General features: G+C 69.4%; 29 protein-coding genes and 2 pseudogenes (1 of these 31 running past the window's edge). 20 read left to right on the top strand and 11 right to left on the bottom strand.

Features of this window, described 5'->3' with window-relative positions:
- Positions 1-899, top strand: the 3' portion of a protein-coding gene (locus ACZ5IK_RS39865) for an ATP-binding cassette domain-containing protein (RefSeq protein WP_465492430.1). Its footprint begins 37 nt before the window's first position; the window shows 899 of its 936 coding nt (coding positions 38-936); the start codon falls outside the window, past its left edge; it ends in the stop codon at positions 897-899.
- Positions 900-934: 35 nt separating this feature from the next.
- Positions 935-1,684, top strand: coding sequence for an ABC transporter permease (locus tag ACZ5IK_RS39860; RefSeq protein WP_465492450.1), 750 nt, complete (start codon positions 935-937; stop codon positions 1,682-1,684).
- On the opposite strand, the gene ACZ5IK_RS39855 is transcribed toward ACZ5IK_RS39860, so the two are convergent.
- The 3 genes from ACZ5IK_RS39855 to ACZ5IK_RS39845 form a co-directional block, all read right to left on the bottom strand.
- The gene (locus ACZ5IK_RS39855; RefSeq protein ID WP_465492429.1) at positions 1,668-4,832 is read right to left on the bottom strand and encodes an AfsR/SARP family transcriptional regulator; all 3,165 of its coding nucleotides are present in this window, start codon (positions 4,830-4,832) and stop codon (positions 1,668-1,670) included. The two genes, ACZ5IK_RS39860 and ACZ5IK_RS39855, sit on opposite strands and share 17 nt — an antisense overlap.
- A 95-nt stretch (positions 4,833-4,927) precedes the next feature.
- On the bottom strand, positions 4,928-5,485 hold the full coding sequence (locus tag ACZ5IK_RS39850) for a YbhB/YbcL family Raf kinase inhibitor-like protein (protein WP_465492449.1): 558 nt from the start codon (positions 5,483-5,485) through the stop codon (positions 4,928-4,930).
- A 131-nt stretch (positions 5,486-5,616) separates the two neighbouring features.
- The gene (locus ACZ5IK_RS39845) at positions 5,617-6,372 is read right to left on the bottom strand and encodes an NBR1-Ig-like domain-containing protein (protein WP_465492428.1); all 756 of its coding nucleotides are present in this window, start codon (positions 6,370-6,372) and stop codon (positions 5,617-5,619) included.
- A gap of 254 nt (positions 6,373-6,626) precedes the next feature.
- Between ACZ5IK_RS39845 and ACZ5IK_RS39840 the strand changes: the two genes are divergently transcribed.
- Positions 6,627-7,445, top strand: a complete 819-nt coding sequence (locus tag ACZ5IK_RS39840) for a peptidoglycan-binding domain-containing protein (protein ID WP_465492427.1) — start codon at positions 6,627-6,629, stop codon at positions 7,443-7,445.
- Between the two features lie 52 nt (positions 7,446-7,497).
- On the opposite strand, the gene ACZ5IK_RS39835 is transcribed toward ACZ5IK_RS39840, so the two are convergent.
- The 3 genes from ACZ5IK_RS39835 to ACZ5IK_RS39825 all read right to left on the bottom strand — a co-directional run bounded on the left by ACZ5IK_RS39835 (position 7,498) and on the right by ACZ5IK_RS39825 (position 10,011).
- Positions 7,498-9,054: an outer membrane protein assembly factor BamB family protein gene (locus ACZ5IK_RS39835; protein WP_465492426.1), complete on the bottom strand. Its 1,557-nt coding sequence runs from the start codon at positions 9,052-9,054 to the stop codon at positions 7,498-7,500.
- Positions 9,055-9,133: 79 nt separating this feature from the next.
- Positions 9,134-9,283, bottom strand: coding sequence for a hypothetical protein (locus ACZ5IK_RS39830; RefSeq protein WP_465492425.1), 150 nt, complete (start codon positions 9,281-9,283; stop codon positions 9,134-9,136).
- 110 nt (positions 9,284-9,393) lie between these two features.
- Positions 9,394-10,011: a TetR/AcrR family transcriptional regulator gene (locus ACZ5IK_RS39825; RefSeq protein ID WP_465492424.1), complete on the bottom strand. Its 618-nt coding sequence runs from the start codon at positions 10,009-10,011 to the stop codon at positions 9,394-9,396.
- 67 nt (positions 10,012-10,078) lie between these two features.
- On the opposite strand from ACZ5IK_RS39825, the gene ACZ5IK_RS39820 reads away from it, so the two are divergent.
- The 4 genes and pseudogenes from ACZ5IK_RS39820 to ACZ5IK_RS39805 all read left to right on the top strand — a co-directional run bounded on the left by ACZ5IK_RS39820 (position 10,079) and on the right by ACZ5IK_RS39805 (position 12,613).
- The gene (locus ACZ5IK_RS39820; RefSeq protein ID WP_465492423.1) at positions 10,079-10,720 is read left to right on the top strand and encodes an MSMEG_1061 family FMN-dependent PPOX-type flavoprotein; all 642 of its coding nucleotides are present in this window, start codon (positions 10,079-10,081) and stop codon (positions 10,718-10,720) included.
- Between the two features lie 13 nt (positions 10,721-10,733).
- Positions 10,734-11,639, top strand: coding sequence for a PDR/VanB family oxidoreductase (locus ACZ5IK_RS39815; protein ID WP_465492422.1), 906 nt, complete (start codon positions 10,734-10,736; stop codon positions 11,637-11,639).
- 253 nt (positions 11,640-11,892) lie between these two features.
- Positions 11,893-12,214 (top strand): annotated as a pseudogene (locus ACZ5IK_RS39810) (alpha/beta hydrolase); the annotation flags it as partial.
- Positions 12,215-12,316: 102 nt separating this feature from the next.
- Complete coding sequence (locus ACZ5IK_RS39805; protein WP_465492421.1) at positions 12,317-12,613, top strand: DUF1540 domain-containing protein; 297 nt, start codon at positions 12,317-12,319, stop codon at positions 12,611-12,613.
- A gap of 75 nt (positions 12,614-12,688) precedes the next feature.
- Here ACZ5IK_RS39805 and ACZ5IK_RS39800 read toward each other — a convergent pair whose 3' ends face one another.
- The 4 genes from ACZ5IK_RS39800 to ACZ5IK_RS39785 all read right to left on the bottom strand — a co-directional run bounded on the left by ACZ5IK_RS39800 (position 12,689) and on the right by ACZ5IK_RS39785 (position 17,126).
- Positions 12,689-12,919: a hypothetical protein gene (locus ACZ5IK_RS39800; RefSeq protein WP_465492420.1), complete on the bottom strand. Its 231-nt coding sequence runs from the start codon at positions 12,917-12,919 to the stop codon at positions 12,689-12,691.
- A 98-nt stretch (positions 12,920-13,017) separates the two neighbouring features.
- Complete coding sequence (locus ACZ5IK_RS39795; protein WP_465492419.1) at positions 13,018-13,710, bottom strand: FG-GAP repeat domain-containing protein; 693 nt, start codon at positions 13,708-13,710, stop codon at positions 13,018-13,020.
- A gap of 169 nt (positions 13,711-13,879) precedes the next feature.
- The gene (locus ACZ5IK_RS39790) at positions 13,880-16,066 is read right to left on the bottom strand and encodes an RICIN domain-containing protein (protein ID WP_465492418.1); all 2,187 of its coding nucleotides are present in this window, start codon (positions 16,064-16,066) and stop codon (positions 13,880-13,882) included.
- A 157-nt stretch (positions 16,067-16,223) separates the two neighbouring features.
- Positions 16,224-17,126, bottom strand: coding sequence for a helix-turn-helix domain-containing protein (locus ACZ5IK_RS39785; RefSeq protein WP_465492417.1), 903 nt, complete (start codon positions 17,124-17,126; stop codon positions 16,224-16,226).
- A gap of 236 nt (positions 17,127-17,362) precedes the next feature.
- Between ACZ5IK_RS39785 and ACZ5IK_RS39780 the strand changes: the two genes are divergently transcribed.
- Positions 17,363-18,715 (top strand): hypothetical protein, encoded by a 1,353-nt coding sequence (locus ACZ5IK_RS39780; protein ID WP_465492416.1) that lies wholly within the window; start codon positions 17,363-17,365, stop codon positions 18,713-18,715.
- A gap of 136 nt (positions 18,716-18,851) precedes the next feature.
- Positions 18,852-19,331, top strand: a complete 480-nt coding sequence (locus ACZ5IK_RS39775) for a hypothetical protein (RefSeq protein ID WP_465492415.1) — start codon at positions 18,852-18,854, stop codon at positions 19,329-19,331.
- Here the strand turns inward: ACZ5IK_RS39775 and ACZ5IK_RS39770 are convergent.
- Entirely contained in the window at positions 19,252-19,911 is a 660-nt protein-coding gene (locus ACZ5IK_RS39770; RefSeq protein ID WP_465492414.1) for a TetR/AcrR family transcriptional regulator, read from the bottom strand. The two genes, ACZ5IK_RS39775 and ACZ5IK_RS39770, sit on opposite strands and share 80 nt — an antisense overlap.
- Positions 19,912-19,989: 78 nt before the next feature.
- Between ACZ5IK_RS39770 and ACZ5IK_RS39765 the strand changes: the two genes are divergently transcribed.
- The 11 genes and pseudogenes from ACZ5IK_RS39765 (at position 19,990) to ACZ5IK_RS39715 (ending at position 57,372) form a co-directional block, all read left to right on the top strand.
- The gene (locus ACZ5IK_RS39765; protein ID WP_465492413.1) at positions 19,990-20,700 is read left to right on the top strand and encodes an alpha/beta fold hydrolase; all 711 of its coding nucleotides are present in this window, start codon (positions 19,990-19,992) and stop codon (positions 20,698-20,700) included.
- 382 nt (positions 20,701-21,082) lie between these two features.
- On the top strand, positions 21,083-22,114 hold the full coding sequence (gene vanH / locus ACZ5IK_RS39760; RefSeq protein WP_410603621.1) for a VanH-AOV family D-lactate dehydrogenase: 1,032 nt from the start codon (positions 21,083-21,085) through the stop codon (positions 22,112-22,114).
- 1 nt (position 22,115) lies between these two features.
- Positions 22,116-23,159: a D-alanine--(R)-lactate ligase VanA-Ao2 gene (gene vanA-Ao2, locus ACZ5IK_RS39755; protein WP_465492412.1), complete on the top strand. Its 1,044-nt coding sequence runs from the start codon at positions 22,116-22,118 to the stop codon at positions 23,157-23,159.
- Positions 23,156-23,764, top strand: coding sequence for a D-Ala-D-Ala dipeptidase VanX (vanX, locus tag ACZ5IK_RS39750; protein ID WP_465492411.1), 609 nt, complete (start codon positions 23,156-23,158; stop codon positions 23,762-23,764). The genes vanA-Ao2 and vanX overlap by 4 nt, the downstream gene beginning before the upstream one ends.
- A 1,801-nt stretch (positions 23,765-25,565) precedes the next feature.
- A complete protein-coding gene (locus ACZ5IK_RS39745) occupies positions 25,566-26,363 on the top strand; it encodes a helix-turn-helix domain-containing protein (protein WP_465492410.1) in 798 nt (265 codons plus the stop codon).
- A 201-nt stretch (positions 26,364-26,564) separates the two neighbouring features.
- A complete protein-coding gene (locus tag ACZ5IK_RS39740) occupies positions 26,565-27,428 on the top strand; it encodes a prephenate dehydrogenase (RefSeq protein WP_465492409.1) in 864 nt (287 codons plus the stop codon).
- 145 nt (positions 27,429-27,573) lie between these two features.
- On the top strand, positions 27,574-29,520 hold the full coding sequence (locus ACZ5IK_RS39735) for an ABC transporter ATP-binding protein (RefSeq protein ID WP_465492408.1): 1,947 nt from the start codon (positions 27,574-27,576) through the stop codon (positions 29,518-29,520).
- Positions 29,517-38,926, top strand: a pseudogene (locus ACZ5IK_RS39730) (amino acid adenylation domain-containing protein). The gene ACZ5IK_RS39735 and the pseudogene ACZ5IK_RS39730 overlap by 4 nt, the downstream one beginning before the upstream one ends.
- Before the next feature lie 434 nt (positions 38,927-39,360).
- A complete protein-coding gene (locus ACZ5IK_RS39725) occupies positions 39,361-51,549 on the top strand; it encodes a non-ribosomal peptide synthetase (protein ID WP_465492407.1) in 12,189 nt (4,062 codons plus the stop codon).
- A gap of 20 nt (positions 51,550-51,569) precedes the next feature.
- Positions 51,570-57,149 (top strand): amino acid adenylation domain-containing protein, encoded by a 5,580-nt coding sequence (locus tag ACZ5IK_RS39720; protein WP_465492406.1) that lies wholly within the window; start codon positions 51,570-51,572, stop codon positions 57,147-57,149.
- A gap of 13 nt (positions 57,150-57,162) precedes the next feature.
- Positions 57,163-57,372, top strand: coding sequence for an MbtH family protein (locus ACZ5IK_RS39715; protein WP_101612835.1), 210 nt, complete (start codon positions 57,163-57,165; stop codon positions 57,370-57,372).
- Positions 57,373-57,671: the final 299 nt, after the last annotated feature.

Genomic DNA, 57,671 nt, shown 5'->3' with positions numbered 1-57,671 from the left:
AGACCTTCGGCGACAAAGTCGTGCTCGACGGCATCGACCTGGATGTCCCGGCGGGCACCATCTTCTCCCTGCTCGGCCCGAACGGGGCGGGCAAGACGACGACGGTGAACCTCCTGACCACCTTGATGAAGGCCGACGGCGGGACGGCGAAGGTCGCCGGGCACGACATCACGACCGGGGCCAAGGCGGTGCGCGCGGCGATCGGGGTCACCGGCCAGTTCGCGGCGGTGGACGAACTGCTGACCGGGCAGGAGAACCTGCAGTTGATGGTGGACCTGAACCGGCGGGCCTCCGGCGGCAAGCGGGTCGTGACCGAGCTGCTGGAGCGGTTCGACCTGGTGGAATCGGCGCGGAAGCCGGCGTCGACCTACTCCGGCGGGATGCGCCGGAAACTGGATCTGGCGATGACGCTCGTCGGCGATCCGCGCATCATCTTCCTCGACGAGCCGACCACGGGACTCGACCCGCGCAGCCGCCGCACGATGTGGTCGATCATCCGCGAGCTGGTGGACGGCGGCGTGACCATCTTCCTCACCACCCAGTACCTCGAGGAAGCCGATCAGCTCGCCGACCGGATCGCGGTCCTCGACGGAGGCCGCCTGGTCGCCAGCGGCACCCCCGCCGAACTCAAGCGCCAGATGCCCGGCACGCACGTCCGGCTCCTGTTCACCACGGTCGCCGAACTCGACGCGGCGGCGCGGATCTTCCCCGGCTCCACGCGGGACGACGAGGCGCTCGCCCTGCGGGTCCCCAGCGACGGCGGGACGAAATCCCTGCGCTCGCTGCTGGACACGCTCGACGAGCACGCGATCGCGGCCGAAGAGTTCTCCGTCCACACCCCTGATCTCGACGACGTTTTCCTCGCCCTGACGGGCCACAGCACGGAGGCAGCCAAGTGACCACCAGGACCGCGACCACCACGACCACTCACACCATGAGCGCCAAATCGCCTTCGCTGGTGATGTTGCGCCGCAACTTCAAGCATCTCACCCGTAATCCGACCTCGGTCTTCAACGCGATCCTGATGCCGGTCGTGATGATGCTGATGTTCGTGTACGTGTTCGGAGACGCGTTCAGCGTCGGCGTCGACTACATCGACTACGCGACGCCGGGCTTGATGCTGCTGGCCGTCTGCTACGGCCTCGGCGCCACGGCGACGGCGGTGAACTCCGACATGACGAAGGGCATCATCAACCGCTTCAAGGTCATGGACGTCTCTCGCGGCGCGGTGCTGATCGGACACGTCATCGCCAGTGTGCTGACCAACCTGGTCGCCATCGCGGCGCTCACCGGGGTGGCCTTCCTGCTGGGCTTCTCCCCGGCGGCGGGTTTCCTCGAGTGGCTCGGCGTGGTCGGGATCGTCGTACTGCTCGGTTTCGCGGCGGCCTGGCTCACGGTCGCGCTGGGCCTGGCGGCGAAATCCCCGGAAACCGCGGGGATGGCCTCCGTGCCGCTGGTCATGCTGCCGTTCTTCAGCAGCGCGATCGTGCCCGCCGAGAAGATGGGGCCGGGACTCCGGGAGTTCGCGGAGTACCAGCCCTTCACCCCGATCATCGAGACACTGCGCGGCCTGCTCAACGGGGCGCCGGCGGCGGGCGACGTGATCCCCGCCCTCGGATGGTGCGCCGGGATCGCGCTCGTCGGCTACCTGTGGGCGTCCTCGACGTTCAAGAAGCGAGCGTGACCTCGACCAAGTGCTTCCAGTCCGTCCGGGTGCCCTCCTGCGCCGCCTCCGCGAACTTCGCTTCGCCGAGGCGGCGCAGCACTGTCCCCTCGATCCTCGTCACGTCCGGGTGGGAGCGATCCGGCAGCCCGCGCAGCTCGTCGGCCGCCCCGAGCAGCCGCGCGGCCTGCTCGGGCTCGTCGCGGCGCAGCGCGAGGTCCGCGACGCCGACGAGCATGTGGGCGATCAGGGGCACGTGCCGCACCTCGGTCGCCGCCTGGCAGGCCGACTCCCGGTGCGCGCGGACCTCGTCGAGATCGTCGGAGAGGTACCCCAGCAGGTCGTGGGTGATGGCGCGGACGTGTCCGAGTTCCGCTTCCTCGCCCATCACGGTCGTCGCGAGGGTGAGCTGCTGCTTGGCTTCCTCGGTTTCCCCGCGCCAGTAGGCGAGTTCCGCCCGGGACAGGGCCAGCATGCCCAGCGCCCCCGGCCAGGTGACCCGTTCGGCGTACCGCTCCGCCTCGGCCGTGGCGGCCGCGGCGGCGTCCGCGTCGCCCAGCAGCCAGTACAGCTGCGCCTGGCGTGACCGCAACCGGATGAGGTCCTCGACGGAACCGACCTCGGCCACGACCGTGACCGCCTGTTCGTAGTACTCGCACGCGGTGGCGAAGTCGCCGCGCGTGGCGAGCCGGTCCGCCAGTTCGGTCAGGGCGAACGAGATCCCGAACCGTTCGCCGATGGCGCGGAACTCGGCGAGCGCTCGCTCGAGATACGTTTCCGCGTCCGGTCCGGGGTGGCCGAGCGTGATCCGCATCTTGCCGAGGTGCAGCCTGCCCAGCGCCCGGACCCAGGCGTTTTCGTCCTCCAGCACCGGTTCCCAGGCGGACAACGTCTCATCGCCGCGCAACATGCGTTCCAGCGGGACGATGAGACCCAGCAGTGGGTGATTCGCTTCGCTGGTCCGGCTGAGCCGGTACGACTCGTGGATCCATTTCGCCGCGGTGTGTTCGTCGGCGAAACCGGAACTCACGAACAGCGAGACGAGTCCGTACACCACGGCCCCGACCCCGTCGGGTACCTCGCCTGGCGTTTCGACGGCCGCGCTGACCAGCTCCATGCCCTCCGCCCGGTGCCCGCTGAGCCACCAGTACCAGCCGCAGGCCGCCGCGAGCCGCATCGCCGACGGCGCGTCACCCGCCGCGAGCGCGCCGCGCATCGCGGAACTGATGTTGTCGTGCTCGGCGTTGAGCTTGGCGAGCCATTCCAGCTGCTCGGTACGGCGGAGCATCGGCTCCGCGGCCTCGGCGAGCTCGGTGAAATAGGCGAGATGCGCTTCGCGTGCCAGCGCCGTTTCGCCCGCTTCGGCGAGCCGGTGTTCGGCGTATTCCTTGATCGTGCCGAGCATCCGGTAGCGCGGCGCTTCGTCGCCCGCGGCGACGAGCAGCGACTTTTCGGTCAGCGCGGTGAGCAATTCGAGCACCTCGTACTGCTCGACGGCCTCGCTCACGCAGACCCGCTCGGCCGCTTCCAGGCTCGCCCCGCCCGAGAACACCGAGAGCCGGGACAGGACCGTCCGTTCGGCTTCGGTCAGCAGCTCCCAGCTCCAGTCGACCATGGCGCGCAACGTCCGGTGCCGGGGCAACGCGGTCCGGCTGCCGCCGGTCAGCAGGCGAAAGCGGTCGTCGAGCCGGTTGGCGAGCTGCTCGATGGACATGGTGCGCAGCCTGGCCGCGGCCAGTTCGATCGCGAGCGGCATCCCGTCCAGTACCCGGCACACCCGGGCCATCGTGGACAACGTGGTCTCGTCGACCACGAGATCCTTGCGCACCGCGCCCGCCCGGTCCCGCAGCAGCCGGACGGCGGGGGAGGATTCGATCTCACCGGCCCCGGCGTGCCGGTCCGGCACACCCAGCGGGACGACGTGCCACAACGCCTCGCCGGTGATGCCGAGCGGTTCCCGGCTGGTCGCCAGGATCCGCAGCCTGCGGCATTCCCCGAGCACCCGATGCGCGAAGGCGGCCGCCGACTCGATCACGTGCTCGCAGTTGTCGAGGATCAGCAGTACTTCCCGCTCGCGGATCGCGGCGATGACCCGTTCGGTGGGTTCGGCGTTCGGCGAGTCGCCGAGCAACGCGTCCCGCAGCCCGAGCCCGGCGAGCGTCGCTTGAGCGATGTTCTTCCCGCCCCCCTGCCCTTCGGGCCCACCCCCCTGATCTCCATCGGCGCCGATGGCCGCGAGTTCCACCAGCCAGGCCCCGTCCGGCAGATCGCCGAGCAGTGTTCGCGCGGTTTCCGTGGCCAGCCTGGTCTTCCCCGAACCGCCGGGCCCGATCAAGGTGGTGAGCCGGTGTTCGGTGACGAGTTCGCGGACCGTGGCGACATCGGCGTCCTTGCCGACGAAACTGGTCAGCTCGGCGCGCACGTTGGTCTTGCGGTTCTCCTCGCGCCGTCCCAGCTCGCCCCGCAACAGCGCGACGTGCACCGCGGACAGCTCCGGCGAAGGGTCGACACCCAGCGCGTCGGCCAGGGCTTCCCTGGTGCGCTGGTAAACGAGCAGCGCTTCGGTGTCGCGCCCCGTCGCCGCGAGAGCCCGCATCAGCGCGGCGACGAGCCGCTCGCGCAGGGGATGCGCGGCCGCCAGGTCGGTCAGCTCGGTGACCAGTTTCGCGCCGTGACCGAGGTCGATCTCCGCGTCGAACCGGTCTTCCAGTGCCGTCAGGCGCAGCCCGTCGAGCCGGGTGACCGCCGCGTCGAACGCGTCGCTGTCCTGCAAACCGACGTCCTGCATGGCCGCGCCGCGCCACAGGGCGAGAGCTTCTCGCAGGCGTTGCGGCCCTCCGTCGCCACGAGCCTGCCCGACGAGGCGTTCGAACCGCACGGCGTCGACGGCGTCGGGCGCCACCTTCAGCCGATAGCCGTCCGTCTGTCCCTCGACGGCTCCTTCCGGCAGCACCTTCCGCAGCCGGGAAACCAAGCGTTGCAAGGCATTCGTCGCGTCGGCGGGCGGCTGTTCGCCCCAGATCCAGTCGACGAGCGTCGCTTTCGGGACCACGCGGCCCGGTTCGAGCGCGAGGGCGATCAGCAGCCCGCGCAGCCGGGCGCCCGGCACGTCGGCGAGGACGCCTTCATCCGTGCGAACCTCGAAGGGGCCGAGCATCCCGATCTGCATTGGGCCGATTTTGCCACGGGTGATCAGCCCGCCTCCGGCCGCGGACTCGGGACTGATCAAGGGATGGCTCTGTGTAGGCCGCCGATGTCACCGAGCTACGACTCGCCGCTGATCTTCGCCGTGCCGAGCGAGGCCGCGGTGATCGCCCTGGCGGCGGTCTGCGTCGACGAACTGGAAGTCAGGCTGGTCAGCGAGGCCCGGTCGAGCGCGTGCACGACGAACTCGTAGGTGTTCACCGTCGAGGGCGAGCACGGTCCCTGATAGCCGTAGAGGCTGGCGCTTCCGCGGTAGTAGATCTGCCGGGCGCCCGCGGGCACCGCGGGCCGGTACGCGTGCTCGACGTTCTGGGGGAGCGAGGCCGCGGTCACCGGGATGTCGTAGATGACCCAGTGGATGAGGTTGGCGTTGTCGAGGTCGCGCATGACGATCGCGTAGCTCTTGGCCGCGGCAGGAGCGCCCGACCAGGCCAGCGGCGGGGACTCGTTCTTCTTGGCGGGATCCTGTCCGCCACCGCTGGTGCACTCGTGGACCTTGGGCATGACGCCGCCGTTGGCGAAAGCGGTACTGGACAAGGTGAACGCGTTTTGTCCCGCCGACGCCGCCGTGGCGGGCGCGAGGCCGGTGGCGCCGAGGACGACCAAGGCGCAGAACACGATTCTCGTTGTTCTCACTGGAGACTCCCGAGGCATTTGGGTTCCGGTGCGCAGAATTCAGCGTAGGCAGCCCGGAATGCGGCGGCTAGCGTACTTTCCCGGTCGAACGAGGTGTTTTCGGCGGTCGGCGCTCAAGCGCGGACGAGGACGGAGAAGTAGATCGGCTTGTTGGCGGGGAACAGTTCCCGGTCCTGTTCGTCGACCATCTTCCAGAAGATCTTGCAGTCGACCGGGGCGGTCGCCGGAGTGCTCACGGTGACCGTCACCTGTACGTGCCCCTGCGGCGCGGTGTCGTTGACCGGGATCCGCTCCGGGGTGCGGCAGGTGTTCGGCGCGACCGGGAGGTCGGTGCGGCGCAGGTACCGCTTCCGCCATTCGACCGTGCCGGTGTTCTTGATCTCCCACACTTTCACGAACTGCGTGCCCGGCTTGACCGCGGTGTCGTCGGGGATCGTCACGTCGGTGATGAAGCCGGCCGAGTCACCGGGATGGGGTGGCCGCGCGTCCTGCTCACCCGGCAGCAGGATGACGACGACGGCGACGATCGCGGCGACGAGGACTAGGGCCAGCGGCGCCAGGACGCGTTTGGACCGCCATCTCGGCGCGGCAGGCGCGGGGGCCGGTTCGCGGCCGGCGGACAGCACGAGCTGGACACCCTGCCAGCGGGCGTGCCATTCCTCTTCGTCACCGTCGCAGGCGCGGACGAACTCGCGGACGGTCTCCCAAGGCTGCAGCCGCCTGCCGGTGACGGTGAGGTGCAGGGTCGCGTGGGACACGGCGCCCGACTTCGCGGCCATCTTCCGGAACGACGGCTCGCCTGCCCGCGTCCGCAGCTTCCGCAGCTCGGCCATGAACGCTTCCAGCTCCGGTGTCCGTTCTCCCGGCACGCTCCCCCTCGCGATCGTGTCAGACGTGACAACAATTTTCGTCACTCTGCGCGGCCGGGTAACTATATCGCGAACTCAGCCCTGATCGCCGCGCCGACCAGCGGGATCAGCCGGGCCGTCACTCTGTCAAACGCTGTCAACCTGCGGTTTTTGACGTCAGACGATCCGTACAGGTGGTTCCGGACAGCCCCTACGGCAGGCCAGTGTCGAACACGAGCTGTTCACAGGGAGCAGCACCGAGTGAAGGAGCAGTCATGCGCAAGGTGGCAACCGCCGCGATGTTCACCGCTCTGGCCGGAGCCGCGTTCGGGATGACGGCGGGACAGGCCGCGGTGGCGGCGCCGTCGGTCAACATGGAGTCCGTGGTCAAGGCGGCCATGTGGGATCCGTACAAGGCCGACCAGGCGATCACGCCGGGTTCCGGCCCGAGCGTCAAGGCGGTCGAGGAGGCGCTGGCGGCGAAGAACCTGCTCGACAAGAAGCAGGTCGACGGGCACTTCGGCACCTCGACGGTGAAGGCGTACGCGAAGTACCAGAAGTCGCTGGGTCACAGCGGCCTGGCCGCCAGCGGTCTGCCCGGCAAGGGCTCGCTGGCCGAACTGGGCAAGGGCCGCTACACCGTGACCGCGCCGTTCGGCGTCGGGGCGAAGACCAGCCTGGACGGCAAGACGGTGAACAAGCGCACCGCCGACATGATCGCGGCCGCGGAGAAGAAGGCCGGGGTCAAGTTCACCGTCACCCAGGGCTCGTACAACGCCGGCGGTGTCGGCGCCTCGGGCGGGACGCACGACGGCGGTGGCGCGGTCGACATTTCGGTGAACAACATCTCCAACAAGACCGCCGCCGTGAAGGCGCTGCGTGAGGTCGGGTTCGCCGCGTGGCACCGCACCCCGAGCCAGGGCAACTGGGCGGAGCACATCCACGGCATCGCGATCAGCGACACCGACATGTCGCCGCAGGCGCAGGCGCAGGCCGGTGACTACTTCAAGGGCCTCAACGGCCTGGCGAGCCACGCCAAGGACGACGGCCCCCAGGTGAAGAAGGTGACCTGGGAAGAGTTCAAGCGCGGATGACCTCGCGGTCGGTTCGAGCACGTGAAGGCCCCCCTCCTCGCGAAGGGGGCCTTCACCCCGTCGCGGGGAAGCCGAGCACCGGGGCGTCACCGCCGCGCGCCACGACGAGGACGCCGGGCGCGGGGACGAGCGCGTGCCGTGCCCGGCTCGACAGCAGGCCGACGGTCGTGTCGTCGGGGAACGGCCAGTCGACGGGGAGGTTCGACGCCGTCGAACCGTCGAGTTCCTGGCGATGCACCACCAGCTTGCCGCCGGCATCGGCGCACAGGCGCAGATACGCCGTCGGGGTGGTGGCGTGCGCCCGCCGGTCCGGGCAGGCGGCGAGATCGACCGCCACCCCGCCGTCCAGCGTGGCCGCGGTGATCTTCCCGTTCTCGTCGCGTTCCGAGACGGCCACCGGGCCGAGCGTGATCCGCTTCGGCGCCCTGGGGTCCATTGTGGACACGACGGTGCCGGTGGCGGCGTCGAGGACGACGTCGGTGTTGTCGCCGGTGGCCAGGCCGGAGTACCGCAGGGCCAGGGAAACGGTGCCGCCACCGGGTGCGGCGTGCAGGTAGTAGTCGGCCTTCTCGTCGGACGGCCGCGTCACCGGCAGCCGGTGCTCCCAGCGCGGTGTGCCGGTCCGTTCGTCCAGGCCGAGCACGCTGAGCCGGTCTTGGCACAGCAGCGGCGCCAGCACCACGTCACGGCCGCTCGCGGGCAACGCGAACGGGGAGACGCAGCCCGCGGGCGCCTGCCACGACCACCGGGTGTTCCCACCGCGCAGGTCGAGCGCGTCGACACGGAAGTTGCCGTCGCCCAGGTGCGCGAGCGACGGCAGCACGGCCGAGGTCGGTGCGAGCAGCTCCGCGCCGTGCACGTCCTCGATCAGCTTCTCCTGGAGCGGAACGCCCGTGAACGCGTCGAGAACGGTCAAGTGATGGCGGTCCGTGCCGCCGTCGGAAGGGGCGTAGACGGCCAGCAGCAGAAGTCTGTCCGGCGTGGGGACGAGCGCTCGGACGTGGGCACCGGGACGCGCGTAGGTCCAGCGCACCGCGCCGGTCGGCCCGTCGAGCGCGGTGACCTCGCCGCCCGAGCCGGCGACCGCGACCCCGGCACCCGCCGCGACCACGTCCAGCACCTTGGCGGGCGACGTCCACTTCCACGGTGACGGCACCACCTTGTCGGCGAGCGCGGGCGCCGCGACGGCCGTCGCCGTCGTGGACCGCACCGCCAGCGCGGGGACGACCGTCACCGCGGTCACCGTTCCCGCCGCGAGTACCACCACCAGCGGGACCGCGAGCCACCACCGGGCAGGCCGGGGGAGCGCGACCGCCACCAGCGAGACGACGGCGGCGATCACGAGCACCGCCGTCGAACTTCCCGGTGTGCCGCTGCCGAGGTCGGTGCTCAGGCAGTAGATCGCCCAGCCCGCGGCGCCCGTGGCGCAGACCAGCGCGGAGATCTTCGCTCCGCGGGACTTGCCGAACGTCAGCGCCGCCGCCAGTACCAGCGCCGCCGCGACCAGTGTCACTTCGAGATCCGGCCGGTCCGGGCGGACCGCGTCACCGGAAAGGAAGACCGCCAGCACCGCGCAGCCCGCGGCGAGCGCCGCGACCACCGCCCCCATGTCTTTCGCCCCTCAGCCGCCTGCCCCTACCGGTGCATCGTCACCCGGCCGGATCCGGTGCGGGACCGTGGAAATGACGTCATGACTCGGCGTTCGTGCGACGCCGGGTGCGCACGACGCCGATCCACAGCAGAACGGAGACGACGGCACTCGGCACCGCCGTCAGATAGACCGGCCAGGCACGGAACCCTGACACCCACAACATCGCGGCCAAGCCGAGGGTGATCAACGTCCAAGCCAGCGCGAGAGTGTCACCTCTCCGTTTCCAACGTGCGATGTGTCCGCGTACCGGGGTCATGCTGGTGGGTACCCGCTTTTCGCCTGGTCAACCCCCGGAAATCAGGTGCGGAGGTAGCCGGTGATCATCGCCACGAGTTCGTTCTCGAGCCGGGTGGTGTCGATGGAGCCGGGCGCGGCGATGAGCTGATGCACGGTCAGTTCCACAGTGGACGCGACGAGCCTCGCCGCCGTGTCCTTGTCCCGCACGCGGACTTCGGGGTGGCTCTCGAACAGTTCGCGCAGGTCACCGATCATCTCCCACTCCAGCCCGGTGACCCGTTCCAGCACTTCGCCGGAGCGGGGTGCCTGCTCGATCATGATCCGCAGCAGTTGCGGATCGTCGAGATGGTTGTCGATCACCGTGCGCACGAACTCCCTGATGATGGTCTCGAGCGGTTCCCTTGCTTCCTTGTGCCGTCGGAGCGTCGCGGCGGCCTGGTCGCCGTCGAGGTGCTGGGTCAGCAACTCGGCCAGGATCGCGTCCTTGTTCGGGTAGTACTGGTACAGCGAGCCGATCGAGACCCGCGCCCGTTCGGCGATCCGGTTCGTCGTCCCCGCGGCGTAGCCGAGCTCGGCGAAAATGTGAGCAGCGGCGGTGAGGATGCGCTGCCTGGTCAGCTCGGCCCGGACCTGGCGCGGCTGTTTACGTGGCTTGATCCGTCGTTGCTCCGACGTCATGGCACTCCCCGTGAAGCGGCCTGAAAGCGAGTAGCGAACAGACTGAACAATTGCTCATAATTGTGCCATGACCAGCAGTGATCTCGTGAACGGGACGCGTCCGCGCCGGATCTCCTACGAGGAGGTGCGTGCCCGGCTCGGGGAACCCGAGGCCATGATCAAGGCCAAGGTCCACACCCGCGTCGACCGGCACGGCCACCGGTTCATCGCCCATTCCCCGCTCGTCGCGATGGCCACCGCGGACGCGACGGGATTGCCCGACTGCTCACCGCGCGGCGACTACCCGGGCTTCGTCAAGGTGCTCGACGAGCACACCCTGGCGATCCCCGACCGGCCGGGCAACAAGCTCGCCGACTCCTTCCGCAATCTCGCCGAGAACGACGGGATCGGCTTGATGTTCGTGATCCCCGGCATGCGGGAAGTGTTCCGGGTCAACGGGCGCGGGTATCCCACCGACGAACCGGACGTGCTCGCCCGGATGCGGACCGAGGGCAAACCGGCGGAACTGGCGATCATCGTGGAGGTCGAAGAGGCCTTCTTCCACTGCGGACGCGCGCTGGTCCGATCCCGGATCTGGGATCCCGCGAGCCAGGCACTCGCCGAAGAACTGCCGAGCGCCGGCGCGATCGCCGTCGAGCAGATGGGGATCGACCTCGATCCGGCGGTACTGGAGAACATGCTCGAAGCCAGCTACCGGCAGTTGTACTGAGGTGATCTCGTTGATGCAGCGGACGATTCTCGACCACGTGGAGCCGGTCGCCGAAGGCACCGTCTCCCTGGTCCTGCGCGGTGCCGAGGGCCCGCTGGCCCCCTGGGAACCGGGGGCGCACGTCGATCTGGCGTTGCCGAACTGGCTGACCAGGCAGTATTCGCTGTGCGGGGACCCGGCCGATCGGGGCCGCTACCGGGTCGCCGTCCGGTACGACCGGCTCAGCCGGGGCGGGTCGGAGTACATCCACCTGTTCCTGCGCGCGGGCCGTCCCCTCGAGGTTTCGTTGCCGCGCAACAACTTTCCCTTGCTGCCCGCACCGGAATACCTGTTCGTCGCCGGTGGTATCGGCATCACGCCCCTGATGCCGATGCTGGCCGCGGCGGTCGAGTCGGGCGCCGCGGCCACGCTGGTGTACGTCGGCAGGTCGATGGCCACCATGCCGTTCGCCGCCGACCTCCGGGCCGCCTACGGAGACCGGGTGCGCGTCCACGCCACCGACGAGCGCGGCAGGCCCGATTTCGCCGCACTGGCGGCCGGACTCGGCCCGCGAGCGCTGGTTTACTGCTGTGGCCCCGCGTCCATGCTCGACGCGGCCGAGGCGGCGTTTCCCGCGCAAGGACTGCACCTCGAACGTTTCCAGCCGGTGGTCAAGGAGTTCGCGCCGAACGAGCCGTTCGAGGTGCGCTGTGTCCGCTCAGGACGGACGGTCGCGGTCGCGGCGGAAGAGTCCCTGTTGAACGCGTTGAACCACGCGGGCTATCCGATACCGTCCGGTTGCCGCGAAGGGGTTTGCGGCAGTTGCGAGATCTCCGTTGTCGGTGGTGAACCAGAGCATCGCGACGACATCGGGGCGGCGCCGGGGCGGATGTTCTGTTGCGTCTCACGCGCTTCGTCCCGGCTCGACCTCGACCTCTGACCCCGGTTGATATGTGGGCGCGGCGTGACGTCCGGCCGCAGGGCGCCGACTGTGTGGATTTTGGTGCGTTGGATGACCAGAAATCCACACAGTCCCGCTTGACCGGTCCGGTCACGACAGCCGGGCCGCCGAAGAGTGAGGGGTGTGTGGACTCAACGGTTGATGTTCCCAATGTCGCATTTGAGTCGCTGAGAGTCTCAAATGCGACATTGGGAACATGGACTTGGGATAGCGCCGCCGGTGACGGATCGTCTCCGCGCGCGAGTACGACGGTGTCGGCGTCTGGGACCGGACCAGCAACGCCCGGCGTCTCGCCGTACGCCGCCCCCGCGCGGGCGACGGATCTCGGGGGCTTGCCGCCGACGTTCATCGACGTCGGCGCCGCCGAAGTGTTCCGTGACGAGGCAGTGGCCTACGCCAGTGCTCTCTGGGCCGCCGGTGGCGAGGCGGAATTGCACGTCTGGGGCAGCGCTTTTCACGGCTTCCACGACCTCGCGCCGGAATCGGCTGTCGCCCGATCGTGTGTCGCCGCGCGGGAGTCCTGGTTGGAACGGCTGCTCGCCAGGCCACGGTAACTTCCCCGGGTGGTCATTCGCGTCTCGAATTGCCGGTGGCACGAGGCGGTGTAACCCTGGTCATACCGAACGACACCACCACCACGAAGCACAGGAGTCGTTATGACCACCACCGAAATGCCCGCTGTCCACGAATGCACGGTCAGCGGATGTTCTTACAACCACGACGGCTGTCACGCTTTCGCCATCACGGTGGGCGGAGGCAATGGGTCCGCCGATTGCGGAACGTTCGTCCCGCTCAACACCAAGGGTGGACTCGATCGGGTGACCGCGCAGGTCGGTGCCTGCTCCCGGTCCGATTGCCGCCACAATTCCGCGCTGGAATGCACCGCTTCGAGTGTCCGCGTCGGACCCGGTCAGGGCGACCACTCCGCGAACTGCCTGACCTACGCGCCGTAGCTCGCGTACTCGTGCGTGGTAAGGACGGTTCTAACCGTCCTTACCACGCACGAGCGCGGCTCCCTGAGGCGGTCTTCAGCTGGGGACGCGCAATTCCGTGTTGCCGTTGAAGAACACGCATTCGCCATGGGGGAAGAAGTAGACCCTCATGGCTTCACACTGACCGACCTGTTCGTCCCCGGTACCGGCCCAGCGGCCGACGACCGAATAGGAATCCTGGGCGGCGGAAGCGGGTGTCGCGACGGAAACGGCGGCGCCGACGGTGAAGACCGTGATACCCAGCCCGGTGGCGAGTTTACGGAACATCGAATTTCTCCCTTGGTTTTTCGCCTGGATCGAAAACGTAACAAGGTCGCGAATCGCGCTCCGGATGAAAGGTGTTCCCGGGCAACAGGTCTGCCCGATCAGCTGCCGGTCTGGCCGCAGGTGGCGGCGGCGGTGCCGAGGATCGGGTCGGTCACCGGGCGCTTGCTGATGGTCTGGGTGTTCTGAGTGGTCAGCGCGCCGTCGCGCAGGGTGTAGGTGGTGCGGGTGCCGCTGTAGGTGAGCGGTTCGGCGCTGACGTCGTCTGCTTCGGCGGCGACGATTTCGAAGGTGCGGCCGCCACCGTTCAGCGGGGTGCACTGGTAGCCGAGGTGGGCGGCGACGCCACCGCCTTCGGCGACCGACAGCGGCTTGCTGTCGTTGTCGACGACCTGGCTGAGGTTGCGGCCGTCGTAGTGCAGGGCGGTGAAGAAGGTGGTGTTCGCCCCGACGGACTGGGTGACGACGAGCTCGGCGCGGCCGTCGCCGTTGAGATCGGTGACGCGCGGCGCCTCGAGCGGCACAGCGCTGTCCGCGGGCAGGTGGATCGAGGTGAACGCCCCGTTCACGGTGGCGGAGATGACCTGGTCGGTGGCGCTGGTCAGCTGCGCGGTGACGGTCTCGATCTCGCCGTCGCCGTCCAGGTCGGCCACCGTGGTGACCGGGTCGTTGGCCGGGGCGGCGGCCAGCGGGTTGCCGAGCGGGTGCGCCAGCGCCGGGGTGATGGCGGCGAGGCCCAGGGCCGCGGCGATGCCGGTGATGGTGGCGGTACGGATGATGCCGGTGTGGTTCATGATCTCTCCCTCCACGCGATCGGTGATCTTTTCACCGAAAGTGTTCTCGTAAGGGGAGACGGTCACGAGGCTGGGAAGTGCAGTGAGCGTGTGATGTGCCACACAAGCGCAACCCACCGCGAAACGCCGTGTGGCCCACCCCAGGAAGGGGCGGGCCACACGAAAGCGTCTAGCCGATCGCCCACAGTTGGAGCGCGGAGCCGGTGTCGGCCCGTTGGGTGACGGCCGCACCGTCCGAAGTGGACGCCGTGGTCAGCAGCAGACCCGACCGGACGCTGGTGAGCTTGTAGCTCCCACCAGGCTGTTTCGCCGCGGTCCAGCGCTGGTTGGGGCCACCGGTGCACGTCCATTGGATGACGCGCGCCCCCGCGGTCGCGGCTCCGCCTTCGACGTCGGCGCACAGTTTCGAATGCGTGTTCGTCAGCGTGTAGGAACCGTCGGACTGCCTGGTGAACAGCCATTTCTGGTTGGCGCCGTTGTTCGGCGCCCAGGTGACCAGGGGAGTTCCGGTGGTCGTGGACGAGTCCGGGTCGTCGAGGTTCTTGCCGGACGCGGCCACGGTGTGGACCCCGTCGAGCGTGCCGGTGCCCGCGCCGGCGTCGGTGAACTTCAGGGTCTGCTCGGCCGCGGTCCGGCCACCGCCGACGGCGCTTCCGGTGGTGTCGGTCCAGGACCGGAGCGGGGTGGTCTCCGCCAGGCGTGACGTCTTGCCGGAAAGGCCGAGTACGAGCCCGCTGTAGCGGTTCACCAGGCGGAAGGTCCCGGCGACCGTGGTGGACGGGATGACGAACCACTGCTGTCCGACCGTCGAGGAGGAGGTGACGGTGGGTTTCGCGCCCCAGGCCCGGCCGGCCTGCACGGCGTCGACGCCGAGGAACTGGCCCGTCGCGGCGTTGACGACGCGGTACGAGCCGTCGCCGTCGGCGGAGAACTGCCACGCTTCGCGATCGGAGCCTGTCGTGCCCGCGACCGACGTCGTCGCGCTTCCGGTTCCCTGCGCGAGAACGCGGCCGTCGCCGAGGCCGACGCGGTACTTGCGGGAAGTGTCCACAGGGGACGGTGCGGGCGCGGAGGACGTGATGGTCTGGGTGGTGTACTCGCCGCCCGCGTTGCCGGAACACGCCACCGCGCAGTACGACCGGAACTGCTTGCCGATGATGGTGGAGTTCGTCTTGTTCGCCGCGTCGACGAACCAGCGGTACCAGGACTGGTTGGTGTAGCTCCCGGTGTCGCCGATCAGCCGCCACTTCTGCGTGGTCAGATCGTCGGTCACGTAGTACCGCTGCGGGACGACGCTGTCGACGGCCTCCGGTGCGCCGATGTAGAGCCCGAGATGCGCGTTGTAGGCGATGTTCATGATGAACAGATCCGATTTGCGCGGCAGTTGCCCCGCGGCGATCTGCTGGCTGACGTTGCCGGTGTTGGCCGGGTCGTAGTCGTCCACGACGGGCGTGTAGCCCTTGTCGCCCGCCGAAGATACGGGAACCATGTTGCTTTCGCGGCCGCCGACGCCGGGCTGGGTCCAGCCGCCGTCGAACCACTTCTGCCACGAACCGGACGACATCTTGCCCGAGATCGGCGCGCGGGCGACGTGCGCCAGCCCGGTCATCGGGCCGCCGGCGCCCGCCTTCGGCACGATGCGCGAGCCGTAGTAGACGTAGAAGTACCCGGACGCGGTGTCGACGAACAGGCGCGGGTCGCCGTCGCCGTAGTCGAACGTCTGGTGGGGGAAGGCCGACGTGTCACCGCGTTTCGTGCTGTACGGCGAGGTGATCGCGTGGTCCTTGATGGCCCAGGTCTTGCCCTGGTCCTTCGACACGGCCCAGTCGATCGCGTCGTAGTGGGAGAACGAGTACGCGCCGAACGGTTCGGGGGTGAACTCGTTGTGGATCAGGCCGTACCAGTCACCGGTGTCCGGATCGACCCAGGTGCCGACGAGGTCGCAGAAGTTGCGCTGCGAGTAGCCCGATCCGGCTGGCGGGTAGGTGGATTCCTTGCCGGTGGGGCTGTTGTTGCAGCGCCACGTCGTGTCGTCGTTGCGGTCGGCGGGGTTCGCCGGGTTCACCGCGTCGCTGACCGGGTTCTTGGTGAAGCTGTCGAAATCGCGCCCGCTGAAGAACTCCCACTCGCGCGGCTGGTCCGCGCCGTAGAGCGCGGCCGCCTGCTGGAAGTAGAACGTGCCGTCCTTGTCGACATAGGTACTCGCCGGGGTGTCGGTGGTCGGGCTGAACGACTTCTTGGCGTCGACCGTGATGGTGTACGTCGCGTCCGGCGGCGCGGCGTCGGACGACACCGGTACCACCATGGTCGCCGCCACGGCCAACGCCGTGGCGCCGAGAAGAGGCAGGGTCCGCATGACTCTCTCCCAAGGGTGACCCGCACCACAGTTGGCGGGGCGGTCGCCGATGTTATGAACGTTATTGCGCGTAAGTCAACGCTTTCACTCAACTTCAAGCGTCGGTCATGCACTTATTGCGCGGAAAGTCCAACCGGTACCGAGCGGAAGTCCAAGGTCAGTCGTCCGGCACCAACGGAGGGTCGTCGGGGGAGGGGATCTGCGAACTCCAGCCGCCGGGGACGGCCTGGACGCGCGACTCGCGGAACCGTCCGGGGGAGACGCCGACCCGGCGGGTGAAGAGTCGGGTGAAGTAGGCGGCGTCCTCGTAGCCGATCGCCTGCGCCACTCCTTGAATCGGCAACCGCGTGGTGGCCAGGAGCTCCTTCGCGCGGTTGAGGCGGAGCGTCAGCAGGTGATCCTTCAGCCCGGACTCGGTGCTCCGGCGCACGGCCGCGCGCAGTTCGGGCAGTGTCATGCCGCGGCGGGCCGCGATCTCGGCGACGCTGATCGGCAACAGGGCGTCGCGCGCCAGCGCCTCCAGGAGAGAACCGCCGCTGGGCGTGCGGTCGGCGCGGGCCCGCCGCAGTGCCACCAGCAGGTGGTGCACGGCCGCCGAGGCATCGACTTGGGCCAGCGGGCTGCCGCCTCGCGCGCAGCGCACGATCCGGCTCACGACGTCACGGACCACCTCGACATCGCCCAGTGGCACCACCGGCGCTTCGGGGGTGACGTAGCCGAGTTCCACGTACGCGTCCACGGCGCTGCCGTCGAAGTCGACGAAACACTCTTCCCAGCCCTGCACGGGATCGGGCGCGTAATGATGCCCGACCCCGGGAACGAGCCACAGCAGGGCGGGCGCGACGACCTCCTGCCGCTTCCCGCCCGCCACGGCGAACCAGCCGCGTCCCTTGGACACCACGACGGCCACGTAGTGGTCGAGCACGCGCGGTCCCACGGCGGGCAGGACGCCGTGCTGCAGCCCGACGCCGAGGCACACCAGGCCCAGCCGTCGGTGCACGGCGGACGGTGTGAAGTACCGCATCCAGGTCCGGTAACCCATCCCCGCATCTTCGCGCACCGTGCGAACGCGAACACGGTGAGGGATTGAAGTGAGAGACAGACGACTCGGATAAGCGAAACATTTTCGAGTGCGCGGGTGATTCGAAAAAGGGGATTTCACTCGCCGGGGCCGCTGATCACGGCGAAATCCATCGCCGCGCTCCGGCGCCCGCGGGGCCTCGGGAATTTCAGGTATACGTGGAAGGGACAGCGCCGCCGGGGAGGACGGCATGGCGCGTCAGGCAAGGGGGATTCATGTTCGACGCACGTATTGTCGCCGATCAAGTCAGTCCGGCGGCCAAGCCGAAGATCAGAGTTCTGTTCTACACGGATCTCATCGGTTTCAGCGGTAATGGCGGCTTCTCGCTGGGCATTCTTCGTGATCTGATCTTGGCGAACCAGCCGTTCTTCGCGCAGTTCCAGATCGATCTGATCAATCGGCACGAGGGCGGCCACGCCGCCAAAAAACTCACTTCCGCGGTGCTCGGCGGATATGAGCAGGTGTGGTTCTTCGGTCTGCTGCAGAGCAATATGCCGGGAGAACCGGAGAACGAGCTCGTGGACGCGGAGGTCGCGGCGCTGCGCACCTGGATGGACGCAGGCGGTGGCGTGCTCATCACCGGCGACCACTCCAATCCTCGTCCGCCGGGAGCGGATCCGTCGCTGCCCGACTACCTGAACCTGGGGCGGGCGCTGGGGCACCGGGTCCCGCGGGCGGGTGAGCTGCGGGTGTGGAACGACCGGCCGGATTCGAGCATCGAGTTCAGCCACAACACCCACCAGCCCGACCCTTGGGGCAGTGACATCAACAACCCGATCCCGAACGACCTCGACCCGTACCCGCAGGAGCTGATCCTGCGGAAGCGGCTCGGCAGGCCGCATCCGCTGTTCCAGGGCAGGCGCGGTCCGATCACCATCTTCCCGGACCACATGCACGAGGGGCAGCTGCTCATCCCCGAGCGGTTGCCGGTGGAGGTGTGGCCGACGGGGCGCGGTGGGCAGCCGAAACCCGAGATCGTCGCGCACGGCACCGACAAGCGCAACGGCCAGGTCTACGGAGTGTCCAGTGTGTACGACGGCGCGGCGGCAGGCGTCGGGCGGGTCGTCGCGGACGCCACGTGGCACCACTACTTCGACCTCAACCTGTGGGGATTCGAAAAGGACGGTGAGGTGCTCGACAAGCTCACCGAGTACTACGTGAACCTCACGCTGTGGCTGACGCCGAAGCCGGTCAAGCTGGAGGTGAACGCCGAGCTGCTGTACTGGCTTTCGCGGAGCTTGAGTGTTCGCGCGGTGTTGCCGGAGGGCTTCCGGGTGCCGGGGATCACCGCGGCGGGCCTGGTTCGCGAGGTCGCCGGACAGGGTGTGCTGGACGACCTCGTCTGGCCGCTGGAAGGTACGCCGTCGGTGCCGGAGGAATTGTTGCTGGGTGCCGTGGTCAAGGAGTCCGTCGCCGCGTTGAGCGGTGGGGACGTCGAAGCGTTCGACACCGCCGGTGTCGTCGAACGGGGTCTGCGGGCGGGGGCCGAAGAGTACGCCGCTGAGCTGCGAACAGCGCTCGGCGACGTCGAAGGCCTGAGCGAATTGATTTCGCAGGGCATTCGCTGACCTGAGTGGGGGCTCGTGAGTGGTAAGGACGGTTCTAACCGTCCTTACCACTCACGAGACGCTGTTCACTCGATACGGTCAAAGCGGCGTCGTACCTCGGCCGGTGGGTATTCCTCAGAAGACTGAGGAGGCAACGATGCCCGACAACGAACTCCCGGGTTTCCTGATCATCGGCCTGATCTTGATCGTCGCGGACGGCCAGATCCTTTACCGTGGCGCTCGCCGGTTCCTGAACGGGCAGGACGGCCGCGAGGGCGGTGGGCCGGTGGCGTGGATGGTGGTGACGGTCTTCCATCTGGTCGCGATCGGGGTGCTGGCGCTGCTCGCGGTCGTGGCCCCGGAGTGGTCCGGTTCGACAGCCGCGTTCGTCGGCAGGCTGGGCGTCTTCCTGTTGCTCATGGCCGTGGCTCACGTCCTCACCCTGTCGGTGCTCGCCGGGCGGCGCCAGGACGACGTCGTCGAATCCCGTTACCGCGGCCGGAAGACCGACGAGCCGATGGCGGTCGACGCGACCGATCAGGTTCCGCGGCCGACGGTCACGCCGGTGCCTGGTCAGGAGGGCCGTTCTCCGCGGGTGAGCCCGGATCTCGGGGACCGCGGTCCGTATCGAGCCTGAGCGCGAACCGGAGCTGGCGCGCCCACCAGCGCACCTGGGGGGCCGGATCGTCCGCCCCGGCGCCCGCTATCCCGGCACTGCGCCGGAAGGCGCTTCCATAGAGGGATTCCATCGCCATCGCCTGGTGCAGGGCGGCGACGGCGAGCCGGGTGTCGTCCAGTGAACCGCCGGGTGGGCGTAGCCGGTGGAGAGCGTCGACGACCGGGGCGAGCATCCCGCTGCCCGGGTCGCGCCAGCCGGCCGTGTGCAGTGCCACCGCGAGTTCGCCGTAGCCGTGCCGGTACAGGTCATGGAGCGCTTCGACGAGGTCGAGCAGGTCGGCGTCGTGGTCCAGCCATCCTTCGAGGAGCTCCTGAAGCGCGTCTCTGAGGCGCCTGCCGCCGTGCCGCAGCAGTTCGGCGAGCAGCTTCTCCCGGTTGCCGAAGTGATGGGCGACCCCGGCGTCGGTCATGCCGACCCTCGCGGCCACCGCGCGCATCTGGACGGCGGCCAATCCGGACTCGGCGAGCAGGGAAGCCGCGGCGTCGAGGATCAGCCGCCGGGCCTCCTCCGGAGTCCTTCTCGCTCGGAGTGTCGTCACGATCGGCATCGTACCTTGATGCGCCAAGGTAACTGAGCTACCTTGGCATCTCAAGGTAGCCGGGGGCGGGAGAAGACGATGACCGAAATTAGTCTCGAGCTGGGAGAAGTCAGCTTGCGGGGCACGGTGACCGGTGACGGCCCGACGGTTCTGCTGCTCCACGCGGGCGGGGAGCGACGCGAGGTTTGGGCGCCGGTCGCGGCGATACTGGCCCGCCGCGGACTCCGGACGGTGGCCTTCGACCTGCGCGGTCACGGGGACAGTTCCGGACGGGCGACCACGCTCCGGACCCTCGCCGACGACGTGGTCGCGATGATCGGCAGCCAGCCGGTGCCGATCGTCCTCGTGGGCGCCTCGATCGGCGGGCTGGCCGCCATCGCCGCCCTCGCGGACCCCGCCGTCGCGGACCGCGCGGCCGGACTGGTGCTGGTCGACGTCGTACCCGATGTGCCACCGGCCCGGGCACGCTCGTGGCTCGACTTCCACGGGCTCGGCGGCCGCTACACGCGTCTCGTGGACGACGTCCTCGGGTCGGGTGCCGCCCTGTTCGCGACGGCGGGGGCCCTGGACCTGCCGATCCTCGTGGTGCACGGCGGGCAGGGGTCCCCGCTCGACGACTCCGACGTGCGGCGTCTGCGCGCCGCCAACCGCCGGGTCACCGTCGCCCGGGTTCCGGCCGCCGGTCATCTCGTGGCTCGCGACGCTCCGGACGAGCTCGCGAGGCTCGTGTCGGCCCATGCCCTCGCGTGGCGAAGTCCTGATAACCGACCGAGTGAATACGCAGAGTGAATGCGAACGGGAATTCTTCGCTCCGGCAAAGCCGCTTTCCCGGGAATTGTCGAATCGCGCGTTTCGGGCATCCAACGGTGCTAAGGTCTGCGGCACTGGTCAGGCGGGGGCGGGCGGTGCTCGGGGCTGAGGTCTTGATCACTTTCCGGCCTGGATCTGTGGTACCCGTCACTGGCCGGTTTCGCCTCCGGCGGCCTGGCGGGCAAGATCGGTCCTCAGGTGGCCGCGGAGCAGGTGGGGAGCGCGGACGGGCCCTTCGAGCAGGGGCTCACCACGGACGATCGACACGGCGTGCACACGGCGCTACCAAGCGGTAACATATTGTCGGCGCCTCGAAAACCCCATCTGAGTCGGCGATATCGCGCTGCCTACAATGTCCGGCATGACCTACAGCGAACCAGCGCGATCAGCTGCCCCCCGCACCGGATCGCTGGCGTCCGCGTCCTCCTCGGCCGTCTTGGCGAGGGGAATCACGATTTATGGATGTGGACAGGACGAGGCCGCTCTCTTTCGGGAGATGGCACCTCGTTTCGGTGTAACGCCGACCATCGTCGAGGCGCCGGTATCCGAGGCCAATCTCGAACTGGCGATCGGTAATCGTTGCATCAGTGTCGGTCATAAGACCCCGATCTCGAATTCCCTTCTTCTCGCGCTCGGCAATGCCGGAGTGGAGTACATTTCCACCAGGAGCATCGGTTTCAACCACATCGACGTGGAATACGCCGCGAGCATCGGGATCTCCGTCGGCAACGTCGCCTACTCGCCGGACAGCGTGGCCGACTTCACGCTGATGCTGATGCTGATGGCGGTGCGCGACGCCAAATCCATCATCCGCCGCACCGAGGTGCACGACTACCGGCTGAACGAGGTGCGCGGGAAAGAGCTGCGTGACCTGACCATCGGGGTGGTCGGGACGGGGCGCATCGGGGTCGCGGTCCTGGACAGGCTGCGCGGCTTCGGCTGCCGGGTGCTGGCCTACGACACGCTGCGCACCGCCGACGCCGATTACGTTTCTCTCGATGAATTGCTGCAGCAGAGCGACATCGTGACCCTTCACGTGCCGCTCAACACGGATACGCGCCACCTGCTCGACGCCCGGAACATCGAGCAGATGAAGGACGGCGCGTACGTCATCAACACCGGACGTGGTCCGCTCATCGAAAATGAGGCCCTCATCGCGGCCCTGGAAAGCGGAAAACTGGGCGGAGCGGCACTGGACGTCGTCGAAGGGGAAGAGGGCATCTTCTACGCCGACTGCCGGAACAAGGCCATCGACGGCAAACCGCTGCTGCGGTTGCAGGAACTGCCGAACGTGCTCATCAGTCCGCATACCGCCTACTACACCGACCACGCTCTGAGTGACACCGTTGAAAATTCCATCATCAATTGTCTCAAATTCGAAAGCGGGAAGTAGCATGGATAGGTTGAAAATCGGAATTCTGTTCGGCGGGCTTTCCGAAGAACATCCTATCTCCATCAAGTCTGCGCAAGAGGTCGCGAAGAGCCTCGATCTCGAAAAGTACGAGCCGTTCTACATCGGGATCACGCTGAGTGGTTCCTGGATGCTGTGCGACGGCCCCTCGCCCGACTGGGAGCAGACCGGCAACTGCCGTCCGGCAGTCCTGTCGCCGGACCGCGGCGTGCACGGGCTGCTGGTCCTGGACGAGGGCAAGTACGACACGATCGCCCTGGACCTGGTGCTGCCCGTCCTGCATGGCAAGTTCGGTGAAGACGGCGCGGTGCAGGGCCTGCTGGAGATCTCCGGCATCCCCTACATCGGCTGCGACGTCCCGAGCTCCGTCATGTGCATCGACAAGGCGCTCACCTACTCCGTCGTCCGCAGCGCGGGCATCGCGACGCCGAACTTCTGGATCGTCACGTCGGACAACGACATCGACGCCGACCAGCTGAACTACCCCGTTTTCGTGAAGCCGGCCCGCTCGGGTTCGTCCTTCGGCGTCAGCAAGGTCTCCTCGAAGGAAGAGCTGCCCGCCGCCCTGGCGGAGGCGCGTCAGTACGACGGCAAGATCCTGATCGAAGAAGCCGTCGTCGGCAGCGAGATCGGCTGCTCCGTCCTCGGCAGCGGCGAGGACCTGATCACGGGCGAAGTGGACCGGGTCGCGCTGACCCACGGGTTCTTCAAGATCCACCAGGAAGAGAGCCCCGAGACCGGTTCCGAGAACTCGAGCTTCATCGTTCCCGCGGACATCCCGGAGGCGTCGAGCACGCTCGTCAAGGAGACCGCGAAGGTCATCTACCGCGCCCTGGGCTGCAGTGGGCTCGCGCGGGTCGACCTGTTCCTCAAGGAGGACGGAAGCGTCGTCCTCAACGAGGTCAACACCCTCCCGGGCCTGACCTCGTACAGCCGGTACCCGCGGATGATGGCGGCCGCCGGCATCCCGCTCGGTGAAGTGATCGACAGGCTGGCGACGCTGACCCTGGCGGGGCGCAACGGATGAAAGACGATTTCGTCTTCGTAGACGAGGTTGTGTCCGGAGTCCGCTGGGACGCCAAGTACGCCACGTGGGACAACTTCACCGGCAAGCCGGTGGACGGGTACCTGGTGAACCGCGTCGTCGGTACGCGTGCCTTCTGCGCGGCGCTGGAGAAGGCGCGGGACAAGGCCGAGTCCCTCGGCTTCGGTCTGCTCCTTTGGGACGTGTACCGCCCGCAGCGCGCCGTGGACGCCTTCATGCGCTGGGCGGAACAGCCCGAGGACGGCCGGAAGAAACTCAGGCACTACCCGAACATCGACCGGCCCCAGATGTTCGAACAGGGCTACGTGGCCACCAAGTCGGGCCACAGCCGGGGCAGCACGGTGGACCTGACGCTGTTCCACCTGGCGACCGGCGAGCTCGCCGACATGGGTGGTGACCACGACGTGATGGACGTCGTGTCGCACCACGGCGCGGCGGGGATCACGCCGGAGCAGGAGAAGAACCGCGAAGCCCTCCGTTCCGTCATGGAGGACAGCGGCTTCGGCTTCTACGAGTGCGAGTGGTGGCACTACAGCTTGAAGGACGAGCCGTATCCGGACACCTACTTCGATTTTCCCATCGAGTAGTCGAGCCGTCAGGCGATGAAGATGCCGCGGGTGCCCCAGGGCGCCCGCGGCATCTTCGTGTCCGGGCACGGGGGGGGTTGGACGGCACGGTGAGGGGCGGTCGTCCCCGCTGGGTGACCGCAATTAGTCCTCTAGTTGCGGTCCGGTGGGTGAGAGTGACCGAGAGGGTGGCCGGGGTCCTGAAGGCCACCGTTGAGACGTTGAGCGTCCTGAAGGTGGCCTTCACGACCACCTGTACCGAGACCTCACCGTGCTGTCCAACCCCACTTGCCTGACACGGTTCGGTACCTGGGGCGCTGAAGTACGTGAAGGGGCCCTTCGCCTCACCGCGGCCCCACGCCAAGTTGGACAGCTTGCGGAGGCGTCGACAAAAGCCTCGTGAGTGGTAAAGGCGGTTAGAACCGTCTTTACCACTCACGAGAACCGCGACGCTGAAGTTAATGTCCTAACGTCGGATGACTGGGTCGCCAAGACGGCGACCGTAGGGCATTCCGTGTCGGCCATTCCGGGAATTGCGTTCTCGTCCGGCGGGGTCGTCTTCCTTGTACCCGAATGGCCGTTTGACGCACTCTGTGTGGCTCTTTCAAGCACAGGTTCGGTCATCCGGTTGAACAAGCCGCTTTCATGGTGCCCTTTCCCGGCGCGACCGAGCTTGGCGTTCAGTGCGCACGGAAACCTCCTCTCGATCGGCCGGTGGGTGGCTCGCGCCCACGATGGCATCCCCCGCTTTGTTTTCGGGGCCCCGCATGTACGCCGGTGTCGCGCCCGCGCGACACGTTCGGCCCATCGCCGGGGAAAGGGTGGTCGACGGTTGACCAACTAATGAGATGTCGGCTCGGCCGTTCGTGTGAACAAGTGTCGAGGAGCGGAACAGGTCAGGAGTGCGCGGTGATCATCCGAGTGGAAGTCCGAGCCATACGAATGGTCTAACTGTGCCTGCGAACAGCCTAGCCAGGGACGTCTTGGCAAGCGTGTACTTGGGCGCTGTACTTATGTTCCGCGGGCGAGTCAATAGCGGATGCGAAGTTTCGGATATTGATCTTGAGAGCCTACTTCGCTACGAAAATCACACTGTTCGTCAATTGCCGACATGGATTGTTCATGCCATGCTGCGATGGTGCGGACCGACGGGGGCTGACAAGGTGCGCGCTCACTGGGGACTGAGGGGGGTGCGACGGTGACTCGCGACCACGAGGCATTCATAGATTTCACCCGGTGAACCCTGATCTGTGCCGGTATGGAGAACATAGGATCGGACCTGTCCGAGACTTCGCGCTGTAGCGGGTGTCGGTCTCGTCGGGCTGACCGGGTGTCGGCCTCGCCGGACTGAAACCGATGAGCGGTCGTCTGCGGAGATCATCGTCAGGGCGATGGGAGGAAGCCCCGCAGCTTCGGTAGTTCGTCGGAAAGCGCATCACCGGTCATCTGGGAGACCGTGGAGGCGGCTCGCGTGAATGCGGGTCTGCCCGGTGGTGCCCGAGGGATCCTCACCGTCGAGGACACCCCGCCCCGCGGCCGAGGCCGGCGCTGGACGGGTTCATGGTGTCCAACCACCGAAGCCGAACACTTGGACGGTGGGGTTCCGTGCCGTATCGCAAAAGTCGAGATAAACAAAAGATTCAATGGGGGCTAGGTGGATCCGACGAGAGTTGACCTATTCGCTCTCCCTGTCGTCGAAATCGAGCTGTCCCGGCTGTCTTCGGCATGTTCGCCACGAACCTCGGGCGAGGATCCGGAGCACGTCGAGACGCTGTTGTCGGCGGAGTGGGAGCTACCGCCCATTCTCGTTCACCGACCGACGATGCAGGTGGTCGATGGCCTGCACCGGTTGAAGGCGGCACGAGTCCGAGGCGATACGAAAATCATGGCGAGGTTCGTCGACGGCGCCGAGTCCGACGCCTTCGTCCTTGCCGTGGAAGCGAATATCCGGCATGGCCTGCCGCTTTCCCTCGCGGATCGCAAGCGGGCGGCCGTCCAGATCATCGGGACGCATCCACAGTGGTCGGATCGGCGGGTGGCCTCGGCGACCGGGATCTCGGCCGGCACGGTCGCCGATCTGCGCAAACGTGGTGGAGAAGATGGAAACGGGGCCAGGATCGGCCGGGACGGGCGGATCCGTCCGGTCGACAGTTCGGAGAGGCGGCGGCTCGCCGCGGACCTCATCCGCAACGATCCCGGCCTTTCGCTCCGGCAGGTCGCCAAGCAGGTCGGCATCTCCCCGGAGACGGTCCGGGACGTGCGGGGCAGGCTGGAGCGTGGCGAGAGCCCGACCCCGGACGGCACCAGGAGATTGCGGGCCAAGCCGGACCCGTTGAGCCTGACGGAATCCGACCTCGGCCACACGCTGGACCGGGAGCGTCTCACCGTGCTGGAGCGGCTCAAGGCCGATCCCGCGCTGCGGTTGAGCGAGGTCGGCCGGATCCTGCTGCGCATGCTCGCCATGCACTCCATGGACGGGCAGGAGTGGGAAAGGATCCTGCACGGTGTCCCGCCGCATCTGTACGGCGTGGTCGCCGGGTTCGCCAGGGATCACGCCCGGGTCTGGGCGGGTTTCGCGGATCATTTGGAGAGCCGGGCGACGGACCTGGCCGCACGATGATCGCGGACGACATCGTGTAGGCCTGGCAGTCGTGGCGAAGGGGGCTTTTTCCGCTGTAGGCGGGGAAAGTCCCCTTCGTTTCATGAGGACTGTCCAAAAGCTTACTCGTCCCCGCGGGTTGGACAGGCCGTCCGGCGGCGAACCTCGCGGTGCCCAGCCCTGCGGCTCGACATCGCGAGGGGAGCCGCCTAAGAAGTAGCGGTGACCATCGAGAAGGCGCTTGTCGTCGGCACCGGACTGATCGGTACTTCAGCCGCGTTGGCCCTTCAGGAGAAGGGCGTGACGGTCCACCTCTCCGACGTCGACGCGCACGCCGCGCGACTCGCGTGTGAGCTCGGCGCCGGCCGGGAATGGACCGGCGAGGAAGTGGATCTGGCGTTGATCGCCGTACCGCCGCATCTCGTGGGGGAGCGGCTGGCCGAACTGCAGAAGCAGGGGGCCGCGCGGACCTACACCGACGTGGCCAGCGTCAAGGTCGATCCGATCGCCGACGCGGAGCGGCTCGGATGCGATCTGACCTCTTACGTACCGGGGCATCCTCTCGCCGGCCGGGAACGGTCCGGCCCGGCGGCGGCCCGTGCGGATCTGTTCCTGGGCCGTCCCTGGGCACTCTGTCCCGACACCCGGACGGACGCGGCCGCCTTGCGGCTGACGCGCGAACTGGTGTCGCTGTGCGGGGCGAAGGCGGTCACCGTCGGCGCGCGCGAGCACGACGCGGCGGTGGCGCTGGTGTCGCACGCGCCGCATGTGGCGGCCTCGGCGGTGGCGGCGAGCCTGGAGAGCGGCGACGACGTCGCGCTGAGCCTCGCGGGACAAGGCCTGCGTGACGTGACCCGGATCGCGGCCGGGAACCCCTTGCTGTGGCAGAAGATCCTTTCCGGGAACGCGCTGCCGGTGGCGGACGTGCTCGACCGGATCGCGGCCGATCTCGCCTCGGCGGCCTCGGCGCTGAGGTCCGGTGACACCGATGGCGTGACGGACCTGCTGCGGCGCGGTGTGGACGGCCACGGCCGGATCCCCGGCAAAAACAGTGGTCCGGCGCCACCGGTGCCCGCGGCGCTCTAAGCTCGGCCGAAAGACTGTCGCTTGTGGACGGTGCGTGTCGTCGTGCGTTCGCGTACCGGAGATGTTCGCTTGGCACCACTCGTGGACATCGACACGATTCAGCACGATTGAGATCGCCGACTTCGTGTGTGAGAGGGATCCCCAAATGGAAGTAATGTTGCGCTTCGGGGCGTCGCCCAAGAGCGATGACGACCCCGATCCCTGGTCGAACCGGGTCCGTCCGGGGACGGTGCGCAGGGTCCTCACCTATTTCCGCCCGCACGTCGGCAAGGTGTCGATCTTCGTTCTCATCGCCGCGATGGAGGCGTTCGTCGTCATCGCGACTCCTTTGCTGATGAAGGAACTCATCGACGGCGGCATCCTCAAGAACGACTTCGGGGTCGTGATCCTGATGGCCGTCCTGACCGCCGGGCTGGCCATCGCGGGTGCGCTGTTGTCGCTCCTGTCGGCCTATGTCTCCGCGAAGATCGGGGAAGGCGTCACCTACGACCTCCGGGTGCAGGCGCTCGATCACGTCCGGCAACTGCCGATCGCGTTCTTCACCCGCACCCAGACCGGTGTGCTGGTCGGCAGGCTGCACACCGAGCTGATCATGGCGCAGCAGGCGTTCGGTCATCTGCTGATGGCGGCCACCAGTGTGGTCACGGTCGTGCTGGTGCTGGCCGAACTGTTCTACCTGTCCTGGCTCGTCGCCGTCGTCACGCTGGTGCTGGTCCCGCTGTTCGTCCTGCCCTGGATCTGGGTGGGGCGGATCATCCAGCGGCGCACCGGAACGCTGATGGAGACGAACGCCGGCCTCGGCGGACTCCTCCACGAGCGGTTCAACGTCCAGGGCGCGATGCTCTCGAAGCTCTTCGGCCGCCCGGACGAAGAGATGGCCGACTACCGGGTCCGTGCCGGGAAGATCCGCAAGATCGGCGTGAGCATTTCCATCTGGGCCCGGATGTCCTTCGCCATGATGGCGCTGATGGCCTCGGTCGCCACGGCGGTCGTCTACGGGGTCGGTGGCGGGCTCGTGATCGAAGGGGCGTTCCAGCTCGGCACGCTCATCGCCATCGCCACCCTGCTCGGGCGGCTGTTCGGCCCGATCACCCAGCTGTCCGGGCTGCAGGAGACCGCGCAGACCGTCGTGGTGAGCTTCTCCCGGATCTTCGAGCTGCTCGATCTGAAGCCGCTGATCCAGGAACGCCCCGACGCCGTCGCGCTCAAGAAGGACGAGGCGCCGGACATCGAGTTCGACGACGTCGTGTTCCGGTACCCCACCGCGGACGAGGTCTCGCTGGCCTCGCTGGAACACCTGAGGACCAAGCGGGAACAGGGCGAAGTGGCGGCGGATGTCCTGCGCGGCATCAGTTTCCACGCGCAGGCCGGAACCCTCACCGCGCTCGTCGGCCCGTCCGGGGCGGGGAAGAGCACCATCACGCACCTGGTCTCCCGGTTGTACGACCCGAACTCGGGAGCGGTCCGGCTCGACGGGAAGGACCTGCGGGACCTCAGCTTCGACTCGATCCGCGGCACGGTCGGCGTGGTCAGCCAGGACGCCTACCTCTTCCACGACACGATCCGGGAGAACCTGCTCTACGCCCGCCCGACGGCCACCGAGGAAGAGCTGATCGAGGCATGCAAGGGTGCCCAGATCTGGGACCTGATCGAGTCTCTCCCGCGCGGGTTCGAGACCGTCACGGGTGATCGCGGCTACCGGATGTCGGGCGGGGAGAAGCAACGGCTGGCCATCGCGCGGCTGCTGCTGAAGGCGCCCACGGTCGTCGTGCTCGACGAAGCCACCGCGCATCTGGACTCCGAGTCGGAGGCCGCGGTCCAGCGGGCACTCAAGACCGCTCTGCGCAGCCGGACTTCGCTGGTGATCGCCCACCGGCTCTCCACGATCCGCGAAGCCGACCAGATCCTCGTGATCGACGGCGGAGGGGTCCGCGAACGCGGGACGCACGACGAGTTGCTGGCCGCGGGCGGTCTCTATTCGGAGCTCTATCACACGCAGTTCGCCCGGCCGGAGAACAACGCGGCCAAGCCGGAACCCGAAGAAGAAGAGTTCGAGCCCGAGCCGGTGGACACCGTGGTCTACGGAGGTTGACGATGAGTTCCGCAGCGCAGGCCAGTCCGACGGTGCTGGATCTTTTCGCCCGGCGAGCGGGCCGGACACCCGGCGCGGTGGCCGTGTCCGACGGGGAACGGGTTCTGACGTACCGGGAACTCGACGACCTCGCGGGCAGGCTGGCCGGCCGGTTGACCGGCCGGGGCGTCCGTCGTGGCGCCCGGGTCGCGGTCATGCTGGACCGGTCGGCGGACCTGCTGGTGGCGCTGCTCGCCGTCTGGAAGGCGGGAGCGGCGTACGTCCCGGTGGACGCCGCCTATCCCGCGCCACGGGTGGCTTTCATGGTGGCGGACTCGGACGTCTCCCTGATGGTGTGCTCGGCCGCGACGCGCGACGCGGTCCCCGAGGGGATCGAGTCGATCGTCGTCGCGGACGAGGAACCGGGCGACGAGCCCCCCGCCGTCACGGCACGCCCGGAGGATCTGGCGTACGTGATGTACACGTCCGGCTCGACGGGCACCCCGAAGGGCGTGGCCGTCCCGCACCGGAGTGTGGCGGACCTGGTGGGGAATCCCGGCTGGGCGATGGAACCCGGCGACGCGGTCCTCATGCACGCGCCGCATTCCTTCGACGCGTCCCTGTGCGAGATCTGGGTGCCGCTCGTGTCGGGTGCCCGAGTGGTGATCGCCGGGCCGGGGCCGGTGGACGCCCGGCGCCTGCGGGAGGCGATCGCGGCCGGGGTGACGAGGGCGCATCTGACCGCGGGCAGTTTCCGTGCGGTGGCGGAGGAATCGCCGGAATCGTTCGCGGGGCTCGTCGAGATCCTGACCGGCGGCGACCTGGTGCCCGCGCACGCGGTGGAGCGGGTGCGCGACGCCGCGCCGGAAGCGCGGATCCGGCATCTCTACGGCCCGACGGAAACGACGCTGTGCGCCACGTGGCACGTGCTCGAACCGGGGGACGCGCTGGGCTCGGTGCTGCCGATCGGCCATCCTCTTCCCGGCCGGAAGGCGCACGTGCTCGACGCGTCGCTCCGCCCGGTGGAGCCGGAGATGATCGGCGATCTGTACCTGTCCGGCGACGGTCTCGCCGACGGCTATCTCGACCGGCCGGGGCTGACGGCGGACCGGTTCGTGGCGGATTCGTTTTCGCCGGGCAAGAGGATGTACCGGACCGGGGACCTCGCCCAGTGGACGACCGACGGAGAGCTGCTGTTCGCGGGCCGGGTCGACGACCAGGTGAAGATCCGCGGATTCCGGATCGAGCCCGGTGAGATCGAGGCCGCGCTGACCGCTCAGGCGGACGTCCACGAGGCCGTGGTGGTGGCGATCGACGGACGGCTCATCGGTTACGCGGTGTCGGACGTGGCTCCCGCTCTCCTGCGCGAGCGTCTCGAAGCCGTGCTGCCCGAGTACATGGTCCCGGCCGTGGTGATCACGCTGGACACGCTGCCGCTGACCGGCAACGGCAAGGTGGACCGGGCGGCGTTGCCCACGCCCGATTTCGCGGCGACGGCGGGCGGCCGCGAACCGGCCACCGAGACCGAACGCGTCCTTTGTGGACTGTTCGCCGAAGTCCTCGGCATGGAACGGGCCGGTGTCGACGACGGTTTCTTCGAGCTGGGCGGGGATTCGATCCTCGCGGTGCGCGTGGCGGCAAGGGCGGCCAAAGCGGGCCTGCTGGTGACGCCGTCGGACATCTTCGGTGAGCAGACTCCCGCGAGGCTGGCCGCCGTGGCGCGTGCCGTCCCGGCCGAAGAGCTCGCTGACGGTCCTCTGGTCGACCTGACCGCGGAGGACGCGGCGGAACTGGCGATCGCCGTCCCGGACGCCGTGGAGGTCTGGCCCTTGGCGCCGCTCCAGGCGGGACTGCTCTTCCAGACGACCCTCGACGACCAGGGTCCCGACATCTACCAGACACAGTGGATCGTCGAGCTGACCGGACCGCTGGACGTCGTCCGGCTGCGGGGCGTGTGGGAATCGGTTTTCGCGCGGCACGACGAACTCCGGCTGACCTTCCACCGCCTCGCGTCGGGCAAGGCGGTGCAGGCCGTCGCCGGCCACGTCGTCCTGCCGTGGCGCGAAGTCGATCTGACGGACGCGAGCGACATCGACGAGGCCGTCAAGGCCCTGTCCGCGGAAGAACAGCGCGAGCGGTTCGACCTCGCCAAGGCGCCGCTGTTCCGGCTGGTTCTCATCCGGGTCGCGCCGGACCGGCACCGCCTGCTGGTGGTCAATCACCACATCCTGACCGACGGCTGGTCGGTGGCGGTCATCCTCAACGAGGTCTCCGAGGCCTATACCTCGGGCGGACACTTCCCGGACCGGACGGGTGCGGCGTCCTATCGCGACTACCTGGCCTGGCTCGACCGGCAGGACAAGGAAGCGGCGCGCGCGGCCTGGCAGGCGGAACTGTCCGACATCGACGTGCCCGCGCTGGTCGCCAAGTCGGACACCGGGACGGGCTACGACTACCGCGTCACCCATCTTTCGCCGGAGCTGCACACCCGGCTGACCGGGTTCGCGCGCGATCACGGGCTGACGTTGAACACGGTGGTGCAGGGCGCGTGGGCGCTCGTGCTGGCGCGGCTCGCGCGGCGGACCGACGTGGTGTTCGGCACCACGGTCGCCTGCCGCCCCGCGGAACTCCCGGGCGTGGAGTCGATGCCGGGGCTCATGATGAACACGATCCCGGTCCGGGTGTCGCTCGACGGCGGGAAGCCGGTGGTGGACCTGCTCGCCGAGTTGCAGCGCCGTCAGGTGGCTTTGATGCCGCATCAGCACCTGGGGCTGACGGAGATCCAGAAGACGGCCGGACCCGGCGCGATGTTCGACACGCTGCTGGTGTTCGAGAACTACCCGCGGGACTTCGCCGACCAGTTCACGTATCTGGGCACGGTCGAGGGAACTCATTACCCGGTGACCGTCGGTGTCATTCCGGGAGAACGGTTCAGGATCCAGCTCGCCTACTGGCGCGGGCAGATCGACGAGGCCGTCGCCGATGCGCTGCTGGACTGGTTCGTCGGCGCCCTCGACTCGGTGGCCGCCGCTCCGTCCGGGCTGGTCGGCCGGGCCGACATGGGCGCGATTCCGTTGCCTCCCTGGAAGCCCGCGCTGGTGGAGGGGGAGCCGCTGCCGTCGTTGATCGGGCGGATGGCGGCGGAGCGGCCGGACGCGGTGGCGGTCGCGGACGGCGCCGGTGACCTGACGTACGCGGAATTGTGGGACCGGGCGGAGAAGTTCGGCGCCTTCCTGCGGGCTCGCGGGGTCGAGCGGGAGCGCCGCGTCGGGCTGATGGTGGGCCGGTCCGCGTGGTGGCTGATCGGGATGCTGGGGGTTTCCCTGGCGGGCGGCGTGTTCGTCCCGGTGGACCCCGCGTATCCGGCCGAACGCGTGAAGCTGATCTTCGGCAGCGCTGATCCGATGCTGGTGGTGTGCCAGGGAAAGACCCGCGACGCGGTACCGGAAGAGTTTTCGGACCGGATCGTGGTGCTCGACGAACTGGAGCTGTCCGGCGTCCCGGACGCGGTACTGCCGCGGGTGGGCATGCGTGACGCGGCCTACGTGATCTACACGTCGGGGTCGACGGGAACGCCGAAGGGCGTCGTCGTCACGTACTCGGGCTTGGGCAACCTGGCGATGGCGCATATCGAACGGCTCGCCGTGACGCCGTCGTCCCGGGTCCTGCAGTTCGCGGCGCTCGGCTTCGACACCATCGTGTCCGAGGTGATGATGGCGCTGCTTTCGGGCGCGACACTGGTGATGCCGCCGGACGAGGACCTGCCGCCGCACGCTTCGCTGACCGACACGCTCGAACGGTGGGACATCACGCATGTGAAGGCCCCGCCGTCGGTGCTGGCCACCGTGGACGCGGTGCCGGACCGGCTGGAGACGGTGACCGCGGCGGGCGAACTCTGTCCGCCTGGACTGGTGGACCGCTTTTCGGCAGGCCGCCGGATGATCAACGCCTACGGGCCGACCGAGACCACCATCTGCGCGACGGTGAGCTTCCCGCTGGCGCCGGGCGGGGAGGTGATCCCGTTCGGGGGACCGATCGCCGGCGTCCGCGGCTATCTGCTGGACGCGTTCCTGCGGCCGTTGCCGCACGGGATCACGGGTGAGCTGTACCTGGCCGGGATCGGGGTGGCGCGCGGGTATCTCGGCCGTTCGGCGCTGACGTCCGAGCGGTTCGTCGCCGACCCCTTCGTCCCGGGTGAGCGGATGTACCGGACGGGCGACCTGGCGTACTGGACCGACGACGGCGAGCTGGTCTCCGCCGGCCGGGCCGACGACCAGGTCAAGATCCGCGGGTTCCGGGTCGAGCCCCGCGAGATCGAGTTCGCCCTGTCCAGCCGTCCCGAGGTCACCCAGGCCACGGTGACCGTCCGCGAAGGCCGTTTGGTGGCCTACGTTTCGCCGGGCGACGTCGATCCGGAGGCGCTGCGGAAGGAACTCGCGGCCAGGATGCCCGCGTACATGGTGCCCGCGGCGGTGATGGCGCTGGACGTCCTGCCGCTGACACCGCACGGGAAGATCGACCGGAAGGCGTTGCCCGAACCGGACTTCTCCTCGAAGACGGTCGGCAGGGAGCCGTCGACCGAGACCGAGCGAATCCTTTGTGGAGTGTTCGCCGAGGTGCTCGGGCTGGACCGGGTCGGTGTCGAGGACAGCTTCTTCGAGCTGGGCGGCGACTCGATTTCGTCCATGCAGGTCGCTTCCCGCGCGCGTCGCGACGGGATCTCGCTGACCCCGCGGCAGGTGTTCGAGCACCGGACCCCCGAGCGGCTCGCGCAGCTGGTGGCGGAAACGCCTGTGCCGCAAGAGGATCGTCCGACCGTCGAGGACGGTACGGGCGAGGTCGCGCTGACGCCGGTGATGCGGCTGTTCGGGGACGGGGTCGCGGGAGCGAAGTTCGCGCAGTGGGTCGTGCTGGGCGCGCCCGCGGAGCTCACGGAAGACACGCTGGCCGCGGGACTGGCGGCGGTGCTGGACACCCACGACATGCTGCGGGCACGGGTCGTCGACGGCCGGCGTCTGGTGGTCGGTGAGCGCGGCTCGGCGGCCGCTGTGGTCACGCGGGTGGCGGCCGAGGGCGGCTCGCTGGACGAGGCCGCGGCGGACGCGGCACGCGAAGCCGTCGGCAGGCTGGAACCCTTCGCGGGGGTGATGGTCCAGGCGGTGTGGTTGGACGCCGGGCCGGATCGCGTGGGACGGCTGGTCGTGGTGGCGCATCACCTGGTGGTCGACGGGGTCTCGTGGCGTGTTCTGGCGTCGGACCTGCGAGCGGCGTGCGAGGCCGTGGCCGCGGGGCGGGAGCCGTCGCTCGAACCGGTGGGAGTGTCGTTCCGCCGGTGGGCGGGTCTGCTGGAGGAGTGGGCCGTCTCCGCCGAGCGGGTCGCGGAACTGCCTGTGTGGCAAGCGATTCTGGGGGAAGAGCGGCAGCCGGAGCGGGCCCCGGCGGGGACGGTACGTTCCCGGTCTTGGGTGGTTCCGTCGGACGAGACCTCGGTTCTGGTGGGGCGTGCTCCGGTGGTGTTCCACTGCGGGGTGCACGAGGTCCTGCTGGCCGGGCTGGCGGGAGCGGTGGCCCGGTGGCGTGCCGCGGACACGGTGCTGGTGGACGTGGAAGGCCATGGCCGCCACCCCGTCGAGGGAATGGACCTGTCCAGGACGGTGGGCTGGTTCACCAGTTCGCATCCGGTCCGGCTGGAGGTGGCCGGGATCGACCTCGACGGGGTGCTGGCCGGCGACGCGGCGGCCGGGACGTTGCTGAAGGTGGTCAAGGAACAGTCGCGGGCGGTGCCCGGCGACGGGCTCGGCTATGGACTGTTGCGGTACCTCAACCGTGAAACGGCACCGGTGCTGGCGTCCTCGCCGTCGGCGCGGATCGGGTTCAACTACCTCGGCCGGTTCGTCGCCGGTGACGAGAGCGACGTGCGGGCGTGGCAGCAGGCGGGCGAAATCGGCGGTTCGATGGACCCGGGCACGCGGCTGCCGCACGGCCTGGACGTCAACGCGATCGTCCAGGATCTGCCGGACGGTCCGGAATTGATACTCATGCTGGAATGGTCGGACGACTCGTTCGACGAGGCCACTGTCGAACGACTGGTCCAGGAATTGCTGGCCGTGTTGTCCGGGCTGGCCTCTCAAGCGGATGATCCCGCCGCGGGCGGGCACACCGCGTCCGATTTCGGCCTGCTCGAATTGGATCAGGACGAGATCGAGGGCTTCGAAGCACTAGCAGCGGAACTCAGCGAAGGCCGGGCATCGTGAACACTTCGACCAACTCCCCTGGATCGGCACTGACGGAAGTCTGGCCGCTGTCCCCGATGCAGGCGGGAATGCTCTATCACGCCTCCTTGGACGACGAGGCGCCCGATCTCCACCTCATCCAGCAGTCGCAGATCATCGACGGCCCCTTGGACACGGAGCGATTCCGGAAGTCCTGGGAGACCGTCCTCGACCGGCACGCGGCGCTTCGGGCGAGCTTTCACCGGAGGAAGTCCGGCGAGACGATCCAGCTGATTCCCAGGACGGTGAAACTCCCCTGGGCCGAACGCGATCTGTCCGACCTGTCCGAAGAGGACGCGCTGGCCGAGGCGACCGTGATCGCGGAGAAGGAGCGTGCCGCGAAGTTCGACCTCACGCGGCCTCCGCTGCTGCGGCTCATGCTGATCCGGCTCGGCCCGGACAAGCACTGCCTGGTGACCACCAGCCATCACCTGCTCATCGACGGATGGTCGCGGGCGGTCATGGAGGCGGATCTCCTCGAGATCTACGCGGCGGGCGGGGTGGCCGCCACCCTGCGGCCGGCGGGCTCCTACGGGAACTACCTGGCCTGGCTGGGAAAACAGGACAAGGAAGCCGCGAAGGCCGCCTGGCGCGAGGAGTTGGACGGTGCCGACGGATCGGCGCTCGGGCTCCCGGAGACCCCGGGAAGGGCGCCGGGGCTGCCGTCCGGCGAGGTGATCCGCCATTCGCCGGAGTTCACCACCGCGCTGGCCGAGTTCGCCCGAAGGCACGGGCTGACGCTGAACACGCTGGTGCAGGGCGCGTGGTCGCTGGTGCTGGCCCGGCTGGCTCGCCGTCGTGACGTGGTGTTCGGCGCGGTGGTCTCGGGGCGTCCGGCCGAGTTGCCCGGCGCGGAACAGACCGTGGGGCTGTTCATCAACACCGTGCCCGTGCGAGTGCGGTTGGACGGCGAGCAGACCGTTCTCGAGCTGCTGACGGAACTTCAGGGGCGGCAGTCCTCGATGATGGCTCATCACCATCTCGGGCTGCCGGAGATCCAGAAGCTGGGGGAGGCGAGTTTCGACACGATCGTCGTGTTCGAGAACTACGCCGATCCGGCGGCGGGATCGGCCTCCCCGTCCGGTCTCAGCCTGACTCTGAGGGACTTCAACCAGGCGACGCCGTACGCGATCACGCTCGGCGTCATGCCGGGCGAGAGCCTCGAGATCGAATTGCAGTACCACGCGGACGTCGTGGGCGACTCCGTCGCCAAGGCGGCGCTCGACGGGCTCACTCTCGTGCTGGAGCGGATGATCACGGACCCGGGGACGGCTGTCGGCCGCCTCGACGTGCTGGGTGACGCCGGGCGTGAGCTGGTGGTCGAACGGTGGAACCGGACGGACGACACGGTGGACGCGGCGTCTGCGGTGGAGCTGTTCCGCCGTCAGGTGGAGAAGGCCCCGCACGCGACGGCGGTGCAGGCCGGGGACCGGACCTGGTCGTTCGAGGAACTCGACGAGTGGTCCGGCAGGCTCGCGACGGTCCTGATCGACCGGGGCGTGCGCCGGGGCGACCGCGTCGCGGTGGTGCTGGAGCGGTCGGTGGAACTGCTGGCCGCCTGGCTCGCGGTCTGGAAGGCGGGAGCGGCGTTCGTCCCGGTCGACCCGGACTATCCGGCGGACCGGGTGGCGTTCATGCTGGCCGACTCCGCGGTCACGGCGGTGGTCTGCCGGGCGGAGGCCGTGAGCGCGATGCCGACGGAGTACGCGCGGCTCGTCGTGGACGAACCCGTCGAGGGTGACGTTTCCCTGGTCCCGGTGGGCAAGGACGATCTGGCGTACGTGATGTACACGTCCGGATCGACCGGGACGCCGAAGGGGGTCGCCGTCTCGCACGGCGGCGTGGCGGCCCTGGTGGGCTACGCGGTGTGGGACCTGCACCCCGGCGACGCGGTGCTGATGCACGCGCCGCACACGTTCGACCCGGCGTTGTACGAGGTGTGGGTGCCGCTCGTGGCGGGTGCGCGGGTGATCCTCGCCGACCCGGGCGTGATCGACGCGCAGCGGCTCGCCGCTCACGTGGCGGACGGCCTCACCTCGGTGAACTTCACCGCCGGGCAATTCCGCGCGCTGGTCCAGGAAGCGCCGGAGTCCTTCGCGGGGCTGCGCTACTTCCAGACGGGCGGGGACGTGGTGCCGCTCGGCGCCGTGGAGCGGGTGCGGCAGGCGTGTCCCGAATTGCGGGTCCTGCACACGTACGGCCCGACGGAGACCACGTTCTGCGCGTCGTGGAAGGTGATCCGGCCCGGTGACGAGCTGGGGTCGACACTGCCGATCGGCAAACCGCATCCGGGACGGCGCCTGTACGTGCTGGACGTCTTCCTGCGCCCGCTGCCGCCGGGCGTCGCGGGTGATCTGTACATCGCGGGCGCCGGGGTGGCGCACGGCTATCTCGGCCGGACCGCGCTGACGGCGGAACGGTTCGTCGCCGATCCGCATCTGCCGGGCGAGCGGATGTACCGCACCGGGGACCTGGCGTACTGGAACGACGAGGGCGAGCTGGTCTTCGCCGGACGGGCCGACACCCAGGTCAAGATCCGCGGTTTCCGCGTGGAGCCGGGTGAGATCGAGGCGGTGCTGGCGGACCAGCCGGGCGTCGACGAGGCGGTGGTGGCGGTCCGCGACGGACGCCTGATCGGGTACGTCGTCTCCGGTTCCGGAGCCGATCCGGTGCGGCTGCGCGAGCGGCTCGCCGGACTGCTGCCGGAGTACATGGTGCCCGCGGTGGTGATGGCGGTGGCCGCGCTGCCGGTGAACGGGAACGGGAAGGTCGACCGGAAGGCGTTGCCGGAGCCCGATTTCAGCGGACGGGCCGCCGGACGGGATCCCGTCACGGAGATCGAGCGCCTGTTGTGCGAGCTCTTCGCCGAGCTGCTCGGCCTGGACCGGGTCGGCGCGGACGACAGTTTCTTCGAGCTGGGCGGGGATTCGATCATCTCGATGCAATTGGCGGCGCGGGCCCGCCGGGACGGGATGACCTTCGGCGCGCGTGAAGTGTTCGAGTACCGGACGCCGGCGGGACTCGCGTCGTTCGTCGAACTGGGGGAGGAGCCCGCCGATTCCCCCGACGAGGGGAAGCCCGCCGCCGATTTCGAACTCGTGGACATGGACAAGGGCGAGATCGACGAATTCGAGGCGGAGTTCGACGCCGTATAGCGGACTTTCGAGTCAGCGCGTCCGGATGAGTAGTACATGAAGGCCCCCTTCCTTGCGTCTAGCGCAAGGAAGGGGGCCTTCATGTACTACCGGTGGGGCAAGAGCGGCGCGGGTTCTATTGAGGGGTAAGTCAAGGCGTCCTTCGCCGCGTCCGATGCCGAGCGGCCGTGTCGCGAAAGCCACTTTCGGGACATCAGACGTCCCGAAAGTGGCTTTCGCGACATCGGTGTGGCGGTGACCCACCACGCCACTCGCCATTTTCTTGCGGGCCCGTTGGACATGTTGTCCGGGTCGTCCCTTCGGGCGACGATTCTGTGGGGGGACATGCCGCATTCGACGTCGGCTCCTCGACTTGGACCGGGACGGGATCGAGGAATTCGAGGCTTGGTTCGACGACGAACTTCAAGCCCCTTCGCTGATCGAGGGAGAAATTGATGGCTCAGTCGCGGATCGAGGACATCTGGCCGCTGTCGCCGTTGCAGGCAGGGCTGGTCTTCCACGCGGTCTACGACGGTGAAGGGCTCGACGTCTACATTGGACATTGGATCCTGGAGCTGGACGGACCGGTGGACGCGGCCAGGCTGCGCGCGGCCTGGGAGGCGCTGCTCACGAGGCACGCCTCGCTCCGGGCTTGTTTCCGGCAGCGCAAATCGGGTGAGACGGTGCAGATCATCGCCAGGCAGGTGGAACTGCCGTGGCGCGAGGTCGATCTTTCGCACCTCGAAGACCCTGATGCCTCCGGCGAGGCCGTGCGGGAGCTGGCCGAAGAGGACCGGACCAAGCGCTTCGATCTCGCGACGGCGCCGTTGCTGCGTCTCACCTTGATCCGTCTCGGCGACGACAGCCACCGCCTGGTGGTGACCTGCCATCACGCGATCATGGACGCCTGGTCGCTGCCCATCGTGTTCGACGAGCTCGCGGCGCTGTACGCGGCCGACGGTGGTCCGCTGGAACTGCCGGAAGTGACGTCGTACCGGGAATACCTCGCTTGGCTCGGTCGTCAGGACAAGGACAGGGCGCTTTCGGCCTGGGCGGCGGAACTGGGCGACGTCGAGGAGCAGACGCTGGTGGCGCCCGCGGATCCGGGACGAGCGCCCGGAATCCCCGAGAGCGTCACGGTCGAGCTGCCGGAAGGCCTCACCCGCTCACTGGAGGAGCTGGCCCGCGGGAACGGGCTGACGCTGAACACGGTGGTGCAGGGCGCGTGGGCGCTGGTGCTGGCGCAGCTGGCAGGCCGGACGGACGTCGTGTTCGGCGCGGTCGTCTCGGCCCGCCCGCCGGATCTCCCCGGCGTGGAAGGAATGGTGGGGCTGTTCCTCAACACCGTTCCGGTGCGGGTGCGGCTGCGCGGTTCGGCGCCGGTCGTCGAACTGCTGGCCCAGCTGCAGCGACGGCAGTCCGCGCTCATCCCCGACCAGTTCGTCGGGCTGGCGGACATCCAGCAGGCGGCCGGGCCCGGCGCGGTCTTCGACACCATGATCGTCTTCGAGAACTTCCCCCGCGAGCTCGGCGTATCGGACTCGCCCGAAGCTTTCGCCATCCGCGTGAACCAGGGCCAGGAAGCCGCCCACTATCCGCTGACGCTGGTCGCCGTCCCGGGCGAGTCGATGCTCGTCAAACTCGACTATCTGACGGATCTCTTCGATCAGGACACCGCGCTCGCCATCGTCGAGCGGTTCACGGGGGTGCTGCGTCAGCTGACGCGGGCGGGCGACCTCACGGTGGCCGACGTCGAGGTGACGAACGCGGCCGAGCGCGAGGTCGTCGGCCGCTGGGGAGAGGCGCCCGGTGCGAAACCGGACAGGCTGGCCCTGGAACTCTTCGGCCACCAGGTCGAGCGCCGTCCCGAAGAGACGGCCGTCGTCGACGGCGACCGGACGCTGTCGTACGGGGAATTGGCCGAGCGCGCGGAGCGGCTCGCCGGTTACCTGAGCGGCAAGGGAGTCCGGCGCGGGGACCGGGTCGCCGTGGTGATGGACCGGTCGCCCGAGCTGATCGCGACGCTGCTCGCGGTGTGGAAGGCGGGAGCGGCCTACATCCCGGTCGATCCGGCGTATCCGGCGGAACGCGTGAAGTTCATGCTGGCGGACGCGGAGCCGTCGGCGGTGGTGTGCACGGAGGCGCACCGGGACTCGGTGCTGGACGGCGGGCTCGAGCCGATCGTCGTCGACGAGCCGGAGACTCGGCGAGCCGTGGCGGAATACGCCCGCCTGTCGACCGGTGCGACCGCCGATGACGTCGCCTACGTGATGTACACGTCGGGCTCGACGGGGATGCCGAAGGGCGTCGCGGTGTCACACGGCAACGTCGCGGCACTGGTCGGTGAGCCGGGCTGGGGCGTGGGTCCCGGCGACGCGGTGCTGATGCACGCCTCGCACGCGTTCGACATCTCCCTGTTCGAAATGTGGGTGCCGCTGCTTTCGGGCGCCCGGGTGGTGCTCGCCGGATCGGGCGTTGTCGACGGCGAAGCGCTGGCCGCTTACGTGGCGGCCGGGGTCACGGCCGCCCACCTGACCGCCGGCAGCTTCCGGGTGCTGGCCGAGGAGTCGCCGGAATCGGTCGCCGGTCTGCGCGAGGTGCTGACCGGGGGTGACGCGGTGCCGCTCGCGGCGGTGGAGCGCGTGCGGCGGACCTGCCCGGACGTCCGGGTGCGGCATCTCTACGGCCCGACCGAGGCCACGCTGTGCGCGACGTGGTGGCTCCTCGAGCCCGGTGACGAGACGGGATCGGTGCTGCCGATCGGCCGTCCGCTCGCCGGGCGGCGCGTCCACGTCCTCGACGCGTTCCTGCGGCCCGTGCCGCCGGGACTGCCCGGTGAGCTGTACGTCGCCGGAGCCGGTGTGGCGCAAGGCTATCTGGGGCGTTCGGCGTTGACGGCCGAGCGGTTCGTCGCCGATCCGCAGCTGCCCGGCGAGCGGATGTACCGGACCGGGGACCTGGCGTACTGGACGGAGCGGGGCACGCTGGCGTTCGCCGGCCGGGCCGACGACCAGGTGAAGATCCGCGGGTACCGGGTGGAGCCCGGCGAGGTCGAGGTGGCCCTCGCCCGGCTGCCCGGGGTCGGTCAGGCCGTCGTGGTCGCCCGTGACGAGCAGCTGATCGGTTATGCGGTCGCCGAAGCGGGGCAGGCCCTCGACCCGGCGGTGCTGCGCGGACAGCTCGCCGAAACGCTGCCCGAGTTCATGATCCCGGCCGCGATGCTGGTGCTGGACGAGTTGCCGCTGACGGTCAACGGGAAGGTGGACCGCCAAGCGCTGCCCGAACCGGACTTCTCGTCGAAGTCGGCGGGCCGGGAGCCGGAGACCGAGGACGAGCGAGTCCTTTGTGGAGTGTTCGCCGAGGTGCTCGGGCTGGACCGGGTCGGGGTCGAGGACAGCTTCTTCGAGCTGGGTGGCGACTCGATCTCTTCGATGCAGGTGGCCGCCCGTGCGCGTCGCGAGGGGATCTCCCTGACGCCGCGGCTGGTGTTCGAGCACCGAACCCCCGGCAGGCTGGCGGCGCTGGCCGCGGAAGCACAGCCCGCCCAGGTGTCCACAGTGGACAGTGGTGTTGGCGAGATCCCGATGACGCCGGTGATGCTGGCCCTCGGTGAGAACGCGGTGCGCCCCGGTTTCGCGCAGGCGCGGGTGGTCGTCACCCCGGCGGGCTTCGATCAGGACACGCTGGTCACGGCCCTGCGAGCCGTGCTGGACGCGCACGACGTCCTGCGGGCACGGGTGGAGTCCGGTGGACGGCTGGTGGTGCCCGAGCGGGGCACGGTGGATGCGGCCGCCCTGGTGACGCGGGTCGAGGCCGGGGCGGGGAACCTCGACGAGATCGCCGAGCGCGAGGTCAGGACGGCGACGGGCACGCTGGACCCGGCGGCGGGGATCATGGTGCGGGCCGTCTGGGTCGACGCGGGGAACGCCGAGCCGGGCCGGTTGGCGCTGGTGGCGCATCACCTGGCCGTCGATGCGGTCTCGTGGGGAATCCTGCTGCCGGATCTGCGCACGGCCTACGACGAGGCGAGCTCGGGCGGGACCCCCGTCCTCGAAGCCGCGACGACGTCGTACCGGCAGTGGGCGCGGCGGCTGGCCGAGCAGGCGCTCAGCGAGCGCACCGTGGCCGAAACCGATCGGTGGGCCGCCCTCCTGGACGGCGCGGACACGGGATTCGAGCAGAGCACCGGGAAGTCGCACTCGTGGTCTTCGACGGTGTCCGGCACCGCGGCGAGCGGATTGCTGGCCAGGTTGCCGGGCGCCTTCCACTGCGGGATCCAAGACGTCCTGCTGGCGGGCCTCGCGGGTGCGGTGGCGCGGGTGCGGGGTACTGACACTGGGCTGCTCGTGGACGTCGAAGGTCACGGCCGCGAAGCCGCCGACGGCGAAGACCTGTTGCGCACCGTGGGCTGGTTCACCAGCGTTCACCCGGTCCGCTTCGACCTCGCCGACGTCGATCTCGACGCCGTGGCGGCGGGTGACGCGGCGGCCGGGCGGCTGCTGAAGGCCGCGAAGGAACAGATCCGCGCCGTCCCCGGGGACGGACTCGGCTACGGGCTGCTGCGCTACCTCAACCCCGACACCGGGGCGAGGCTGGCCGAGCTGCCGTCCGCGCCGATCGGCTTCAACTACCTCGGCCGGACCGGACTTTCCGTCAAGGACAGGGCGTGGCAGCAGGCGGGCGAAGGGCCGCTCGGCGGTGGCCCGGACATGATCCTCGCCCACCCCGTAGAGGTCGGCGCGGAAGTCCAGGACACGCCGGAAGGGCCCCGGCTCGCGCTCGCCATCGACGGCCAGGATCTCGACCCCGCGACGGTCGAACGCCTCGGCGAGGCCTGGCTGGAGATGCTGACCGGGCTCGCGGCCCTCGCCGAGGATCTCCGTGCGGGCGGGCACACCCCGTCCGACTTCGGCCTCGTCGAGGTCGCGCAGCGGGACGTGGCCGAGCTGGAGGCCGCGACGCCGGGGCTGACGGACATCTGGCCGCTTTCGCCGCTCCAGGAAGGAATGCTCTTCGAACGGGCGGTCGCCGAGGACGACGTCGACGTCTACCAGAGCCAGCGGATCCTGGACCTCGACGGACCGCTCGACGCGGAGCGGCTGCGCACCGCGTGGAACCAGGTGGTCGCGCGGCACGAGTCGCTGCGGACGAGCTTCCACCAGCTGGGCTCCGGCGAAACGGTGCAGGTCGTCGCTGCCGAGGCCGCTATCCCTTGGCGCGTAGTGGATCTGTCGCGGCTCGACGAGACCGCGGCGGCCGAGGAGATCGAACGGCTGCTCGCGGAGGACCAGGCGAAGCGGTTCGACGTGACCGAGGCGCCGCTGCTCCGGCTGCTGCTGATCCGGCTCGGCGCGAACACGCACCGGCTCGTCCTGACGTCGCACCACGTTCTCCTCGACGGCTGGTCGACACCGCTCGTCCTCGGCGAGGTCTCGATCGCTTACGCCGGTGGACAAGGGCCGTCGAGGTCACCGTCCTATCGTGACTATCTGGCGTGGTTGAGCCGCCAGGACGAGCAGGCGACGCGGGAGGCGTGGCGGGCCGAACTCGCCGGTTCGGATGAACCGACCGTCGTCGACGCCGATGCCGACAAGGCGATGGTGGTGCCGGGTGAGCACGCCGAATGGCTGCCCGAAGAGGCGACGCGGAATCTCATCGGTTTCGCCCGTGGTCACGGCCTGACGCTGAGCACGATCGTGCAGGGCGCGTGGGCGCTGGTGCTGGCGCGGCTGGCGGGCCGGACGGACGTGGTGTTCGGGACGGTGACGTCGGGGCGGCCCGCCGAGGTGCCGGACGTCGAGCAGATGGTGGGGATGTTCATCAACACCATCCCGGTCCGGGTCCGCCTCGACGGCGGCCTGCCGGTGCTGGAGATGCTCCAAGACCTGCAGGCACGCCAGTCGGCGTTGACCGAACACCAGTACTTGGGGCTGTCGCAGGTCCAGAAGGCGACCGGCGCGGGCGCGGTCTTCGACACCATCGTGATGATCGAGAACTACCCGCACGACGCCGCCGGTCTCGGCGACGACGACGGCGGCGTTTCGATCAGCTCGGTCCGCACGCGGACCGGCACCAGCTATCCGCTGGCCATGAGCGTTTCGCCGGGGAAGACCCTGCAGATCCGCGTGGCCTACCGGCCCGATCGGATCGGCGGGGAAACGGCCGCCGAGATCGCCAGGCAGGTCGTGCGTGTCCTGGAACTGGTGGTGTCGGAGGCTTCGCGGCCCCTCGGCACGCTGGCCGTCACGAGCGAACCGGCGCGCGCGTCGGTGGTGGAGCTCTGGAACTCGACCGGTGAAGCGGTGAGCGGGACGACCGTGCCGGAGCTGTTCCGGCGGCAGGCGCGGAAGTCGCCGGACGCGGTCGCGGTCGTCGACGGGGAACGCACCCTGTCCTATGCGGAACTCGACCGGGAATCGGACCGGCTGGCCGGACATCTCGCCGGGATCGGCGTGCGGCGCGGTGACCGGGTCGGCGTGGTGATGGAGCGCGGCGCGGAACTGCTCGTGGCGCTCCTCGCGGTCTGGAAGGCGGGAGCCGCGCAGGTACCTGTGAACGTGGACTACCCCGCGGAACGGATCGAACGGATGCTGGCCGATTCCGGCGCGGCGGTGGCGCTCTGCGTGGGTGCGAGCCGCGGCGCGGTGCCGGACGGCGTCGAGCCGGTGGTCATGGACGCGCCGGAGGTCGCGGGAACCTCTTACGAGGCAACGGTTTTCACGGCCGGAGCGCGCGACGTGGCCTACGTGATGTACACGTCGGGATCGACCGGCGTGCCCAAGGGGGTCGCGGTGCCGCACGGCAGCGTGGCGGCCCTGGCGGGCGACCCCGGCTGGTCGCAGGGTCCCGGCGATTGCGTGCTGCTGCACGCTTCGCACGCGTTCGACGCGTCACTGGTCGAGATCTGGGTGCCGCTGGTGAGCGGGGCCCGCGTACTGGTCGCGGAACCGGGCGCGGTCGACGCGCAGCGGGTGCGGGAAGCGATCGAACGCGGCGTGACCACCATCCACCTGACGGCCGGGACCTTCCGGGTGGTGGCCGAGGAAGCACCGGAGTCCTTCACCGGCTTGCGGGAGATCCTGACCGGCGGGGACGCGGTGCCGCTCGCCTCCGTCGCCCGGATGCGGCGGGCCTGCCCGGACGTCCGGTTCCGGCAGCTTTACGGCCCCACCGAGATCACCTTGTGCGCCACGTGGCTCGTCCTCGAGCCCGGGGCCGAAACGGGGAGCACCCTGCCGATCGGCGGGCCGCTGGCCGGCAGGCAGGCGTACGTGCTCGACGCGTTCCTCCAGCCGGTGGCCCCGAACGTGACCGGTGAGCTGTACCTCGCCGGTGCCGGTCTGGCGCACGGTTATCTGGGCGCCGCCGGTGCGACGGCGCAGCGATTCCTCGCGAACCCGTTCGCGGACGGCGAGAGGATGTACCGCACCGGAGACCTGGGCCGCTGGACCGAGCAAGGCGAGCTGCTGTTCGCCGGACGGGCCGACTCCCAGGTGAAGATCCGCGGTTACCGCGTCGAGCCGGGCGAGATCGAGGCCGTGCTGACCGAGGTGCCCGACGTCGCGCAGGCCGTCGTGGTCGCGCGGGAAGAGCGTCCCGGTGAGAAGCGGCTGATCGCCTACGTGACCGCGGAATCGGGACAGGCGCTGGAATCCGGCTCGGTCCGCGCGGTGCTCGCGGAGCGGCTGCCGGAGTTCATGGTGCCCGCGGTGGTGATGGTGCTCGACACCTTCCCGTTGACCCTCAACGGGAAGATCGACCGCGCGGCCTTGCCCGCTCCCGAATTCACCGGGAAGTCCACCGGTCGCGAGCCGCGTACCGAGGCCGAGCGGGTGCTGAGCGACCTGTTCGCCGAGATCCTCGGACTGGACCACGTCGGCGCCGACGACAGTTTCTTCGAGCTCGGCGGCGACTCGATCCTTTCGATGCGGTTGGCCGCCCGCGCCCGGCGCGAGGACTTCGTCTTCGGCGCGAAGCAGGTCTTCGAGCAGAAGACGCCCGCGGGCATCGCGGCGGTCGCGGAGCGCGGCGGTGAGATCGACGCCGTCCTCGACGACGGTGTCGGCGAAGTTCCGTGGACGCCGGTGGTGCGTGCTCTGCTCGAACGCGATCCCGGCGCGCTGACCCGGGGCGCCCTGGCGCAGTGGGTGACCGCGGGAGTGCCCGGCGACCTGTCGCTGGAGACGTTGACGGCCGGTCTGGGCGCGCTGATCGACACCCACGACCTGCTGCGGAGCCGGGTCGTCGAGACCGGGGGAGAGCCCCGGATGGTCGTGGCCGAGCGGGGAACGGTCGACGCGGCGACGCTGGTCGAGCGGGTCGAAGCCGGTGCCGGTGACCTGGACGAGGTCGCGGACCGCTGTGCCCACGAAGCGGCCGGACGGCTGGACCCCGCCGCGGGCGTGATGCTCCGGGCGGTGTGGGTGGACGCGGGACCCGGCCGTGTCGGGCGGCTCGTGGTGGCCGCGCATCACCTCGCTGTCGACGTCGTGTCCTGGCGTGTCCTGCTTCCGGATCTGCAGCTGGCCTGTGAAGCCGCGGCCGCGGGCCGGGAAACGGTGCTCGACCCGCCGCCCGTTTCGTTCCGGCGCTGGGCGCGGACGCTGGCCGATCAGGCGGCGATCCGGTCCGGCGAGTTGGAGACCTGGACCGGGATCCTCGACGGCGCGCAGGCGCGGGTGGGGGAGCTCGATCCCCGGCTCGACACCATCGCGACCTCGGGACGCCGGTCGTGGACCCTGCCGCGAGACCGCGCGAGCGTGCTCGCGGAGAAGGCCACTTCGGCCTTCCACTGCGGCGTGCACGAGGTCCTGCTGGCCACGCTGGCCGGCGCGGTGGTCCAGTGGCGCGGCGGAACCTCCGTCGTCGTGGACGTCGAAGGCCACGGCCGTCAGCCCCTCGACGAGATGGACCTTTCGCGGACGCTCGGCTGGTTCACCGATGTCCATCCGGTCCGGTTGGACACCGCCGGAGCCGACACGGCCGGTCACCTGCTCAAGCAGGTCAAGGAGAACGTGCGCGCGGTGCCCGACGGCGGGCTCGGCTACGGGATGCTGCGGTATCTCGACGCCGGGACGGGGAAGGCACTGGCGGCGCTGCCGTCGGCGGAGATCGGGTTCAACTACCTCGGCCGCTTCTCACCGCGGCCCGACGGTGACGCGGAGCCTTGGCAGCTGGCGGGGACCATCGGCGGTGTGGCGGAAGAAGATCTGCCGCTGCGGCACGTCGTCGAGATCGACGCGGTCGTGCTGGACACCGAGGACGGTCCCGAGTTCACCCTGACCGTGACCTGGGCCGGACGGCTGCTCGGCGAGACCGAGGCGGAATCGCTCGGGAAAGCCTGGCTCGACCAGCTGACCGGCCTCGCCGCCCACGTCGCCGAAGACGACACCGCCGGGGGACACACGCCCTCCGACTTCCCGCTCACCACGCTGACCCAGCGAGAGGTGGCGGAGGTCGAGGCCGTCGTCCCGGGCCTGCACGACATCTGGCCGCTCTCCCCGCTTCAGGAAGGCCTGCTGTTCCACGCCGTCGACGAGCGCGGACCGGACGTTTACGCCGGTATTCGCGACATCCTCCTCGACGGCCCGATGGACGCCGCGCGCTTCCGGGCGTCCTGGCAGACCCTTCTCGACCGGCACCCGGCCCTGCGGGCGAGTTTTCACCAGCTCGGGTCCGGCGTGGCCGTCCAGGCGGTCGCCCGCGACGTGGCGCTGCCCTGGGTGGAGACCGACCTGTCCCACCTGCCCGAGGACGAGGCGCTGATGGAATTCGAACGCCTCGCCGCGGAGTCGCACGCGGAGCGGTTCGACCTGACGAAGGCGCCGCTGCTGCACCTGCACCTCGTGCGTTTCGGCGACCGCGAGCACCGGATGATCCTCAGGTCGCATCACATCTCGGCCGACGGCTGGTCCCTGCCGGTCTTCCTCGTCGAGGTGATGACGGCGTACGAAACCGGCGGCGACGGCAGGACCCTGGCGGTCCCGACGTCCTACCGGGACTACCTCGCCTGGCTCGCCCGCCAGGACAAGGAAGCCGCCAGGGAGGCGTGGCGGACCGAGCTCGCGGGACTCGACGAGGCGACCCACGTCGTGTCCCCGGACGCGATCGCCGTGCCCATCGAGCCCGACCGCGTGCGCTTCGAACTCGACGACGCGCTGAGCCATCGCTTGGCGGAGTTCACCCGCGGGCACGGCGTGACGACGAATACGCTTTTCCAGGGAGTCTGGGCGTTGTTGCTGGCGCGGTTGACGGGGCGCGACGACGTCGTCTTCGGCACCACGGTGGCCGGGCGCCCGATCGACATCCCCGGCGTCGAGTCCGCGGTCGGCCTGTTCATGAACATGCTGCCGGTCCGCGCCCGGCTCACCGGCGACCGGCCGTTCCTCGACATGCTGACGGATCTGCAGGAACGCCAGGTCGCGTTGATGCCGCACCAGCACGTGGGGCTGACCGAGATCAACCAGCTCGCCGGTTCCGGCGCGGCCTTCGACACGATCGTGGTGTTCGAGAACTACCCGCCCCCGCCGCTCCCGTCCGACGATCCGGACGTCCTCGCCCTGCGTCCCGCGGGGATCCCGGACGACACCGGGCACTACCCGCTGTCGCTCCGCGCGTCCGAAGGCGGCGGCGTCCACGGCGAGGTCATCTACCGGCCGGACGTGTTCGACCGGACCCGGATCGACGGGTTCGTCGCGTCGATCATCCGGGCGCTGGAGCAGGTCGTGGCCGAGCCGCGGATCCCCGTGGGCCGGGTCGCGCTGATCGGCCCGGAGCAGCGCCGCCTGGTGGTGGACGACTGGAACCGGACCGAGGAACCGTTCGAAGCCGAGGCCCTGCCGGTGCTGTTCCGCAGGCAGGCCGGACGGTCGCCGGACGCGCCGGCGGTGGAGGACGCCGCCCGGCGCCTGTCGTTCGGTGAACTGCTCGGCGAGGTGGAATCGCTGGCACGGCTGCTCGTGGGGCTGGGTATCCGGCGCGAGACCCGGGTCGGTGTCGTCGTCGGCCGCTCGGCCGAACTGGCGGTGACGCTGATGGCGGTGTCCTTCGCCGGCGGGGCGTTCGTCCCGGTCGATCCGGACTACCCGCGTGAGCGGATCGAGCTGATGCTGGAGAGTTCGGCGCCCGAGGTCCTGGTGTGCACCAAGGCGACCCGCGCGGTCGTGCCGGAGAAGTTCGCGGGAACGGTGCTGGTGCTGGAAGACCTGCCCGCCGCCGATCCGGGCGTGGCACTGCCGCACGTGGCCGCGAGCGACGCGGCGTACGTGATCTACACGTCCGGTTCCACCGGGGTGCCCAAGGGCGTCATGGTCACTCATTCCGGCCTCGGCAACCTGGCGACGGCGCATATCGAGCGGATGGGCGTGACGTCCTCGTCGCGGGTACTCCAGTTGTCCGCCATCGGTTTCGACGCCATCGTCTCCGAGTTGTTCATGGCCCTGCTGGCGGGCGGGACGCTGGTGCTGCCCGACGCGGAGAGCATGCCGCCCCGGGTGACCCTGGGCGACGCGCTGCGCCGGTGGGGGATCACGCATCTGACCGTTTCGCCGAGTGTGCTGGCTGTCGAAGACGACCTGCCGGACACCCTGCGGACCGTGCTGACGGGCGGCGAAGTGCTGCCACCCGCGCTGGTGGACCGCTGGTCGCCGGGTCGCCGGATGATCAACGCCTACGGCCCGACCGAGACGACGATCTGCTCGACGATGAGCGCCCCGCTGTCGCCGGGACACGACGTGGTCCCGCTCGGCGGCCCGATCCGGAACGTGCGGCACTACGTGCTCGACGCGTTCCTGCAGCCGGTGCCGCCCGGGGTGGCGGGCGAGCTCTACATCGCGGGAGTCGGACTCGCCCGCGGCTACCTCGGGCGTCCGGGCCTGACGTCGGAACGGTTCGTCGCCGACCCGTTCTCGCCGGGCGAGCGCATGTACCGGTCCGGCGACCGGTTCCGCTGGGCCACCGACGGCCAGCTGATCTTCGTCGGCCGGGCGGACGCGCAGGTCAAGGTGCGCGGCTACCGGGTCGAACCCGCCGAGATCGAGGCCGTGCTGGCGGAGCATCCGGGGGTCGCCCAGGTGGTGGTCGCCGTCCACCGGGACGGGCCGGGTGACAAGCAGCTGGTGGCGTACGTCGTGCCGTCGGCGGACGCTCCCGCGGAGCTGACGTCCGTGCTGCGTGAACTGGCGGCCGAAAGCCTGCCGGAATACATGATGCCCGCGGCGTTCGTCGCGCTGGACCGGATGCCGCTCACCCCGAACGGCAAGCTCGACCACCGGGCACTCCTCGCGCCCGATTTCTCCGGGATGACTTCCGGGCGGAATCCGCGCACCGCGATGGAGTCGAAGCTGTGCGAGCTGTTCGCGGAGGTGCTCGGCCTCGACCGAGTGGGCGCCGACGACAGCTTCTTCGAACTCGGCGGCGACTCGATCATCTCGATGCAGCTGTCGGCGCGGGCCCGCCGGGAGGGGCTGGAACTGAGCCCGTGGCAGGTGTTCGAAGAAAAGACACCGGAACGGCTGGCGACGCTCGTCAAGGAGATCCCCGCCGAAGACGAAACCACTCCGGAGCCGGAGCCCGCGGGGGGCGCGCTCGTCGCGCTTTCCCTTGACCAGTTGGAACAACTCGAAGCCGGGTTGGCCGGCGAATGACCCGCTTTAAGGAGCAGATCGTGACCGTTGACGACACCCGCGCGAAGCCGCGTTCCAGCGTGGAGGACGTCTGGCCTCTTTCCCCGCTGCAGGAGGGAATGCTCTATCACACCGCCCTCGACGACGACGGTCCTGACACCTACACCGTGCAGACCGTCTACGGCATCGACGGCCCGCTGGACGCCGCCCTGCTGAGGGCGACGTGGCAGGCTCTCGTGAACCGGCACGCCGCGCTGCGGGCCTGTTTCCGTTACGTCAGCGGCGCGCAGATGGTGCAGGTCATCACGCGGGACGCCGAAATCCCTTGGCGGGAAACGGATCTCTCCGGGCTGCCGGACGAAATCCTCGAGAGCGAGGTGGACCGGCTCGCCGGGGACGAGCTGGCCGAGCGTCTCCGCATCGAGGTGGCGCCGCTGATGAAGCTGCACCTCATCCGGCTCGGCCCGGACCGCCACCGGCTCGTGCACACGCTCCACCACGTGCTGACCGACGGCTGGTCGATGCCGATCATCCATCGCGAGCTCGCCGCGATCTACGCGGCGGGCGGCGACGCCTCCGGGCTGCCGCCCACAGTGTCCTATCGGGACTATCTCGCCTGGCTCGGCAAGCAGGACAAGGAAGTGGCCAGGGCCGCCTGGCGGGAAGAGTTCACCGGGCTGGACACGCCGACCGCGGTCGCCCCGGCCGATCCGTCCCGGGTGCCCGACATCGACACGGCGGTGGTCGAGCTGTCCACCGAGGTGACGGACGGGCTGGCCAAACTGGCGCGCGGCCACGACCTCACCCTCAACACCGTCGTGCAGGGCGCGTGGGCCGTCGTGCTGTCGCAGCTCGCCGGCCGGACCGAGGTCGTCTTCGGTGCGACCGCCTCCGGGCGTCCCGCCGAGCTGGCGGGCGTGGAGTCGATGGTCGGCCAGCTGCTCAACACGCTGCCGGTGCGAGTCCGGCTCGACGGCGCGCGGCGGGCCGTCGACCTGTTCGCCGAACTGCAGCGCGACCAGTCGGCCCTCATGGCCCACCAGCATCTCGGCCTGCAGGACGTGCAGGCCGTCGTCGGCCCCGGCGCTGTCTTCGACACGCTCGTCATCTACGAAAACTTCCCCCGCAAGGGTCTCGGCCAGGAGCACGGCGGCCTGACCCTGCGCCCGGTCAAACGCGGCCGCAACTCCTCGCACTATCCGTTCACCCTGGTCACCGGCCCGGGTGAGCAGATGCCGCTCATCCTCGACTACGACCGGGGTCTCTTCGACCGGACAGTGGGCGAATCGGTCGTGGGCGCGCTGGCCCGCGTCCTGGAGCGCCTGGTCGCCGAACCCGAGGTCCTCGTCGGCCGCCTGACGCTGCTGAGCGAGGCCGAGCGCGCCCTGGTGGTGGACGACTTCAACGCGACCGCGGGCCCGGTGCCGGGTGACTCGGTGGTCGAGCTGTTCGCGCGGCGGGTGGCCGAAACGCCGGACGCGGTGGCGATCACCGACGCGGCCGGAGCGGACCTCACCTACGCCGAGGTCGATCAGGCGTCGAACCGGCTGGCCGGACATCTCGCCGGTCGCGGCGTCACCCGCGGCGACCGCGTCGGGGTGGCCATGGAGCGGTCCCCGGATCTGCTGATCGCGTTCCTGGCGATCTGGAAGGCGGGCGCGGCTTACGTCCCGGTCGACGTCGAGTACCCGGCCGAGCGGATCGCGTTCCTGCTCGACGATTCCGAGGTCTCGGTCGTCCTGTGCACCGAGGCCACCAGCGGAGTCGTGCCCGACGGCGCGATCGTCCTCGACGCGCCGGAGACGCGCGCCGCCGTCGCCGCCAATGCCGCGACGGCGCCGTCGGACCGGCCGTCCGCGGACGACCTGGCGTACGTCATGTACACCTCGGGATCCACCGGACTTCCCAAGGGCGTGGGGATCCCGCACGGTGCGGTGGCGGGCCTCGCGGGCGACTCGGGCTGGCAGATCGGCCCTGGCGACGGCGTGCTGATGCACGCGACGCACGTCTTCGACCCTTCGCTCTACGCGATGTGGGTGCCGCTCGCCACGGGCGCCCGGGTCCTGCTCACCGAGCCGGGCGTGCTGGACGCGGCCGGGGTGCGGCAGGCCGTCGCCCGGGGCGCGAACTTCGTCCACCTCACCGCCGGCACCTTCCGCGCCCTGGCGGAAACGTCCCCGGAGTGTTTCGAGGGCCTGGTCGAGATCGGCACCGGCGGGGACGTGGTCCCCGCGCAGTCCGTGGAGAACCTGCGGCGGGCCCAGCCCGGCCTGCGGGTGCGGAACACCTACGGACCGACCGAGACCACCCTGTGCGCGACGTGGCTCCCGATCGAGCCCGGCGACGTGGTCGATCGCGAACTGCCGATCGGTCACCCGATGACGAACCGCAGGATCTACATCCTCGACGCGTTCCTGCGCCCGGTCGCGCCGGGAGTGGCGGGCGAGCTGTACATCGCGGGCACGGGGCTGGCCCGCGGGTACCTCGGCAGCCCGGACCTGACGGCCGGGCGGTTCGTGGCCTGCCCGTTCCTGCCCGGCGAACGCATGTACCGCACCGGCGACCTGGCCCGCTGGACCCGAGACGGCGAGGTCGTGTTCCTCGAACGCGCCGATGACCAGGTGAAGATCCGCGGCTACCGGGTCGAGCTGGGCGAGGTGGAATCCGTGCTGGCCGTCCAGCCGGGAGTGGTCGAAGCGGTCGTCATGGCCCGTGAAGACCAGCCGGGCGAGAAGCGCCTGGTGGGGTACTTCGTCTCCGACGGCAGTGACGCGGGACCGGAGGAGATCCGGCGTCAGCTGGGCCTGGTCCTGCCCGCGTACATGGTCCCCATGGCGGTCGTCGCCCTGCCCGGGCTGCCGGTCACGCCCAACGGCAAGGTGGACCGCCGGGCCCTGCCCGCCCCGGATCTCGCGGGACGCGCGTCGGAGAAGGCGCCCGAAAGCGAGTCCGAGAAGGTCCTCTGCGAGCTGTTCTCCGAGATCCTCGGTGTCGACCACGTGGGTGTCGACGACGCCTTCCACGACCTCGGCGGCAGTTCGGCGCTGGCCATGCGGCTCATCGCGCGGATCCGCGAGGTGATCGGCGTGGACCTGCCCATCCGGCAGCTGTTCTCCTCGCCGACGCCCGCCGGTGTCGCCAGGGCGCTCGCGGCGAAGTCGCGTCCCGCGCTGGAGGCCGTCGAACGGCCGGAGCGGGTGCCGCTCACGGCCCGGCAGCTCCGTGCCTGGCTGCTGGCCAGTCCCGGGGAGGAGACCGCCGGTCTGCAGGTCGCGGTCGCGCTGCGGCTGCGCGGCAGGCTCGACGTGGCCGCGCTGGCGGCCGCGCTCGGCGACGTCGCCGCCCGGCACGAAGTCCTCCGCACGACCTTCCCTGGCGACGCGCAGAGCGTTCACCAGCAGGTCCACGAGGCCTCCGCGATCGAGCTGACCCCGGTCCCGGTCACCGAGGACGAGCTGCCCGCGCTTCTCGCCGAGCGGCGCGAGTCCGGCTTCGACCTCACCCGTGAGGTGCCGTGGCGGTGCGACCTTTTCGCGCTCTCGGAAAAGGAACACATCCTGCAGCTGCGGGTGCACCGGATCCTCACCGACGACGACTCGCTGGACGTGTTCTTCCGTGACCTGGCGGCCGCGTACGGCGCCCGGCGCTCGGGCCGCGTCCCGGAGCGTGCACCGCTGGCCCTGCAGTTCGCCGACTACGCGCTCTGGGAGCAGCGCCTTCTCGACGACGGGCGGGAGCAGGGCAGCCTGATCGACGAGCAGGTCGTCTTCTGGCGGGACACCCTGACCGGCATCGACGGCGAGACGGTGCTCCCGTTCGACCGGCCCCGGCCCGCCGTCCCGTCGCGCAAGGCCGGCACGGTCGCGCTGCGGCTGGACGCCGCTCCGTACAACCGGTTGACCGAAGCGGTGGAACGGCTCGGCGCGGAGACGATCCAGGTCGTGCACGCCGCGCTCGCCGTGCTGCTGGCCAAGTTCGGGGCCGGCGATGATCTCGTGATCGGCACGACGCTGCCTCGGGACGAGGATCTCATCGACCTCGAGCCGATGATCGGCCCGTTCGCGCGGCCGTTCGCCCTGCGGACGGATCTCTCGGGTGACCCGACCTTCCTGGAGGTCGTCACCCGGGTGCAGGAGGCGGTCCGCGGTGCGCGTCCGCATCTGGACCTTCCCTTCGAGCGGATCGTCGAGCTGCTGGACCTGCCCGCCTCGCTCTCGCGTCACCCCGTGTTCCAGGTGGGACTCGAGGTGAACGAGGAGGACATCGGCGCGTGGGACGCGGCGGAACTGCCCGCTCTGCGCACCAGCGCCGAGCCGGGCGGGGTCGAGGCCATCGAGCTGGATCTCGCGTTCACGCTCACCGAGCGCCTCGACGAGGACGACAACGAGGACGGCCTCGCAGGCACCCTTCGTTACGCCGCTGACCTGTTCGACGAAGCCACGGCGGAATCGGTGGCACGGCGGCTGATCCGGGTCCTGGAACAGGTGGCCGAGGATCCCCAGCGGCGGATCAGCGACCTGGACCTCTTCCTCGACGACGCCGAACGCGGCCGTCCGGCCATCGCGCCCGCGCGCTGGTCCGGCGATGTGCCTTCGGTGGTCGCCGCGCTGGCCGAGGACGGTCCGCTCGGCGCGCTCGTGCTCGACGACGCGCGGCGTCCCGTCGCTCCGGGAGCCGTCGGCGATCTGTACGTCACCGGCCCGGCGGTCGACGCGGGCAAGGCAGGACGGCCGAGCGAACCCTGCCCGTTCGGGGACGCGGGGCACCGGATGCTGAACACCGGCCTGCTCGCCCGCAAGACCGCGGCCAAGACCCTGATCGTGGTGGGCGAGCGGCGGCGATCGAGCACCGCGGTGAAGACGGGTGACTACGAGATCCTGTTGCCGCTGCAAGCCGGTGGCGACCGCCCGCCGCTGTTCTGCGTCCACGCGAGTGGTGGCCTGAGCTGGAACTACGGGCCGCTGCTGCGGCATCTTCCCGCGAACCAGCCGGTTTACGGGGTGCAGGCACGTGGTCTGGCCCGTACGGAACGGCTTCCCGAGAGCGTCGAGGAGATGGCGGCCGATTACCTGGCGCACATCCGCGCCGTGCAGCCGACCGGGCCGTATCACCTCCTCGGCTGGTCACTCGGCGGACGGATCGCGCAGGCGATGGCCGCGCTGCTCGAGGCGGACGGGGAAGAGGTCGGCCTGCTGGCCCTGCTCGACGCCTACCCCGTCTACATGGGACGGAACGCGACCGGCACGGTGACCGAAGAAGCCTCGCGCGACGAAGACGGGCTGCAGAAGCGGAAGCAGCAGGATCTGGAACTCGCGGGCGGAATGGTCCAGGGACCCGGTGCCAAGGAACGGCTGGAAGCCGTGATGCGCAACCTCTGGAAGGTCGGGCCGCAGCACACCGCGACGCCGTTCCAGGGCGACATCCTGCTGTTCGTCGCTTCCGAGGACCGGCCGGCCCATCTGCCCGTTTCCGAGGCGATCGCCGGCTGGAAGGACTTCACCAGCGGGGCCATCGAACCCCACGAGATCCCGACCAACCATTACGACATGGTGCAACCCGCGGCGCTGGTCCAGATTGGGTCCATCGTCGCCGAGAAGCTCCGGCCGCGGCCGGGTGCGTGAAAGGACACAAACCATGACCAACCCCTTCGACAACGAAGACGGTTCCTTCTTGGTGCTCGTCAACGACGAAGGCCAGCACTCCCTCTGGCCGACCTTCGCCGAGGTGCCCGCCGGCTGGACCCGCGTGCACGGCGAGGCCTCGCGCCAGGAATGCCTGGCCTACGTGGAGGAGAACTGGACCGACCTCCGGCCGAAGAGCCTGATCGCGGAAGTCAACGGCTGAGCTGAAGTGTCCAGCCGCTCAAGGCGGACGGTTGGACGCGTTCGGCGCCCGCTTGCGCCGATGACGCGAAAGCCACTTTCGCAACCTTCACCGTTGTGAAGGTGGCTTTCGCAACGCGCCGCCTTGCCCACCCTGGCAGACCGTCCTCGCCGCTCCCGAGCTTCCGGCGACCGTGTCGCGAAAGCCACTTTCGGGACATCCGACGTCCCGAAAGATGCTCCTATTGATGTCAAGGGGTGTGGTTGAGGTTGGTGAGGTCTGTGATGAGTGCTTGGTGGATTTCGCGGGCTATGTAGCGT

It is taken from the genome of Amycolatopsis sp. NPDC031561, from assembly GCF_055580625.1.
The sequence above is the reverse complement of the archived record's forward strand: the minus strand, read 5'-3'. Positions and strand labels throughout refer to the sequence as shown.

What these genes read in the sequence shown, in the direction of transcription:
- ACZ5IK_RS39860 (WP_465492450.1), top strand. Translation starts at nt 935, where the DNA reads ATGAGCGCCAAATCGCCTTCGCTGGTGATGTTGCGCCGCAACTTCAAG.
- ACZ5IK_RS39855 (WP_465492429.1), bottom strand. Translation starts at nt 4,832, where the DNA reads ATGCAGATCGGGATGCTCGGCCCCTTCGAGGTTCGCACGGATGAAGGC.
- ACZ5IK_RS39840 (WP_465492427.1), top strand. Translation starts at nt 6,627, where the DNA reads ATGCGCAAGGTGGCAACCGCCGCGATGTTCACCGCTCTGGCCGGAGCC.
- ACZ5IK_RS39835 (WP_465492426.1), bottom strand. Translation starts at nt 9,054, where the DNA reads ATGGGGGCGGTGGTCGCGGCGCTCGCCGCGGGCTGCGCGGTGCTGGCG.
- ACZ5IK_RS39825 (WP_465492424.1), bottom strand. Translation starts at nt 10,011, where the DNA reads ATGACGTCGGAGCAACGACGGATCAAGCCACGTAAACAGCCGCGCCAG.
- ACZ5IK_RS39820 (WP_465492423.1), top strand. Translation starts at nt 10,079, where the DNA reads ATGACCAGCAGTGATCTCGTGAACGGGACGCGTCCGCGCCGGATCTCC.
- ACZ5IK_RS39815 (WP_465492422.1), top strand. Translation starts at nt 10,734, where the DNA reads ATGCAGCGGACGATTCTCGACCACGTGGAGCCGGTCGCCGAAGGCACC.
- ACZ5IK_RS39805 (WP_465492421.1), top strand. Translation starts at nt 12,317, where the DNA reads ATGACCACCACCGAAATGCCCGCTGTCCACGAATGCACGGTCAGCGGA.
- ACZ5IK_RS39800 (WP_465492420.1), bottom strand. Translation starts at nt 12,919, where the DNA reads ATGTTCCGTAAACTCGCCACCGGGCTGGGTATCACGGTCTTCACCGTC.
- ACZ5IK_RS39795 (WP_465492419.1), bottom strand. Translation starts at nt 13,710, where the DNA reads ATGAACCACACCGGCATCATCCGTACCGCCACCATCACCGGCATCGCC.
- ACZ5IK_RS39790 (WP_465492418.1), bottom strand. Translation starts at nt 16,066, where the DNA reads ATGCGGACCCTGCCTCTTCTCGGCGCCACGGCGTTGGCCGTGGCGGCG.
- ACZ5IK_RS39780 (WP_465492416.1), top strand. Translation starts at nt 17,363, where the DNA reads ATGTTCGACGCACGTATTGTCGCCGATCAAGTCAGTCCGGCGGCCAAG.
- ACZ5IK_RS39775 (WP_465492415.1), top strand. Translation starts at nt 18,852, where the DNA reads ATGCCCGACAACGAACTCCCGGGTTTCCTGATCATCGGCCTGATCTTG.
- ACZ5IK_RS39765 (WP_465492413.1), top strand. Translation starts at nt 19,990, where the DNA reads ATGACCGAAATTAGTCTCGAGCTGGGAGAAGTCAGCTTGCGGGGCACG.
- vanH (WP_410603621.1), top strand. Translation starts at nt 21,083, where the DNA reads ATGACCTACAGCGAACCAGCGCGATCAGCTGCCCCCCGCACCGGATCG.
- vanA-Ao2 (WP_465492412.1), top strand. Translation starts at nt 22,116, where the DNA reads ATGGATAGGTTGAAAATCGGAATTCTGTTCGGCGGGCTTTCCGAAGAA.
- vanX (WP_465492411.1), top strand. Translation starts at nt 23,156, where the DNA reads ATGAAAGACGATTTCGTCTTCGTAGACGAGGTTGTGTCCGGAGTCCGC.
- ACZ5IK_RS39745 (WP_465492410.1), top strand. Translation starts at nt 25,566, where the DNA reads ATGCAGGTGGTCGATGGCCTGCACCGGTTGAAGGCGGCACGAGTCCGA.
- ACZ5IK_RS39735 (WP_465492408.1), top strand. Translation starts at nt 27,574, where the DNA reads ATGGAAGTAATGTTGCGCTTCGGGGCGTCGCCCAAGAGCGATGACGAC.
- ACZ5IK_RS39725 (WP_465492407.1), top strand. Translation starts at nt 39,361, where the DNA reads ATGGCTCAGTCGCGGATCGAGGACATCTGGCCGCTGTCGCCGTTGCAG.
- ACZ5IK_RS39715 (WP_101612835.1), top strand. Translation starts at nt 57,163, where the DNA reads ATGACCAACCCCTTCGACAACGAAGACGGTTCCTTCTTGGTGCTCGTC.